The organism is Thermosipho sp. 1244 (assembly GCF_018588215.1).
Lineage (GTDB): Bacteria > Thermotogota > Thermotogae > Thermotogales > Fervidobacteriaceae > Thermosipho > Thermosipho affectus.
This window is the reverse complement of the sequence record NZ_LNGA01000034.1, coordinates 1-57,671: the sequence shown is the minus strand read 5'-3', so window position 1 is coordinate 57,671 and position 57,671 is coordinate 1. Positions and strand designations below refer to the sequence as shown.

Here is a 57,671-nt window from a genome sequence, read left to right as displayed (position 1 = left end):
TTATCTTTGGGAGATAAAAATCTTTCAATAGTTGAAATTGCAGCTAAACCTTGTAAACCATATCCTCCCACATGAATTCTCACATCAACATCTCCTTTGGAAGATCAATCTTTTTAGTATATTTATATGCTTTTTCCATTATTTCCAAACTACGTTTAAATTCAAATGTTCCAATATTATTAACAGGTGATCTAACAATAAAATCGGCTTCTTTTCTTGAAAATGAAAGAATCTTATTTCCACACATATGATTAATCACATTAAGTATATCATTTGAAGTTTTAGGTATTTTTATTTCCTTATTATTTTCAGACAAATCAACTGCAATTATATAATCAGCTCCAAGTTTTCTTGCAATATCTGTTGGTAAATTGTTAATTGTCCCGCCATCTACCAAAATTTTATCTTCAAATTCTACTGGAGGAAAAATACCTGGAATTGCCATGGAAGCTTTAAGTTGCTCAATAATCTTTCCAGAAGAATGAATAATTACTTTTCCACTTTTCAAATCATTTGATACAGCATAAAATTTTATCTTTAAATCTTCAAAAGAAAGTTTTCCAAAAGCCTTTTCAAAAATTTTAAAATATAATTTTGAAGGTAAAACAGAAACCTTATTTGCCATATAATAACAACTTATCTTTGCAAAATGGCGATTAAATTTTCTATTTGATGAAAAGATAATAGGGAAAAATTTAAATGATTTCTTGTAAATTTTTTCAGAATAATCCCAAAGTTTTTTTGAATCTCTTAAGACAGCATATCCTGCACCAACAACTGCTCCGATACTTACTCCAATTATTGCATCTGGAACAAATCCCTTTTCTTCAAGCGCACGTATAACTCCAACATGAGCAGCCCCCCTTGCAGCGCCACCACTTAATACAAGAAATTTTTTCATATTAATTTCCCCCATCTTCATCTTTTTTCAGTGTTCTTAAATTTTCCTTAAAAAATTTTTCCAACATAAATTCATTTGAGTACAATTTCTTTTAATAAGTATTTAACATACTAAAAATTCTACATCTTATTTTAGGTTATTTTAAATTTAAATCTCTTTTTCATTAAAAAGTGTGTTCTCTCCTAACGTTCTTGAATTAATCAAAAGAAATAATTCATCTTCATTAGAAAACGACAGGAATTTGCTATTTTTCAATAATTTAATGTTTCCTTTGATAACTTCCGGATTGTTTTTCTGTATAATTTTCAGTTGTTCTTGTTTGGGATTAAAGATCAATATCTTCTTCTTTAATTTCTCTCCATAGAAAATAGTTTTAATCGTTCCACCTTTTTCGGCAGTTTCAATTATTATAATGTAATCTGATAAAGCGGCTTGAATTCTATTTCTGTACAAAAGATAGTATTTATTAACTCTTTTTGATGGAGGAACTTCTGACAAAATCATTCCGGAATTTTTCAATATTTCTAATCCTAATTTTATATTTTCCTTAGGATATAAATTTTGTTCAATTTTGTTTAGACCTTGTCCCAATACGGCAACAGTTGGGATTTTTGATTTGAGTGCACCAATATGTGCAAATGTGTCTATACCAATTGCAAGTCCACTAATTATTATGAAAGTTTTATCAAGTTTTTTTGCAATATTTTTTGCCAATTTTTTTCCAATCTCTTCTGCTTTTCTAGAACCAACGATAGCCAGAGATCTTAGCTTATCAAAATCAAGAAGTGGTCCTTTAAAATACACTGTATAAACTGGTTGGGAAATGTCATCTAGAATTTTTAGTTTTTTAGGAAACAGATCATCTTCATATGTTAAAATATTAATGTTGTTTTTTTTGCAAAGAATATATTCCTCTTCAGCCTGCATCAGTAATTTTTCGTTATTTGCGAAAATATCTATGAATTCCTTTATCTTACCTACAATATTTTTTTGCCTAGAATTAAATATATTAATACTAAATTTTTCGAAAAATGATTTTATCTCTTTTTCTGATGCCTCAAATAAGTTAATATCATTTTCTTTGGAATGTAAAAATATTTTTGCTAAGTTTTTGTAATTATATTTTGGAAAATTCCCGTTTATTTTTGAATATAGAATGCTAAATGCTATATATTGAATCTTGCTATATATTTTCACAAGATCATCTCCTTTTTTTCTTTATTAAATTATACCAAATTATGTGTTATAATTTTATTCGTATTTATTTAGAAGAAGTTTTTAATAGGGGGAATATAGTTGAAAAATAGAAAAAACAAGCAAAATATACTAGATATCGAAATTGAAAATTTTTTCAAAACAGATCAGTATCATTATATATATTTTACAGATTTTAAATATAAAATTAAAATTGACGACTATTCTATTTTTTCTCTTTCAACTTATTATCCTAAAAATAGCTTTTCTGATGATATTTTAGATGACCAAGAAAGAATATATAGAAGATACATTTATGAATTCAAAGATGGTAACGAGAAAATATTGGAACTTTTCTGTGACATAATATCAAGGCTTATCATAAAAAATAATATAATTAATGATAAAAATAATACGGCAATATCTATTATTCCGGCATCAAACAAAGAAAAAACAGAAATTCGCTATAAGAATTTTGTTAAAAATCTTTCGGTAAAATTAGATGTTATTAATGGATACGATTTTATCAAGAATTTAATCGACAGACCTTCAAAACATAGAGAACATTTTAAAGGTAATATACTTGAATATTTAAAGTTTGATTCGGAAAAGATTAAAGGTAAGGAGATAATACTCTTTGACGACATAATAACCTCTGGAAATTCATTTTTAAATATAGCAAATGAACTTAAAAATTTGGGTGCAAAAAATGTAATTGGAATTTTTCTTGGAAAAACTTTTAATGAAAAATTTAGATTAGAAGATTATATTATTGAATATGAAGAAGATCTAGAAATAAACAAAAAATTTTACCATGGTGAAGCTTCATATATTTCACATGCCCTGAGAAATACTCTAAAGGAATATTATGATAAAATGAACAATTTTAATTTCAAAATTTTAAAAAACTATGAAAGAAAATTCAATGAAGATAATCCACTAATATTAACAGCAAAAATATTCAACAATATTATTTCAAGAGGAATCCCAACATTTGCTTCTATTTTTTACGATAAATCTATTATGGATTCAATGAGTGATTTGTTATCATACAGAAAATTATCTGACACTGGAACCATTGATTATATTATTGAATTAAAAGATGAAAAGTATTTTTTTAAAGTTATAAAGAAATATTTTAGTGAATTAAAAATGTATAATGTAACAAAAAATAATTTTTTTGCTAAATACATTTTATCTTCATGGTTACACAAAGTTTTGACAAATGCTATAACAGATGGCATATTAGATGATAAAGAAGTTTGGAATATAGCTATTATTGAAAGGGATGTGAAATTTTCTGAAATTTCTATTGTTGATGCATACAATTATATGAATAAAATCTCGAAGTTATTTGATTATAACTTACCAAAGATAAAACTTGATATTTATAGAAATGAAGACACAACCTCGGAAATCCTGGGAAAAAACGTTGAAGTAAATTACTATACATTTGATTTGTATAAAGATGAATATGATTTAACAATAGATATTGGATATAAGCTAAATGTTGAAGAGCTTGAAACTAATTCTCCATACGTTATTGTTAGAAGTGCCCTAAAAACTCCAGAATTATTACCAGAATCTTCAAAGACAAATTCCTTTAGTTATAAAAAATATGATGAATATTACGAAACCCAAAACGATGTAATCTCAGTTGTAAATTATAAGATTGTTGATCTTCATAATAGCACATATAATTTATTAACAGAAAATGAAAATATGCATTTCTTTGAAACTGATAATCCTCATCACTTTGTTAAAAACAAATTTTCCCATCTATTTCTTCCAAAGTTTTTCTCATTTAAACCATATAAATTTAAAATAAATAAAGCAAAAGAAGATGTTTTAAGATTTTTGTTACAAAACATATTTAGAAAAGTTGATTTTAGAGATGGACAAATCCCCATTATAAAAAGGATTCTTTCTTTAAAATCAACAATAGGTCTTTTACCAACAGGTGCAGGTAAATCCTTGTGCTACCAACTAAGTGGATTATTGCAACCTGGGCCTGTAATAGTTATTGACCCTATAAAATCTCTAATGTTTGATCAAGTGTATAACTTAAAAGCGTTGGGAATAAATTCATCTGCATATATTAATAGTGATCTTTCAATCGAAGAAAAAGATTTTGTGCTTGAAAATTTAAAAATGGGAATGTATAAATTTATTTTTATTGCCCCAGAAAGATTACAAATAAAAAGTTTTAGAAAAAACTTGAAAAAATTAACTGAATTTCTCCCTGTGTCTTTTGTTGTTATCGACGAAGCACATTGTGTTTCAGAATGGGGGCATGATTTTAGAACAGCATATTTAAATGTAGCAAGAATTATTAAAAATATTGCAAAACATGATGATTATGAACCTCCTATTGTTGCGTTAACGGGTACGGCTTCGTATGCAGTATTAAATGACGTTCAAAAAGAATTACAAATTGGAAATAATGCAAAAATTTATCCAAAAAGTTTTGAAAGAGATGAATTAACATTTTTTATTATTTCAACTCCACCTAATAATAAGAATGAAGTTCTAAAAGATATCTTGTTTAATAAGTTGCCTTCGTTATTAGAAACAAATGATGTATTCAAATTAAATGATTGTAAAACAAAATCTGGAATAATATTCACTTCAACAGTCAATGGTCTAAAAGGGGTATTTGAAATTTCAAAATTTTTGAAGAATTTGGGGATAAATTCAAAAATCTTTTCCGGTAAAAAACCAAAAGATTCAAATATGAATGATGAAGAATATGATAAATACAAAATTAATGTCCAAAAAGAATTCAAAAATAATGAATTCCCATTACTTGTTGCAACAAAAGCTTTTGGAATGGGAGTTGATAAACCTAATATTAGATATACAATCCACTATACATTACCTTCATCACTTGAATCATTTTACCAAGAAGCTGGGAGAGCTGGGAGAGATAGAAAACCAGCATATTGCTTTTTGATCTATTCTGAAGATTATAAGGAATTTACCAATGTTATCCTTGATGTATCTATTTCTAATGAACAAGCAAATGAAATTTATTCAAAGTATAAAGTATATGATGATATAAGCACACAAGCATTTTTTCATTTTAGTTCATTTGAAGGAGAAGAGATTGAAAGGAAAAATTTAATTAAACTTTTTCAAAAATTAAAACCATATATTAAAAAGCTAGATCATGGTAAAGTTGGATACTTAACTATCAAAAGCTCGGATAAAAATTTTGAAAAAGCTATTTATAGGTTAACAATATTAGGTATTGTAGAAGATTACACAATTCAATATAAATATTCATTAAGGTTATATGAATTAAAATTAAGGAAATTGGATGTCGAAGAAATAAAACAAAACCTTATTAATTATCTAAAAAGATATAAAACAAAGACATATATTGATAACTTTGTAAAAAAATATTTTAAAAATAAAATGTCATTTGACGATTTTATGATAAAAATAATCGAAGCATTGATAGAATTTGTTTATGACGAAATAGAAAAACAAAGGCGAAGAGCGCTATATACAATGGTTGAAGTTGCACGAAATGCAAAAACAAATGAGGAAATTAAAAAATATATTTTGAATTACTTTAATGAATCCGTTCATACTAAAGATTTAATACATTTTATTAAAGAACTTAATATTAAAGAACTTATTAACTTTATGGATGAGATTTATTATGAAGATATTGAAAAAATTGAAAATCTGTATGGTAATGTTCAAAGACTTTTAGAAAGTTATCCTGATAATCCTCCATTGTATATCATTTCAACTTTATCAAAAATTAAGTTAAATTATACGAACGATGAAGTAATAAGGGATTGGGAAAATTTCTTAAAGTATTTAAGTGATAATATTGAAGAAGATAAATTGGATAACTTTGTATATACAATATTTAATAAAATCGTTAACTTTGATATTAACGAGAACTTAAAAATTTGGTTTTATAAAGCCTTACTTGATAATTTCTACTTAAAAGACATTGTATTAAAATTCAATTATCTAGATCCAACACTATCTAAGAAAGTTGTTTTAAAAAGAATTTTAAGCAAGGTGAAAAAGATAAATATGTATATCAAAGGAGGAAGAAAAAATGGATGAATTAGTGGATTTAGATGAAATATTAGAAGAAATTTCAAATGAGATTGAAAATTTAAAAAATTTAAACGCTTCAATAGAGTTAATTGAAAGATCTTCAAAAAAAATTTTAGAAATGTTGAAAGAAACATTAAATGAGAATGCAAAAAAAGTTAGGGAGGCATTTAATAAACTAAACGAAAATACAGAAAAATTAAAAGATGAATATGAACGTTTCTATTCTAAAACTAAGGAGTTGATAGAGAAAATAAATAATCTTATAGATAAAAATAACGAACTGCTAGAAAGCACAAAAAAAGATATATTAAGTTATCAAGAAAAATTAGAAAATTTAATAATTTCAAATTTTTCAAAATTAGAAGGTATGATGAAGATAATTAGTGAAAATCAAAATAATAAAATAATTGATTTAAGTAAAGAGGTAGGGAAACAAGAAAAAATTATTGAAAAACTCGTTGATGAAACAAACGAACAAAAAAATAAAATAGAACAGCTTGAAAATTCGATTAATAACTTTTCAAAAATATTCTTAGGAAACAAAAAAACTTATATCTTTATTTTTGCATTAAATGTTATAATGTTTTTTTTGATACTTCTCATTAAGTAACATTATAACAACATAAGTTGTATATAGTTCTTATTGGAGGTGATATTCAATGCATTTACTTTCAGCCATAATCTCAGCATTTTCTTCTTCAATAACTTCGATTTCTGGAAAATTATCATTTGAAATTGGTGCTACACCTTTACAAATATTGTTTATTAGATTTTTGTTTTCATTTCTTTTGTCATTAATTTTATTTTCTTTATATAAAAAAAATTTTAATCTTAAATATTTCTCAGTTTTCGGAAGTTTAGGTATTCTAAATTATGGTGTAGCAGCATTGTTGTTTTTTTATGGATTAAGATTTCTAAATCCAGCTTATGCTACTGTAGTTTTTTTCACTAATCCCATATTTGTTCTAATTTTCCAAAAATTAATTTATAAACATAAAATTGATTTTATAAGTGTTATTTCAATTTTTCTATCTTTTACAGGGGTAACCCTAGCAAATCTTGGCGAAAAAGGTATTAAAAATAACAACTTATTTTTAGGTACAACTATTGTTTTAATCTCAGCATTATTAAATGCTTTATTTGTTACCGTTTCTAGTCAAAGAATTAAAAAAATCAATTCTGATATTATCGAAAATATTTTTTATACTTTTTTGGGTACAATTTTATTTTATACAATTATACTGGTATTTAGTGGGCAATATATTTCTCTAAAGGTTGAATATTTAAATTACGGATTACTACTTGCAATTTTTTCAACTTTTATACCATTAACTTTAAATTATTTTTCACTAAAAAAATTATCATCACATTCGTTAGCAATTATAATGCCACTTGAACTCGTTTTTGCAAGTTTACTATCCATATTAATATTTCATGAAAAATTTAACTATGTAAAAATTTTGGGATTTATTCTTGTTGGTCTTGCTCCAATAGTTGAAAATATTACCATTTATAAGAAGAAATACAAAAATACTTAACAACATTTTTATCATATACTTACTAAAACGTGCATTCCTTGACAATATATTTGGGAAATTATATAATATTCACGTATATGCTAAATACATATATTGATCTTAATTTCTTTAAAGGAGAGATTATTATATGTTATTCAAAGAATTTGAAGCGAAAAATAATATTTTTATGGCACCAATTAAAACTGCTTTAGCAACACCGAAAAATGGATTAATAACTGAGCAATTGATTAACTATTATGAAAGAAAAGCCTTAGGTGGAGTAGGAACTGTTATTCTTGAACCAATTTCTGTTTCTTTATCTGGAAAAGAACATCCTAAACAACTAATGTTAAATTCTGAAGAACACGAAATAAAATTAAAAGAATTGATAACAAAACTTCACAAATACGGCACAAAAATAGTTGTCCATCTAAATCATGCAGGAAGAGCTGCTAATCCGAAAATAGTAGAGGATGTAGTCGCTCCATCGCCAATTAAATGTCCAACAACAAACCAACTTCCGAGAGAATTGTCAAAATCTGAAATAAGAGATATAATCAATGATTTTAAAAATGCTGCTTTGAGAGCTCAAAGCGCTGGAGCAGACGCTATTGAAATACAATTTGGTCATGGATATCTGGTTCAACAATTTTATACCAATAGATTAAATAAAAGGACAGATGAATACGGTAAAAATAAATTTCTTTTTGCCGAACAAGTACTTTTAAATATAAGAAATTCAGTTACCATCCCAATTTTTCTGAGAATTTCTGGTAGTGAATTTATTGACGATGGAATTAGCATCGAAGATATAAATTCAATAATAAATTTGGCTGAACAATACAATGTTTCAATAATACACGTAGGTTGGGGGAATGCTTGCGATTCGGTTCCATGGTATTATAATCATATGTCATTGCCAATTGAACCTATGGATGAGATTCTTAAACTTATTAAAAACATGACAAATATACCAATAATATCTGCAGGTAGAATGCAAAAGAATGAAAGATACAAATATTTATTTGAAAAACACATAATTGATGGAGTAGTTTTTGGAAGACAGTTAATAATAGATCCTGATTTTCCAAATAAAATCTTAAACAATTCAAATGATTACATCAGATGTGGAAGTTGTCTACAAGGATGTTTGTCAAGTGTAAAAAGTGGAAAACCTATTAATTGCATAGCAAATCCTGAAGTTCATAAAACGTTTATTCCTAAAACAAATAATAAGAAGAAAATTGCAATTGTTGGTGGTGGTCCAGCAGGTATTTTTGCTGGTTTATACTTAAAGAAAAAAGGATATGATATAACATTGTTTGAAAAAAATAATTATTTAGGGGGACAATGGGTAATGGCTTATAACGCACCTGGAAAATTATCGATGAAAGATATTTTAGACGACTTGATAAGAAAAGCAGAAAAAGAATTAAAAATTATAAAAAATACGACAGTTGACGATAAATTCTTTGATGATAAAGACTTTGACGCTATTGTAATTGCCACAGGTGCAAATCCTTTTGTTCCATCAATTAAAGGACTTAAAAAATATATTACTGGTTTTGATTTCTTTTCGGGTGAAAAAGTTAATGGGAATAAAATTTTAGTTATAGGTGGAGGATTAATTGGCGTTGAAGTTACTGAAGCATTAGTTAATAATGGTAAAAATGTAACAATAGTTGAATTATTTGATGAAATTGGCAGAGGCATGGAGCTTATCTCAAAAAAACTTTTCTCTCTAAAATACTTATCAAGAATAAAAGTCTATACCAACTCATCTGTAGAAGAAATAAAAGAAAATAATGAAGTATTCATTAATCGCAATGGAAAAATTGAATCTATTGGAAATTTCGACGAAATAATTGTAACAGCAGGAACAAAAAGCGAGAATTCTTTATACTACACTCTTTCAAAAAAGATTAAAAACGTATATCTAGTAGGTGATGCTTTAAAAGTTGGACAAATTTTCGATGCAGTTAACGGTGCGTTGGAATTAGCTGAAAAAATATAGAAGTTGGATCAAAAATCAATCTCTCAAATAGCATGACTTTAGTGCTATGTTGGAGTCGTGCTATTTGGTTTTTTTGGTATTTTTATATTCTTCTTCAAAATAACTAAAGAAACTTTTTAAAAGACTATTGTTTTGAGATATTTTCTTTTTTGACATGCTTTGAATTGTTCTCGCTTCTTTAATTTGTATGCTTTTTTGTTCTATTTCTTTTTCTAATGTTTCCTTGCATTTTATTTAATATCCAAATTTTTTAAAAATTTTAAGCTAATTAATAATATAACAGATACAAATATAAACACAAAAGAAAATCCAACATACTTTATTACTACCCCAATTAACAGTGGAAGTATTGCTGTTACAATATTTAAAGCACCAGAAATACCAACATACAATGCCCTGTTTTCTTCACTACTTATTTCAATTAGAACTCCTTCAAAAGACATCTGCCTTGCACTTAAAGTAACTCCTGAAAAAACAAATACTAATGAAAACAGTAATGGAGATATCTTACTAGAAATTAATGACAGTATTGGTAAAAAACTTCCAAAAACTACACAATATTTTAAAACCCTCTTGTATCCTTCATTATGCAAAATTTTCTTCCAAAAAAAGCTCGCTAAAACTACGCCAAACATTTGCGAAAAAAGATAATTTCCAATTATTTGGTTATTCAAAGAAAACGAATGTTTTGCAAGGGACATATAAAATGGAATTATAATCAAACCAAATCCCGTAAGGTTACTAAAAATAAGATAATTTAGCAAGTTCTTGTCTCTAGTTAGTATTATAGGTATACTTTTTAACACGGATAAAAACGATGGAATTTTTTTTGCATAATTTACCTTTTTCTCATTAATTACTAAAAAACCAATTGACGCCATAAACAAAGAAAATGATGCAATGAAAAACATTACAGAATAATTAAAAGGATAATTATATTTATTTATAACCACCCTTGCAGTTAAAGCACCAAACAATGCAAAAATACTTCTAAGAATTTGTCTAGTACTCATAAAATTTTTAAGATTTTTTCTTAAAATTGATTTTCCTAATAAATCAGTATAACTAATTCCTGCAAAAACTCCACTAAATGAAAAAATAGTTAAACCAATTATTGTAAAAATTATTATCGATTTTGGAGGAAGATTTGTAAATAATATAAACGAAATCATTGCTAAAGAAAATATTCGAAGATAAATTCCCAAAAGTAAATATGGCTTTTTTCGAGGTTTTGTAACCAGAATACTCGCAAATAATAATTGAGCTAAAAGAGGAATTCCAATACTTATAGCGGTGATTAATCCAATAATCACTTCAGAACCACCTGCTTTTAAGATCAGCGAAGGAATTACTGTATTAATTTCAATAAATGAACTAGCAAAAGCCAAAAAAATAGCATGCCATATAAATGCCGTGAAATTTCTATTTTCATTGGTCATGAATATCCTCCTTTTATTTAGATTTTACTAATTTTACTTTAGCAATGATTATATCATAAAAATATAAAAATATATTTTTGATTAACTATGCAGGATACTCAAAATATATGCAATATAATAACTATTATATTGCATAATGGCAAAATACCTTAAATACATCTTACTTAAAAAATTATGATATGAAATTGTGGTAAATGTAGTGTTGTACATTATGAGCATGGCTATGGATGCATAGTAGATACTTTGGAATAAGAAAAACACAAATTTTGAAATTCTTATTTGTCAAGATGCGGGTTGGATAGACAAATTAAGTATAGGAATCTGTAGAGTTGTTTCTTATTTAACAAAAATTCAATTGTGCACTTATAAAAACTGTAAAATTGCATTTTCTTTTTCGTGCAATTGCAGATAATATCTTATTATTTTTTTTGAACTTCCAAAAATCAGGAAATATTCAAAACTCTTTAGAAATAATTTTGAAATATTGTATTTCCAGTATTGAAAAAATAATTCTAGAAGTCGGATTTATAACTATCTTAATTTTTTTTCAATTGACCTTTTAGAATTTTGGGTAGTTCTTTTTCTATATAATTTCTTAAGTTCTCTCTTGACAACTTGTCAACTAAGTTATTGAATTTATCATTAGTATGTGCTTTTACTTTTTTGAAAGATACATCTATTTGATTTTTCAATTTTATTAACTCTTTAATATAATTATTTACTATGTGATTTTTTGTTCTCCTATACGAGGAAGCAAACATTGGAATTTCGTTATAATCGTGTACAATTGTAACTTGTGAAATTCCTTTCATTTTGCAATACTTCAACGCCATTACTACACCTAATAGTTCGCTAACAACAGAATTTCCTTTTTTTATTCTCTTTGCTTTTTTTCTTACATCAATAATTTCTCCATCTTTTACTACACAAAACGCGCAACTTGCAACTTGATATGTATTTGAATATGAACCATCTACATAGATTGTCATATTTAACCTCCTTGCAATTTTAGATAAAAATGATAGAGTTCATAAAAAATTATACCACTTTTAAATAAAAAGTTAAACAAAATAACAAAGCCCAGGATATACCTAGGCTTTGTTATTTTTTTGTTTTGAATGATTTTCATATAATTTTTTCTAGTATCTGTTTTAAAGTTTCAAGGCTATAGAATTTTTTAGCTATGTTAAAATTTTCATTTACAATCTTTTCATATTTTTCCTTATTAAATATAATTTCAAATAAACTTTCTGCAGCTTTTTGAATGATGGTTTCTTTTATTTGAACAAGACCTTCTTTTTGAGTATATATATTTCCTAAACTTATGTACTTAATTCCCGAATTTTTAATATCTTTTTCAAAAACTTCATATTCAAATAGTACTATTGGTTTTTTTATGATAATTGCTTCTAAAAGTTGATTTCCCCATCCTTCTAAAATTGATGGGTAAGTTATTGCATCTGCTATGTTGTATAGTTCCCAAAATGAAAATACATTATTTTCAACATTTGGATAAAGATCAACGGTTCTAATTCCATATTTGAAGGCTTTATCTAATAATTTATATTTATAATTTTCACTTTCACACATTCCTGAAAATGCTAAAATAATATTTCCGTCAAAAGTCTTTCCATTGTATAATTTTTTTCCATAATAATTTTTTGAAATTTTTGACATATAATGTACTAAATCAATTGAAAGTTCTATTGCTTTTCTTTCGGTAATCCTTGTTGCTTGCAATAATACAATGGAATTTTGAGATATATTATATTTTTCCCTTATTAAAATATTTAATTTTTCATCTTTTGTTGGTGGTTCTTCAAAATCCATAACATTTGGGACTATTGTTGAATTAATTCCTTTCTTTAAATATAAAACTTCTTTTGCCAATGAATTAATCACGACGTGTTTAATATTAGTACCAATTGGCGGACAAAATTTTTCTAATAGATCTTTAATCTTTTTGTCTTGATAATTTAAAAAATATTCTCTTTCCCACCAAAAATCATGATGGTGACCTATAAATGTCTTTTCCTTGTGAATTTTTGAAAATTTCTGAAAAGCTATTGCTGCAGGTAAAAAAGCACCAATTGACCAAATATTATTTAGGATTATAATTTCATGCATTGAAAGTTTATTTTCGAGATCATTATATATCTTTTCGGATTCCTCGAAAATTAAATTGATTACTTTTTCTATAGAAAAATCTTCTAACTTTTCGAAGCAGTTTTTATTAATCATTTTATATGTTGGATTTTCAAAACCTATAGAGGGAATTAATATATCCACCCCACTTTTGTTATTACCGGCTACAATATCTACATCATGTCCCATTCTGAGTAAAACTTTTTTCCATTTTTCCATTTCTAAAGATACACCATCCATCAAACCGGCTCTGTAATGAACTAGTGCAATTTTCATTAAATATCCTCCAATCTTTCTTCAGTATCAATATCAAAAAGCATTAATCTTTCATGATCAAGTGAAACGTTTATAATTTCATCTGCAGAATATTTTGGAAATGCAGGAGCAACTATTTTAATGATTTGTTCGCCAAGTTCAACAGCAATTATTTGATGTGATCCTTGAGGTTCAACTACAAGAATTTTTTCTTTAAAGATAGCTTCATCATTATTATTTGTAATCAGAAGGTTTTCAGGCCTTATACCAACAATTATTTCATCTTTGTTATATTTTTCAAGAGATTTTTTGACTTTTTCGGAAATTTTTATATCAATATATTCATTTTTTAAATGAATCTCATCACTGCTTCTAATAACATTCATTTTAAAGAAGTTTGTTGGTGGAGTACCAATAAATCCTGCGACAAAAGTATTTGCACAGTTGAAATATACTTCATCAGGTGTACCTACTTGTACAATTCTTCCATCTTTCATAATTACGATTCTATCTGCCATAGACATGGCCTCAGATTGGTCATGTGTAACAAAAATTGTTGTAGCACCTGTTTTATGATGTATAGCTTTCAATTCGGTTCTCATTTTAACTCTTAATTTGGCATCAAGGTTTGACAATGGTTCATCCATCAAAAAAATTTTAGGTTTAACAGCCAAAGCTCTTGCTAATGCTACACGCTGCCTTTGTCCACCTGAAAGTTGAGAAGGATACCTTTTTAAAAGTTCTTCAATTTTAACCATTTTTGAAACTTCTTCAACTGTTTTATCGATAAATTTGGAAGGCATTTTTCTAAGTTTTAAAGGAAATGCAATATTGTCATATACTGTCATATGTGGCCATACTGCATAGCTTTGAAAAACCATGCTAACTTCTCTTTTTCTTGGTTCGAGATATGTTACATCTTTTCCATCAATTATAACTTTTCCTTCAGTAACTTCTTCAAGACCAGCAATCATCCTTAAAGTTGTTGTTTTACCACAACCGGATGGGCCAAGAAAAACTACAAATTCTCCATTATTAACTTTTAAATTTACATTTTTTGCCCCCCAGACTTTTTTTCCATATCTTTTTGATAAATTTATCAATTCTAAAGTTGCCATATTTCACCTCTCCTTTTTTATTGTGTTTAAACCTTTACTCCTCCCCACATTTGTAAGATATATTTTCTAATTATAAGTGTAAAAACAACAGCCGGAAGGGCAAGGGAAACACCACCTGCTGCTGTTAAATTAATCAGACCTTTTGCACCAACTAATGTTTGATAAACAACCACTGGAAATGTAGGATTAAACTGGGTTAATACAATGGCTTGTGCAGTTTCTGACCAGCTACCAATAAATGCATACATAGCACTTGCTGCAAGTCCTGGAAGTGCTAGAGGTAATGTTACTTTAAAGAAAGCTCCAAATCTAGTTGTACCAAAGATCATTGCTGCCTCTTCAAGTTCAGTAGAAATTCCCATAAATATACTTGCGGTAATCCATATAGTCATTCCTATTTGACCTACAGAATATACAAGAGATAGTCCTATAGGTTTATCATAAAATCCCATATTTATTAATATAATAACCATTGGCATTGCAATCGAAATACCAGGAAACATTCTTACAAATAGAACACTTAGTTTTAATAAGTTTTTTCCCTTAAAGCTATATCTTGCAAAAGCATATCCTGCCATACCACCAATAGTTAAAGAAATTAAAACTGTAAGTAATGATACTTGAATACTTCTAAATAATGCTGGGAGCGCATTGCTAGTTACTTTAAAGAAATTTATATAATTATCAAACAGATTTTTAGAAACCGTAAATTTTATAGAACCAATTTTTTCTAGTTCTGTTTTTAGTTTACTGATTTCCAACTCATATTCTCGTTTTTTTATTTCAATACTATTTATGCTTTGATTTAATTCTTCTATTAACGAAGACATATTGAACTCTTTTGCTTTCTTTAATTGAGATTTATACTTAACTAGGTTTACTGTTAATTTATTTAATTTTGTTTTTAGATCATTTATCCTGTTTCTGAGATCTTTTATTTTAATACCATTAATTTTCATTAGTTTTTTTAACGTTTCAACATTTTTCTCAAATACTTCTCTTTTTATATTTGAATTTGTCTTATTTCTTACAAATTTTTGTAATTCTTCAAAACTACTTGTTTCAATAACCGTCGAAAACTCTTTTTTAGATTTGCTAAAAACAGAAATTAAATATTTTCCATTAACAATTTCTAATTTAAATTTGTTGACAAAAGATGGAATCATCTGTGTTGGCCAATCATACGCTTCTTGATCGGACATTAGCGATATAGATACTAAAAAATATATAGGAGTTAAAATTACGAGTATAATTCCAGCGATGATTATGTAAAATAAAGTTTGTTTTGCAATTTTATTTAATTTCATGTTAGAGTTCCTCCTTTTTAAAGGCACCGGAAATTTTCAGGTATATGATTGAAACCACTGAAACGATTGCTGCTACAATTACAGAATAAGCAAGAGCTACTCTGTAAAATCCTATTAATTGTTCTTCATAAAAGACAACTTCTTCAAGTAAAACTGGTATTCTCCTATATCCATATATCATTACTATTATTAACCATACTTGAATTGCTGAGATTATTCTCAAAATTAACGCAGTTTGAATACTTGACTTCAACATTGGAAGAGTTATTTTTCTTAAAACTGTAAATTTGGTACCTCCAAAAATGTAACCAGCTTCTATTGAATCTTTGGGTAATCCCTGCAACCCTGCAAGAAGTATAACCATCATAAACGGTATAACTTGCCACGCGTCTATTAATATTATTAACATCAATGATTGAAAATCATTTCCTGCTAAGAAAGCAAATTTCCCACTTTCTGAAATGATACCTAAATGGTACAATAAGCTGTTAACCCAACCATAAGTTGCAAATCCACTTGACCACATCGCGCCAACTGCAACTGCAGGTAGGGCCATTGGAATTAAAGCAATTGATAGAAGAATTTGTGCACCTTTAAATTTTTTATTAATTATCAAAGCTAATCCCAACGAAATTAAAAATTCAATAGTTACAGAAATAAGAACAAAAATAGATGTATTAATTAATGCCTGCTTAAAGTAAGGATCTTTAAATATTGTTATGTAATTATTTAAAGTAAATATGTTACTTTCATCGAAAAAACTATAATATACAGATGAAATAACAGGCCTAAGCCAAAATACAATATAGTAAATCAAAGTAGGAGCAATTAAAATATAAGGAATCCATTTTTTTGTAATTGTTTTTTGCAAGTTAAATCACCTCACAATTAAAACCAGGGGGCAAAAGCCCCCAAAAGATTAGTTATTTCATTTTCTTTGTGCATCTATTTTTATTTGATATAATTCGAGCATGTCAATGTCTAATTTTTTCTCTTCTAATATCATTTTTTTGAATAATTCATCATAGGCCAATTTTACTTGTCCCCAATCTTTCCAAATTGGAGCAATATATGATAGTACTCCTTGGTTCATAACTTTTATAGCATTCTTTATTACTAAATCTTGATCCTCATCTCCAAGATATTTTACAGCTTCATCAACTGGTGGTATAAATCCACCTGTTCCTTTGTGAGATTTAACCATAATATCTGGTCTTGTCATATATTCAAGAAATTTTAATGCAAGATCAAAATTCTTTGTTCCTTTTACGATAGCAAGTCCACTTGTTCCAGCAACTGAACCAATGCCTGCCGGTCCTTTTGGGGCAGGAGCAATTATAAATTGAGTAGGATTATTTTTGTATACTTCTCCTACTCTTGCACAATGAGCTACTGTCATCCAAGTTTCTTCTCTTTTCATTGGTGGTCTTGTATCATCATAAGTTTTTACTGCTGGTGAAAAAGCATTTTTCATTTTGTATATTAAGTACCATGCGGCAACGGATCCAGGATTATCTAGATTGGGCCAATGTGCACCATAGGAGAGGGCGATCGCACCAATTTGATAAATAAGTGATTTCATTGGAACACCTGTAACGGCAAATTTTCCTTCTCCTTCGCCTTCTGCAACCAAATTAGCCCATTCTGCTAGTTGTTCCCAAGTAATATTTTGGAGCTCAACATAATCTGGTTTGTATTTTAATGCCTTTTTGTTAATTAATGTAAGATAAACATCCGCACCAATTGGTAGAAAATATCTTTTTCCATCGAATACTGTCATTGAATCGAAACCTTTTGAAAAATGTCTATCATTCCATTTGGAAACATATGGCGTTAAATCAACTACTAAATCATTTTTAACCCATTCAGGCATTTTTGTTGCATAAGCTATAACAACATCTGTTGTAACTTTTCCAGTTTCCTTTTGAATTTTTACTTGTTTTAACATCGTTTCATCATCCATTGTTTGGAAAATAACTTTTACTCCATACATTTGCTCGAATGGTTTGATAATTTCATTGATAATGAATTCTTTTTCTGTTGGTGGAGTCCATAATCTTGAACTAACAACAAGTGTTGTTTCAGAAAATGCAAAAATTATCAAAGTTGTTAACAACAAAACAAATATCTTTCTCATGTTTTTCACCTCCCATTTAGATTTGTAAATGATGAAAAATATTGTATAATAATTGTAAGCGCTTTCAAAGAATGACATATAGATAATAACACAAACGTATCAGAAAAATTAAATACAGTTAGCATTAAATAGATTAATCTAATGAAAATTATTAGCAATGAAATAAAATAATCTTATTGGGAGGCTTTAAAATGGATTATAATGATTATAAAAAAGAGTTAATAAATTATAGACAGATAACGAATTTTAATTTATTAAAGAGTTGGAATCCAAAAGATGAATTGTACAAAAAAGTCAATAAGAATGGAAATTATGCAGATTTTAAAGGTGATACAATAATTTTCTTTTTAAAAGAAAATGAGAAAAGGTTTATTAAAGAAATCCAAAAAAAACTTTATGAAAACTTGGGAAAAATTCTAGCAAAAGCTTTGAATAAAGAATTTTTTCATATAACTTTGCATGACTTATGCAATTTGAATATTACAAATAATGTCGAAAGGTGTATTAGAAGCAATAAATCTATGATTAAAGGAATTTTTCAGGAGATCAAAGGTTTTTCTCCAATAAAATTGGATTCAATTGGTTTATATAACGGAGGATCTGCAATAGGAGTAATGTTTGTACCAAACTCAAAAGAAGATTTTATAAAAATTTTTGAATTAAGAAGAAAATTTGATAAATTAATACCACAAAATAGTTTATATATTCCACATGTTACGTTAGGCTATTATTTACCAAAAGAATATTCAAAAAAAGATAGAAAAGAAATATTTGATTATATCCAAAATACTAAAATTAATTTCTCGATTGAATTAACTTATGAGCTTCTTAAATATACCATATTTCGTAATATGAATAGTTATATCCCGGTTTATCCTATCTGAATTAACTATGTGTTTTCTAGCTTCTCAAACAATTTACATAACAAATTACCTGTTGTATTCAAAAATAAGATGGTTATAATGTTGAAATATATAATATAGCATATAAACCAAAATATAAAACCCTTAAATTAGATAAAGTGGTTATAAAGGATTTTATTGAGGTGGCAAAGATATATTTGTGACTTTTTCTCGATTAATGCAATATAATCATTCTTATATTGTATTATAAAAAAATGGTCCTAAAAATTTCTTGAAAATATTAACCAATGTATCAAAAACCCTTTGTTCAAGCCATTTTTTGACGTTAATTTTTAAATTCGATTCTAAGGCCTTTTCAATATATCCTATATATAATTTACCATCTGTATCTTTGAAAGTGATCTTATTTTTGAAAATAAACGGTGATTCGTGAAACTAATCATTTCAAACAAAAATACTTTTAATATCAACTTACAAAAATTTAAGCTTTATTCTTTATTTGAGATACTACTAATTTTTTAATGGTATTATATCTACTTTTTAGATAGAACAATTTTTCAATCCAAAGGTTGAACTAATGAACTTGTTAAATGCTAATAAAATCCTCGAAATCGCCGTACAATTGATAGTTTCTATAGAATTTTGTTCTTTAATTACTGCAATAAAAAATGGTGTGCACGTCTACACACCATTTCTTTATAAGTTAAGGTAGATTTATAATTCCAACAATTACCTTTTTTACTCTGTTAACCATCTATACATCAATCTGGCGTATATTCTTACAAATTTTTTGAAAGAATCAAGAGACCAATTTTCATTTGATTGATGCATATTAGTATTTTCTCCAGGAAAAGTCGCGCCAAACGCTACACCATACGGTACTGATCTTGCATACGTTCCCCCTCCAATTGCTATTGGTTCGCTCTCATCTTTTGTCACATTTTTATACACATCTAATAACAATTTGACAAGCCTACTATCTTTTGGAATGTATAAAGGATTACTATGCCTTTTTCTTTCAACGATAAAGCCTTTCAATGTTTCATTTAGCTGTCTTGTGATCATATCTACATTAAAAAATATTGGATATCTAATATTTATAAATGCCTTTAATAAATTATCTTGAAATTTTAAAATTCCAAGATTGCATGTTAATTTTCCGCTTACTTTATCTTCGCCATAGATATCTAATCCATTTCCATTTACGTCTTTTCCAAGTTTTTCATATAGAGTTTCAATGATTTGATTAACAGGGCCAAAGTCAATCTTCGTAAATAACTCCAACATACATGTTGCTGCATTTATTCCAAGCTCTGGCGTAGAACCATGGGCTGATTTTCCAATAAATTTGATTTCGATTTTGTTCTCGTTTATTTTGTATTCAAATCCACATTTACTTTTATGATTTTGCAATACATATTCTATTTCCTTTACCTTTTCAGTTTCAATTACAGCTTTACAAATTTCTGGAACTACATTAACGGCGGTTCCTGCTTCAAGTTTTAATAATTTTGTATGATAATCTGTATTTAAAGAAATTGAAAGTTCATATGTTACATTTCCTTTTTCTGCAAATATAAGTGGAAAGGCACCATCTGGAGTAACTGCAGCATCTGGATATGGTTCTTTTTGAAAATAATATTTTAAACATTTTGAACCATTTTCTTCATTAGTCCCAAAAATTATCCTTATTGTATTTTTAGGTCTTTCAACAATTTCAGATACTATTTTTAATGCATATAAAGCACCTATACTTGGCCCTTTATCATCTGAAACACCTCTTCCATACATTTTTCCATCTTTTATCGTCAATTCATACGGATCAGATTCCCATTTTTTTATATCCCCTTCTGGTACAACATCCAAATGACACAATACTCCATATAATTTTCCTGTACTTCCATATGTCACATGACCAACATAATTATCTACATTCAGAGTTTCAAAACCAAGTTCTTTACAAATTTTGAGTGTTTCAGAAAGCGCTCTAGCTGGACCTTTCCCAAATGGCATGTTATCTTTTTTTGTTTCCATAACTGATTTTATTTTTATTATTTTCTTTAATGAATCAAGAATTTTATCAAAATACTTGTCAACTAATTCATCAATTTTCCTTTCAATTCCAATATTCATTTTAAACGCCTCCTTAATAAATAATAATTTAAACAGCTAAAATACTTCTTTATCCGTTTTATTTCATTAAACAATATCTTTTAAAATCTTTATGAATAACAAAAATAAAACAATAATAATAACTGGTCTGATAATACGCTCTCCCTTCTTAATTGCCAACCCTGAGCCCAACCAATTACCCAAAATTCCAAAAAACGCTGCTGGTAAACCTATGGAATAAACAACTTTGTGTTCTAAAATAAATGCAAATAATGCACTAATATTAGATGCAAGATTAACAATTTTAGAAGTTCCAGAAGCTTCAACTGGTTCAAAAAACAAAAAATTAACATATAATATGATGAGAAAAGTACCAGTACCCGGACCAAAGAATCCATCATACATACCAACCAAAAAACCTATCAAACTTGAGATTAATACTCTTTTAATTTTTGAAAGACTCACTCCTTGCCTAAGTCTTTTAGCTTTAGTTCGAAAAAGCATCAAAAAAGCAGCCATTACTATTAAAATGGAAATAACAATTTTTAATTTATTTTCAGAAACTAGCAAAGCTAAGTTGGCACCAATGAACGATCCAGCAAACGTAAAAATAACAGAAAAAAGCGCAACTTCAAAAACTATAAATTTACCCTTTGCATACCTCAATGTACTAAAAGTTGTTCCAATACTCGAAGATAATTTATTTGTTGCAAGGGCATTATGACTAGGTAATCCTAAAAACAAATAAGCAGGGAGTGATATTAGACCGCCACCTCCAGCAATTGAATCCACAAAACCTGCTAAAAAAAGCAATGAAAACAACGTTATCAACTCGTTAATCGTAAATTCCAAATAAATCATCCCCCTTTTCGAAAGTTTTTCAAAGAAAACAGAACAAAATCAATAACATACTAAAAAAGATTATACCACTAATATCAAATGTTCACATAACAACACTCCAAAATATTTGATATAATGTATGTAAGAATAAATAAAGAGGTGATTATATGCCAAAGTTTCAATCTGGAGAATGGGTTTTAATTACAGGAGGTTCTTCTGGACTAGGTGAAGAATTTGCTTATCAACTTGCAAATAAAGGAGTAAATCTAATCTTAATTGGAAGAGATTCTGAAAGATTAAAAAAAGTTTCAGAAAAAACAAGAAAAATAAACAAAAAAATTGACTCACTTACTTTTTCATTTGATCTAAGCAAGGACCTACATAAACTTATAGAAAAATTACAAAATTTCAATGTAACGCACTTGATTAATAATGCTGGATTTGGTTGGTATGGTAATTTTACAAATGCAAATCAAGAAATATACGAAAAAATGATATTAGTTAACATCTCAACACTCACTTATCTTTCCCGTTATTACGCTGAAAAATTTTCAAAAAGAAAAAATGGCGGAATAATCAATGTTGCATCCGTAGCTGCTTTCTTTCCAATACCACATTTCGCAGTATATGGGGCTACAAAAGCGTACGTATACAACTTTAGTTTATCACTTTGGGCAGAAATGAGAAAAAATAATGTGCATGTAATGTGCCTTGCTCCAGGAAAAACAAAAACAAGATTTTTTGAAAGAGCCAACATGAAAAATCAAAAAAAATTAATGAGCACTAAATTCGTTGTTAAAGGTGCAATTAATGCATATGAAAAAAATAAACCTCTTTATATACCAGGAACTTCTAATAAATTATTATATTCACTTGTAAGAGGAATAGTATCTGATAAATTTTTAGCAAAGATATTAGAAAAGCTTTTTTGATTAACTTTTTGTAAATTCTAAATATCTGTCAATGAATGATGTTATATCAGAAATACTGAAATTTCTGGCAAATCTGGTTAGCTCTTGTTCATTGTCTGTTATTAACACAGTAGGAACAGTTAGAACAAGATGTTGACCAGCAAATTCAGGATTTTTAATCACATCAATTATTTCAAAGTTAAGTTTATATTCTTTTGCAATTTTTTCTACTTTAGGCAAGATTGCACTACAAACAGAACATTTATCATTTTTAAAATAATATATTTTCATATTATACCTCCTTAGTCGGTTTTTTAACTACCGTTATTTTATCATTTCTTGTTAATTATTCAATTAACTTTCAGTAAAAATTTGTCGTGGTGGAACATAAAGTGTTGGTATACACTTTTGAAAATATTCGTAACTTTGAGTGTAATTAAAAATAGAAAAAATTGTTTTTTATTTTTTTTGGATGATATATAACAGTGTTGAACAAATAAAAAGGATAATATAGCTATTGGATTAAGATAGGAAAGGTTAGAATTTCAAAAATTAATTTCTTGTAGTAGCTGTGTACTTTCTTGATCAATTTTTATGTGTTTTTTTCAAATTTTTTAGTCACACATAACTTTTCATATGGATTGTACATTTTATATTTAAATGTGTATTTTGTTTTAATTATATTAATTTTTAGGTGTATGATATATTTATTGTTGAACAAATATAAATGAGTATTTTTTGTATTTTTTATATGCAATATAATGTACCTTATATTGCATATAAAAAATCAGTGATAAATCATAAATTTAAACAGCGGATATAAAATAAACTGGATAGGTTGGAAAGATTAGAAGGATTGTCATCTTTAAGATTTTATTTAATCTGAAAGAAATTTCAGCCTATAGTATCCTAAAAAATTTGGATTAAGTTTTATAGGTCTCCATGCTATATCTGTTAGCATGAGATTTTCATAAGATACATATCTTAGCTGACCATCAGGACCTGTATGGTATACATAACCTTTGCCTGTATATATCATTACATGAAAAGGATATTCTGGATCTTGAGGATGAAGAAAAAACACTAAATCACCAGGTTTTGCGTGGAATCTATCATATGAAATAAAATCTGTATTATATGTTATAAGATTATACGCATTAACGTATGAAACTAATTTATCACCATTTGAAAAAATATTTATACCATATGGCGTGTTGGGATAGTTATATTTTTTTACATCTTCAAATATTGGACCTCCATAACCCGTCTTACTAAACCATGACTTATCATGTTTTTTTAAGGCTTCTTTTAAACAATAAAAAATAAAGCCAGAGCAGTCTTTTGTTTTAAATGTTGGATGCTCCTTCACTATGTTATCAAGTGCAATGGCTACAAACCATGTCCTAAAATTAATTGAATCTTGTGCATTCAACATCAGATCTTTTGGATAATTAATGCCAGTGATTGAGGATAAAACTGGGTAAGTCACCATTAAAATCTGAAAGAAAATAATCAACTTCTTTTTTGTCATATTCTCCCATCCACCAGTAAATTAGTCCTTCTTGATATTTTTCATTCAAACCATATAAAATCCAGTGTAGTAATTCATGTAGTAAAACTCTATCATAAACACCTTTTTTCTTTAAAATATTTATTGGTTGTAGAATTATGATAAAATCTTTATAAACGCCTCCTACATGATAGGGTTTATTTGTTAATTGGTAAAATTCTTCCAAATTGTTTGTTTGATATACAATCACGGGGGTTGCAGGAATAGTTAGACTTGCATTGTTGAGAAATTTTAATAAATTATTCCAAACGTAATTTGAAAGTTCAAAATTTTCAATATTCACAGGTATTATTTCACTTTTCAGTGTTAAAGGAAACAACAGAACTAATAGCAAAAGTATCTTCGTAATACATGTTATACACATATGTTGGCTTCTTATAGAACTTCCCGTCAAATCTTACCCTCCAATAGTATACTAATTCACCAGGTCTTAGCCTTCTAATAAAGAAAACTATTTTATCCTTTTTAATATCTATATAGCTATACCAAATTCTTCTTTTATCTTTATACCAGTTATAAAAATATTTCGAATTATAATACGGAGTCTTTTCAACATAGTCTTTTATTACTTGTGCACAAGACGGGAGATATTCTTCAACGATCAAATATTCGCCATTTCCTTCAATATCAATTTCAGTTTTTAAAACGTCATTTTTATGTATAGAAAAGTCTTTATTTTCTTTGAATGTTATTTCATATATACCTTTTTTATAATATTCCTCATTTCCTATGAATTTGAATGGTCCTTCAATGATAAGTGTATTGTTTTCAAAATATATTGGTGTTCCATCTTTTATTATCTCTACAATTTCATCTGGGATTTTGGAATGTTGAGTAGTAGTAGCTGAGTTTTTAATACTAACGGGAACAAATTTTGTGTTTAGTGGAAGAAAAGTATCAACGTATTCGTCTTCAAATAGAGCTTCATATCTTTTAAATAAATTTGTTTTCAAGTTTATACCATTACTTATATTCTGATCCGACAATATCTTTTTTGTTTTAACTTCAATAATGCCTTTTCCACTTACAATTTTAGAATCTTCAGTTTCTTTGATCTGTAATGTGCTTTTAAAATCGCTAAGAACGTTACTTTCTAATATTGCTAATATAGAAACTGCTGTATCTTTCGTAGAATACCAAGACGGTCCTTTTTTTGAGTTTAAAAGGTAGTTAACCATCTTTTTTATCAAATCAGGATATTTATTATTTGTTACTAATGTTCTAATAGATTGAGCCGTTAGATAAATTGTAGAATAGAATTTTTCACCTTTTACGTATGCAAAATCTTTATCTTTTATAGCAATTTCTTTGATTTTTTCAGGATTTGTGAACACAAAATCTATGATACTTTCTGGTTCAAATTCTACATTTTCTCCATATAGTTTTAGAACAAACGCAGAATAACCATTTATTGGTTGACTTTTAAGATATTTGATTGCTTCATCTATAACGCTTTGTGGGATATAATATCCATTCTTTTTTGCATAATAAAATCCTTCTAATACGTAAGAGGTCATAAAAATGTCACTTTTATCCCAAGACCACCAACCCCATCCGCCATCTAAATGTTGAAATTTCAAAAGTCTATGTAAACCTTTCAAAATTATATTATCTAAATTGGAATATTCTATTAAACCCTTGGCAATTATAGCAGGATAGAATGAACTCATTGTCTGCTCCACACATCCATATGGAAAATGTATTAGTGCTTTAATAGAAGGCTCAATTAATTCCTTCAAATTTCTGATTATCTTTATATTATCTGTTTTTTTAAATGTTGTTTCTTTGTTAATAACATATATATAACTTAAGTTTTTTACAAAATCTATTGACTTTACAGGAATATCTAATTTAACGCCATCATATTCGTTGTTCATTTCAGCTTCTGCTATTAGTTCAATAAGTTCTGTTTTTGTGGCGTTTAAAGCAAATGGAATTTTCAAATCTTTTTCTATTAACAACTCTTTGTCGTTAAATATTATCTTCCCATTTGCTGTAAGGTTTATATTTACTATTCCACTTTTTCCCGTGTAATTTTTTATATACAAAATTCCATTTACCCTATCTCCAACAGTTAAAAATTCAGGCAAAAATGCTTTGACTTCAAATGGTTTATTTGTAACAATATTGGTATATCCTTGTGCTACATAACTTTTAGAAATTTCATAAACGGTTATTCTCCATTTTGTAATATTATCTGGTAACTTGAATGAAAAAGTAGTATTTAAAAGATATGGATTCCAGTACGCAGTTTCTGAAAAATAATCTCTAATGTTTCTCTCTTCGGATTCTTTAGTGGTAGTGAAAACATGACTAATTAAGTTCTTTTCTAATTTGGATATTGAATCAAAATATATGTATTTTGAAGAAAGATATGTTGTAAAAAGCGGAAAATCTAATTTTGGATACAAATAATCGGTTAATGAGAATTGTTTAGATAGAAGATATAGTCCTTCATCTGCTACAGCAACTATTTTTAAAGAATTTTCTCTTGAATCTTTAATTTCTACATTTATTAATTCACCAGGTTTGTATATGTTTTTATTTGTTTTTATGTTTAAAGTTTTTACTCTATCATATTTTATTTCTACTTTTGTATGATCTAAGTATTTTAAACCCCGAAATTCAAAAAAAAGATCATTTTCAAATAAATTTTCGGGTATTTTGAATTTGAAGTTTTTACTTTTGTCAACTAAAAATATTTTCCAAATTTTATTATCAGAACCAATAACAAGAATTCCAACGTCATCTTTTGGCTTAACCTCGATATTTACATATTCACCTAATTTAGCTATATTCTTATCTAAGCTTACTATTCCTTGTTTGCTCATGTTATATCTTCTATATATTGTTTTTACCTCTTTTCCAAATAAAACATCTAAAGACCAGACATTTTCTGGAAGCGTAATAGTGGCTTTTCCATTGTATACTTCCACGTAAAGTTTTTTATTGTTAATTATGAGAATAGCTATACCATTTAAAGGGTTTCCTTTTAAATCGGTAATGAAAAGTTTTAAAGTATTATTTTCGATAGAACTTTTAATTTCAACGTTATCTGATTTGACATTAACATAAGTAACTTTTTCTGTTTGGTAACCACTATCATCGGTAATTAATGCTTGTATTTTATATGTTCCACTATTTTTTAACAATACATTGTATATTGCTTTTCCATTTTCATTGGTAGTTAAAGACATCTTATTTATTAATCTGGAATAGTTTTCAAAGCTATAAAATATTATCTGAGCATTTTTTACAGGATCACCATTTAAATATTTGACCTTAATTTCAACCGTCAGGGTATCACCGGCAACCAATTGTGTAGCGGATGGTATTAACTCGACGGTATATGTAGGTTTCTTATAATCTTGGATTATGAAGTTATACTCTGAAATAACATCTTCAGTTTTGAGGTTAGAAATTATAAGTGTATAATTTCCAGTAATTATTTCCTCAGAGGTTCTATAATCAAAGGAGAATCCTCCCAAATCGTCTGATGTGAAATTTTCTTTATAAATGATGTTGTTAAATGGATCTTCTAAAGAAACCAATGCATCTTTTGGATATGGAATGTATTTGCTGCCTTCCTTTTTAAAAATGTTAACTCTGAAATGTATCAAATCTCCTGGTTTGTAAATAGGTTTGTCTGTTATTACCAATGCTTTATATAATGGGTAATACGTATTTTTGTTAGCATAATTACTAATAAGAACTACATTATTATCAACGAAAAAGAATTTTGATTTGTATCTTTCTATAGCATTATATTCAAAAATAGGTCCATTTAAAGTTTTCTTTTCAAAATTACTATAGTAATATACCTTGTCTAAAAACTTTTTGTTTTTCAAATCAAATATAGAAAAGTACAATGTGTCTTTATCAGAAGCGACAAAAGCTTCCAAATTTGTTAAATAAAAAAGTTTTCTGTATAATTCTTTTGAAGACAAACCATTAACTACAACATGATATACTCCGGGATCTCCAGGTAGTTCCAATGAATAAAGCTTTCGATAAGTTCCACTTTCTTCTAACCTGAGTGTGTAGTCAAGTATTGTTGAAAAGGTATTAGAAAATGCAAAATTGTTTAGAATGTTGTTATTTATTTTGCTATAAAAGACAAAGACTTCTATATTTTCCTCATTATATGTTGAAAAATATACTTTTTTGTTAGGATAAGTTGCTACATTACTTGTCAAAAAATATACTCTTGAAAATGAAAGAATACCTAACAGTAACATCAATATTAGAATCGCTCTTTTCAAAGTTTCACCCCCCGATTTGGAAACATGTTTTAATTTTACTAAATTGTTTTTGATACAAATTTGCTAATAAATTACATATATGTAAATTAAGTCGTTGAAGAATCTTATCTTCTTACCAATTTTCTAATCTTACTAACACTCTCTAACACTATCTAATCAAGATCCTTCGTTGCTTCGTTCCTCAGGATGACAATATTGGAGAGGTTAGATAGATTAGCGAGTGTTGGTGGATGATGGATTTAAAACTGTCTTATTAAAGTAATTTCTAAATTTATTCGACGTAATGTCTAAATCTTATGAATTTGAAGTTTGCTTTTCAATTCTTCTAAGGTATACTTTTGTGATTTTTCAATTTGTCCAAAAGTGTAGATAAATGGTATTATTCCTTTGTTTTCACACATTTGTCTAATTTTATCTGAAAAATCTTTGGCTATAAGCACTCCCACTACACATTCTTTCCCAACTTCTCTAATATAATTTTCTATTTGTTCAATATCTTTGGACTTTGCATTTCCGGTTTTGATTTCTAAAACAATTTTCCTGGAATAACCTACAGGTACACGATCTTTAATAAAAATATCAACATAACCTTCTGATAAAGCTTTTTCACCAAGAACTTCGAACTCTTCGGTATTAAAAGCACTTAACTTTGCAGAAGATAAGAAAGTTTGAAGGTTTTTATTTATAGATAAATATTGTTTTATCAAAGACTGAAGAATAAATTCCTGAAAATAAAAAGTCTCAGGTACTAATTGAACATTTCTGTCCCATACAATTGAAGGAGTAAATGTTTCATAATTACAAGTTATTAAATGTTCAGTTTGTTTATTATAAATTTCTCCCATTTGAGAAACAGATTGTAACATAGTCTGATCGGCTTGAAAATAGGTTTTTCTATAACCACCTCTCAAAAGGAGATTTTCTGCAACGTAAGAAAACTCTGGTTTTACCATAGATTCAACAAATTGACGTAACGGTTTTAAATAAAGCCTAAAGGGGAAATAATAGGTTTTTCCAGACATTTTAAATGTTACAGGAGGCCATGGTGGAATTTTCTCTGCATTTTTTATAGCTTATTTTTTCTCTACTTTGTAAAGATTAAACACTCGAGCACCATATAAAAATGAAACGTAATCTCCTTTTTGAATATCAATAAATGTCCACAATCCATTTATACTATTCGTAAAACCAGCTAATGCATATTTAATACACAAATTTAAATTTGTCTTATTTGAAAATGCTATTAAGAAATATGCCACAGTAAAAGCCTCTCTTTAACTTTTACTATTTTCCTAACTAATCTAATGAAATGTTCCTACTTATACCTGCACCACAATTTTATCATAATGTGCTTATGTAATAGTAATGTGCGATTAATGAAGATGCTATGAAAACCAATATAGATGTCTACCAAAAAGATGATATAAGCATGGTAATAATAAAAGGGAAAGAATAATTTGTCATTTTAATATTGCTATTCCAAACAGATAAATCTGCTCAAATCTTATACCGCTATTTTGAGCGTAAGTAAAAGAATAAGCTATCCAGATATAAATGTGCGGGCAAAAGAAATGTCATCCTGAGAAATGTAACAACGAACTGGATCCCTCCATCCCGAGCAAATCCGAGTGATCTTACTTTTTTCTTTCTGTCATTCTGAACAAAGTGAAGAATCTTATCTTTCCCAAACATAGTATCTGTTCTTTAGTTCAAAATCAAAGTTCAAACCGTGATCTTTCAGAAAATCAAACTCCTTTTGAATCACCCTCGTACTCATCAAGGTAAAATTCATCGTTTAACACACCTTCCCGTTTAGCTGTGCCTAATATAATGTCCATATTTCTTAAAGCAAGAAGCTTCTTTTCGTCCGAATTTATGCTAACGAATTTATCTACTTTATTAAACTTTCTTGGTGGTTTATCATTTCTACCACCAAATCCAACAGCCAAATCATTGGTATCTGGATTCCAAAGCAAATAAACATACGTTTCCTTATCGCGTGGTACACTCAACACAATATCTTTAGCGTCTCTAAAAAGTTTTCCTGTCCAAACTATTTTCATAACATTACCTCCTTTTTCTGTTACGTAAGTAACACTAAATAATATTTTATTATCGCATCTTTGTACTATGCCACTATCATTCATCGCTTTTCTTTAGTTTATTGGTTTAATGTTCTTGTTTCCATTCCTCATAGGTAGATTCTAAACCCAATCTTGCTAATTTTTCCAACCTATCCAACCTAAATTGTTTCTCCATTTATATAACGAAAAAGTTTTTCTATTTCTGACAACCTAATGGGATTCAAGATTCTTCGTCACTTTCATCTCAACGAGAAGCCAGTAAAACAAGGAAGTTGCGTTCGTGGGCATAAACAAAGGATCTTATGTTATAATTACTTTGAAAAATACAAAGGAAGTGTTTAATAATGAATCACACGTTATTCTCAAAGCTCAATATTGAACGCAACAATAACGTCAAGCCATTTTTAAAATGGGCCGGTGGGAAATCCCAATTAATAAGCGAACTATATAAAAGATTGCCAAAAGCAATTTTAATAGATAAAAAAATTAAAAGGTATGTTGAACCATTTGTTGGTGGTGGAGCTTTCTTTTTTTTTCTTGAAAAAAAACTTTAAAATAAAAGAAGCATTCTTAGGAGATGCCAACAAAGAACTTATAATCGCTTACAAGGTAGTTCAAAATGACGTTAATGATTTAATTTATGAATTAAAAAAATGGAGGAAGAGTATTTAAAACTGAATGAAGCTGATCGGAAAGAATATTATTATGAAATAAGAACAAAATATAACATCCAAAAAATTGATTTTGATTATTACAAATATAACCCCAATTGGATAAAAAGAGCAGCTTATATGTTATTTCTAAACAAAACTTGTTACAATGAGCTATTTAGGTTAAATAAAAAAGGGGAATTTAATGTTCCTTTTGGTAAATATAAAAACCCAAAAATTTGTGATGAAAAAACTCTTTTTGAGGCAAGTAATGCCCTTAAAAACACACAAATATACTGTGGCGATTTTGAAAAAAGTATTGATTTTGTTGAAAAAGAGACATTGGTTTACCTGGATCCACCATACAGACCTCTAAGTAAAACTTCAAGTTTTACAAGTTATAACGAAAATGGTTTTAGCGATGAAGATCAAATAAGATTAGCCAAATATTTTAAATCTATGAGCGAAAGAGAAGCTTATATTATGTTAAGTAATTCTGATCCAAAGAACTTCAATAAGGAAGATAATTTCTTTGAACAGCTTTATCATGAATTTTACATTGAAAGAGTTAAGGCAAAAAGAAGTATTAACTGTATTGGCGAAAAAAGGAAAGAAATATATGAATTAATTATTAGAAACTACAAGTAGGTGAAAAAAATGCATAAAATGATATTAGAATTTTTCAAAGCAAATGATGAAAAAGAAGTAATTGAATTATTTTATGATACTTTAATTGAAACAAACAAAACTTTTGATTTTTTTGTAAATTGGGAAAAGGTTAAGAAAAATGTCCATCAATTCTCCCTGCAATTCCTTTGTTATTAGCAATAAGAATGAAAGATAGTTTTTTAAAAGTACTTGAAAATATAGGAAATAAAAATTCAGTATTAGAATTTAATTTTAAAGAAAGAAAATTACCAAAAAATGAAATAAAGAAAATTGTTGAATTTTTTGACAAAACAGGTCTTAAAAAGTTATTTTTAGAGACAAATATGAAAAATATTCAAGATTATATGTTAGGTGTAGAAGTCGGAATGGATACCAATGCAAGAAAAAATAGAAGTGGAAAAATAATGGAGCAAGTAATAGAGTCAATTATAAGCAAAATCACTAAACAATCAAAAACTAATGAAATAAATATACTTTCTCAAATAAAATTTAAAAAGCTAGAAAAATTCAACATTCATGTGAATCAAGCAATTGCGGGAGTGTTTCAAAAAATCAAAATATAAACTTTTCTCACTTTTTTGTTATTCTAAGGAATATTTTTTTGTCATTCTGAGGAGCGAAGCGACGAAGAATCTTATTTCTTCACTAACCTTCTAACCTATCCAACCTCACCAACCTTTCTAACACTTGCTGATTAAGATCCCTCGACTACGCTCGGGATGACATTCCCTTCGACTTCGCTTACGCTCAGAATGACAGGGGAATTTTGAACAGGCTCACACCTTTTATCGTTATATTTATATACCCATTTTTAAGAAGGTAAAAATTAAGAAGAATTCTTCCAATTCTACCATTGCCATCTTCAAAAGGATGAATTGACTCAAATAATACGTGTGATCTTGCAGTTGCTTCATGAACTGGATAATGTGAATAAACATACTTTTGCACCAGTTATTTTTATTCTTCTCACACAAAACATTCCAAGTTTTTGTGATTTAATAATTCCTTCAAATAACATTTTGTGAGCTGTTTTAACTATTGCAACACATGGATAATTCTCACTCGTTTTATACAGCTCAATTGCCATATTGTAAAAAAATTTGGCTGTTCGAAAATAATTCACAACATGAGACGCTGAACGATATTTCCCTATAAGTGCATCAGAAAGCTCATCTTCATCCAAAAAGATACCTTCTATCATTATAGAGTTCCTTGTCTCCTCTCCAAGCATGTAAAGCCATTCTTTATTAGAAATGTCCACAAAGTTCAGTTGTAATATCTCACGTCGTTTTTGTAAAAGTTCATCTTTTGCTTGTAACATATTTTCCTCACCTTCATGTCCAATTTCTAAACTGACCTTACCCTAATTAAGTGGTATTTATGTATATTAAATCATAATTTCCTCATTTGTCCGGAATCATGGTAAAATGACAATATCGGACATATGTTTACATAATATCAACAAAATAGTCGTATTAATTTATAGTTTAAAATATATCAAAAAATTTGATTAAAAATCCTCTTCAAAAGTCTTTTTGAGTCTATTCAAAAAAATGAGAAGAGGTGTAAAAATCAAGAAAAAATTGTCCAATGTAAATAAGTTCCTATATTCTTCTAGTAAATTATCACATAATATTGAAATCCAACCAACCACAGCGGTATTGAATTTTTTACGGGAACTTCTATATCATCAAAATTCTCAAGTCTCGTAATTATCTTATCTAAAATCATTTTTTCACTCCTGACAGTCCTGCCAAAGGACTGTTCTGTATTAAATTGGTTCTGTTGCAGGACTAATATTCCACAAATTTTTCACATAAATGAGACGAAGTTATAAATATAACACAGAATTTTACAAATTTATTTTCTCATACTCGGAGGGTGTTTACACAAAATTTGAGACACACCCCATAATTTCTTTATTTTAAAGTTTTATGTCTTTTGTAAAACTCTCTACCTTTTTCTGTTATCTCCCATATACCCCTTGGAGAATTAGTTGATAAAAGTCCTTCTTTAACCATTATCAGTCTTGCCCACTGAGCAGTATTCCTCCATCTATATTCTTTTCCTGATGGCAATAATTCAAAATCATATTTAGTCATATCTTTTTTCATTTTTTCGTAGACCTTATTTAATATTACTTCTATTCTTGCTTTTCCGCCAAGTTCAATTAATGATTCAAGTATTGGAATTTTATATTTTTTTGCAGGAGTTCTTAACCCTTTTTCTAATCTTCCGGTAATTTTTCTTTCTTTTTCAATTAAGAGTGTATTATTCAGAACCACAGTTTTAAAACTGTCTTTATTGTAATGAGCACTGATTACGTTTTCCAAATCTTCAAACAGTGTTTGCCATTCTTCTTGAAGTGATTTAATTTTTTCACGAAACATCGCAAGTTTTTTTCCTCGTTCGACTATAAAGCTAGCCCTTTCAAAATTTTGTGAATCAAACGCTTTTTCAACTTCTTTACTTAACAATTGGAAAAACTTTTCAATTTCTTCAAGTAAAATTTCGAATGCAATGTTTATATCATCTTTATTCATAGGAGTCCTCCTTAATTAATTTAATTTCTCCTTCCACGTAAACTCTTTAATAAGTTGCAATAATCTTCATTTAAAGTCCATTCTGAAAGTCTTCAACTTTTGTTTGTATATATACAAAATTCAGTCCTCTAAAACAGTCTGGAAAATTTTTCTAAAGTTAAAAAAAATAAAAATATTTTCTAAATTTCTAATCTTACAATTTAAAAATCATGTTTACTCGAATAAACTAGCTCTCCTGAATAAAATTCATCCTCTAACTTTGAAATAGCTGGCATCTACAAAAAAATGCGGTATCTCTTCTTCTATTTTCTCATTCCCTCTTCATTTTCTGTAAGAAATTGTAGTATAATATCTTTGATTTCCATGCCCCTGTATCTTTCCTTTGTAACAAGTTTTCTCACTTATCTATTTTAGGATACAGGTTTTTTTATTTTTACAGCATTTATTTTACACTGCTTATCGATCAATAAACATTAAACCCTTCTCTGTATATTCACCCAATGCTTACCTTGTGGTAAATATTCTATCTAATCTCAATATGAAGATCTTCTTCCTTGTATCCAAAAAGCAGTATAATGCTTTTAGAAAGCTTAACAATACTGTTAGCACTAAGATTCGTTTCCACATAAATCTGTGTGTTATTTATCCTTTCCGGAATTCTTAATTCATTAGGATTTTTTGTAAAATAAGGTCTTTTGCGTCCTCTTAAATTAAGAACTTTATCAAATTGTGTTCTATGAGCAGAAAGCATAAGATTAGTTATTTTTATCAACATCTCCTTCCATGAACGCACGGAATATCTAGTTTTCTTAAAAGTAAATGCTACAATTGATTTTCCTGTATAATCTGAAGATAAAGGAGAAATTTGAGTTGATAATGATTGCACCAGACTTAACATTTCTTTCTTAGGGCGAACCATTATCACTTCTTGTCCAACTTTTTTCAAAAACTCCTTTACTATTTCATTATCCGGCTTGTATCCACATAACTTTTCAGTCATCTCTGCCAGAAGTTCGATTAAAAGTTCATCGGGCTCTGTTATTATTTTTTCCCATGCTTTTAGAAGTGTTTCTTTTATCAAATATTGTTTTTGTTTATTTTTATACAGATTTTCTGCACTTTCTAATGCTTTACCAGAAATCACATTTTCTTTCGATAAAAACTCCTCAAATTTATTTATAATGTCTTCGCTATTCTGGTCATATATTTCAATTGTACAAAATTTTCTCTGTTCTCCACTCCCAACATGTGAGGGCAAATAAAACCACCAGCTAATTCCATTAGTTAGTATTGCAAGTTCTACGCCTTCTTGAAAAGAACAACTTAAAAGTTGTTCTTGAAAATTCTCTAAATCTTCATTAACTTTTCTAACCTCAATAAACACCTTGTTTTTGCCATTATGTCTAAGAGTGTAATCCACTCTTTTATTACCAACAGAATATTCTGGATAAACTTCATCTATGTTAAAAGGATCCCAATCTAAAGCTTTCAATAGCCTTAAAATCACAGCTTGCTTAGTAGCAGCTTTATCAAAAGAAAGAAGACGTCTATCTTTCTTGAACTCATTTATCAATTTAGCTAATTCATCACTCATTTTTATCAACTCCTTTGTACCCTATTGCAAATTCCTTCCTAAAAATACGTAAAGTTTGCAATAGCATATTTTTAATAAATCCCTTCATTCCTTTCCTCCTATAATCTATTATACTTTAAACAAAGATTTTAGTTAGTACAAACTATTTTCTGTTCTCATTTAAATTAATTGAAATTGATTATACTTTTGTCAGAATAGACAAACCACCTGTCAATACTGTCAAGTTTGTTTACAATAAACTTCCTATCTCCATTTTTAGTTTGTAGAAAAAACAAAGTTGTTGTTTTTAAAAAGAATACATCCGACAGTAATAGCTATAATAATAGCTATAATAATTTCTAACAAACATCGGGAGTTAATTAAGTTGGAATTCATATTACTCACTCAGAATCATTAAAGTTACCTGTGTTTCTATTATTTTTCTGGAATTTTGGCCAAGACGAATTTGCAAGACCAAGACTGTCGCTTTCTATTGCATACAAATAACCATCCCAATCAGTTATGTATATAGTTCCATCAGAACCAATTGCTGGGGTTGAGTAAGAAGCTACTGAAGAAAGTGTGTATTTCCATTTAAGAGTACCATCAGAATTTATCGCATATAAATAATAAGATGACACTACATATATTATTCCATTCGATCCCATTATAGGACTTGTTGTTATCCAATTACCTGCTTTAAATTTCCATTTAAGAGTACCATCAGAATTTATCGCATATAAATAACCGTCTTTAGAACCTATGTATATAGTTTCATCAGATCCTATTATTGGACTTTTATCTATATCGTCACCTGTTTCAAACTTCCATTTAAGTGTGCCATCCGGGTTTATCGCATATAGATTATCATCGTTTGAACCCACATAAATTATACCGTTTGAATCAATCGCAGGACTTGAATGTACAAAGTAATTAGTCTCAAACTTCCATTTAAGAGTACCATCAGGATTTATTGCATACAAATAATTTGTATCATATGAACCTATATAAATTGTTCCATCGGGACCAATAGCGGGATTTGACATTTCAAATCTCCCATCTGAAAACACCCATTTAGTAGAACCATCTGGATTAATTGCAAAAAAGCCATATGCTCCTCCTATATAAATTGTTCCATCATCTCCTATAACAGGACTAGGAGTATAATCTCCAAGAAACTGATCGCGATACCATTTTAAGGTCCCGTTCGGATTTATTGCATAAAGTCCATATGGAGTTGTCAAATAAATAGTACCACTAGAATCAACAGTTGGTAATGATCTTACATATATTCCCACATTATATTTCCATTTAAGAGTACTGTCTGGATTAACAGCGTATAGATTAAAATCTTCTGAACCAACATAAATTGTATTATCAAATCCAATAGCAGGGCCGGAAGAACTTATACTATCATAGGTTTTAAATTTCCATTTCAATCTGGCAGGTTTACTTGTTGTAAATTTCCAAATAGGACTTTGTGCTACTCCACATTTACTGTCTTTGGCAACTATTTTCCAATAATATGTTGTTTCATTCTGTAATGTGTCAAGCATAAAATTTGTTATTGGATGATCTTTTTTAACTAGAGGAGGATTAGGATCTGTACCAAAATATATATCATAAGATATGGAATCACCATCAGGATCATTACAGCTCCAACTTAGTGTTGGTGTAATACTTACATTTGTTGCGTTATCTTCAGGAAAAGGATTGCTTGGTTCTGCTGGAGGATTATTGCTGTTAGAAATGTCATTCATACAGCCAACAAGAAGACTCAAAGATATTACCATAATTATAAACATTAATCTTCCACTATGTTTCACATAAATCCCCCCTTTGAATTTTATAATTTACTTATTTAAAATAGTCTTGGCCTTCTAAAATGCTGCTTTTTGGTTTCATTTTCCTTTCAAGAAAAAATTAGTTAAGCTGTATAGTAAATATCCAAAATTTTGTTTTACAAAAATATACTATAAAATTCGATATTTTTCATAGATATCTTTAAGAAAATAATAACCATATTTTGCATATGTATTACAAATTTTATCGGCGTTATCCTTTTCTTTCATGGTATACAAATACTCCACTGTTGATTTGATTTTTTCTTCTGGAAAAATTGGGATAAAGTTTTCTAATATTGCTAAAAAAATTTCACCTATTGCTTTGGCAGTTTCAGTTTTGTTATTAGTATTCTTAAATTTTTCAAGATGTTCAAGAAAAATAGAAAACGTTGTTTCATCTTTTAAATATCTGGCAAAAGTTTTAACCCAATCTATATAAGGGTTGCCTAAAGATGGTAAAAATACAGTAAGCAACACCATGTTCGATAGTACTTCCTGCATATTATTAGATAATACTTTCTCTTTAATATCCTTGCATTTATTATATAGATACTCCCAAAAATCCATAATTCTAAGTTGTTTTTCTTTATTTATTTCTCCGTTGTTCTTTAAGGATTTGTTTTGTGAGCAAAAGTATTGAATAATTATTTTGATATCTTTTGAATCAAATTTTTCTACAAGTTTGTGAAACAACCCTGATGGTTTAATAGAATCTATACCATTTAAATACAAAAAGGAAATATGTCTAATCAAATTTTCTCTGGCAATTTGGATATTAAAATTATAATTAATACTAAATTCGTAATGGCTTTTCATTAAACCATATAGCTCATTACTAAGAAGAGTAGAAAAAAAGAGGTAATTTTGCATGAATGCTTCCCAAATTGACTTACCTTTTTCATTTTCAAGAAGTTTTATAACTTTTCCTGTAAAAGACTTATCTAAATAATAATGAAGTCTAAAAAGATATTTCCCAAATAATGAGTATGCTTCAATTATGTTTTCTTTTAAAAACTTGTTAAATTCACTAATAAAATTGTTTTTAAACAAATTATAAGTATTTTGCTTTATTATATTGCTTTTTAACAATTCAGACATTTTTAAAATAAAATTTATATACGCATTAGTAATATAACCATATGCAGTATTCAAAGAATAAAAAACATAGTCAGATACTTCCAAATTATCTACTTTATATTCCATCTTATTCATCATTTTTCGAAGTATTAACTCTATTTTTTTAGATATTTTTTCTGAAATATTACTAGAATAATTATTTAAAAATTCAACTATAATTGTGGAAATAGTGCTAAAATTCCAATTATAATCTATTTTTATTATAAATTTTTCTTCACTTTTCTTTGATAGAACTGGAAAATTTTTTTGGTTGATATAACTTTCAATAAAATCAAAGATTTTAATATAGTCTACGTTTTTCTTTACCTTCATAGTCTCTTTAAGACCTTCCAAAACATAATTTATATAAAAGTTATTTACTTTGACAAACGGAATTAAATCATTTAAAAATTTTTCTGGTGCTTCTTTTATAGCCGTTTTTAATGTTTCTGAAAGAGCTTCCATTGTGTATTCTCCAGAAATTTTATTTCTTTCAAACTCAGAAAGAAATCTTACAAGCCTCTCATTATCCATTCTTATAATTTCTTCCACACTTAATGGTGATTTCCCCCAGCCCCACATAAATTTGATTTTTCCTATAGCGGGAGTAAGTTCTACATCTTGTTGTGTTATTTGTCTCATCTTTTCATAAAGTTCCTCAAAATATTTATCATACGATAACGCTCTATAAATCCTTTGCTTACATGTAGTTTCTAAATTCTCTCTTTCTATTTTATCTTTATTCTTAAACTTACTTATTTTCTCTCCACATGCTTTTTTAATTTTTTTATCTAAAATAGTTCTTTCATAATCACTAAGCTTGCCAAGCTTTTCCAAAACATTTCTTAGCTCATCACCCCAATAAGGAATTTCTGAAAAAATTCTTATCCCATTATCACTTTTAACACTTTTAAAAAAGATATCTCTAAATCTACCAACATTGTGCTCAATAATGAATAACGCTATTTTTGGAAAAATATAATGAGATTCATTTAAAAAACTTTCCAAATATTTTTTCAATTTTTCGGGCTCAGTTTCAGCTTTAACAAGCATTATTTTTATTAAGAAATTGGATAATAACTCAATTACATTCGAAGTTGAAGGTTTATTTGTTTCATAAAATGAATAAAAGGTTCCATCAGCTTTATCTGAAATAACTTTTTTAATTGTGCAAGATAAAATATTAATAATATTAATCGTACATTTTTTGCTAATGTCTTCTGCGTATTTTTCAATTAACTCTTTAATATAATAAAAATTACCTAATAACACTTTTTTATTATTTTCAAAGCTTTTAACTTTAAAAAGAAATTCTATTATTTTTTCGGCTTTTACAATATCCTCGCTTTTATCCGTTAAGAATTTAGGTAAAAGTTTCTCAACAATTTCCTTTGTTTGAAGTCTATTATTGATTTTTGAATCAAGCCATATTTCAGTCAATTCAATAACATCAAGGGGAATTTTGTCATTTGGGAAATTTGATAAAATTCTTATAAATGAGCTCCAGATATGGAAATTATCTAATTTTTTGTAATTATCTAAATGATATTCAGAAATATTTCTTATTATTTCTAGCAAACCGTCTATGTACTTTTCATCATTCGGATTATTAACTTGCTGAGAAATTTTCTCTAAATAGGTTAAAACATTCCAATAAGGAATTCTGTAATAACCCTCTTCATCTGTGGGTTCAGGACCGGGAGCTTTTTCAGGCAGGAAAAAACCTGAATTTTTCAATAAAACAAACCATTTCTTATATCTTAAATGCTCAAAAAAATATTTTTCTCTTGCCTTGTTTTTTAACAAATTCTTCAATGTATTTAAAATCTCATTAGTAGGCTTTTCTACTTTTAATATCTTATCTATAAGCCTATTCAAATTAAGATATTCACCAACTAATTTAAATAAAATAATTTCAAACTTTTCCCATAAATTTTCAAAATTTTCATTAGTTCTGGGCTTTTTCCATGCTCCATGTCTATGGGCAAACTTATGAAATTCTTTAGCTATTCCGTGCCAATCTTTTACAAATTTACTATCTTTTGATAAATCTAAAACTGCACAAATTTCATCAATATGACTAGCCTTTTTTATTGTTTTACCACACTTAGAACACTTATCCTCTTCTTTTTTGACATCAGAAGCAAAAACATCCCTTATACCACCTTCTATTTCTCTTGCAATGTGCGCTAACAAATAAGACTTAGTAGATAGGTTACTTTTGTAAATTTTTACTCCATCTAAATAAAAAGCCGAAATTTCGTCACCAATTTGCTTTAATCCTTCATATATCTTTTGTTGTTTCGCATCTAATATAACATTTTGTTGGTTGAAACTGAAGGAATATTCTTCCATTTTTACACCTTCCCAACAATTGAATATAGCCTATCGTAATCATTCTTTTTTCTTTTTATTTTTTCCAAACATTATACCTTCAACACTTAAACTAACAAATTTAATTATCTTTCTGCTTTTCCACCTAAACCATTTTTAAATTTAGCCTTTTTTATTTATCAAAACCTCTGTCTCTTTTTTGTTTAATTCCGTAGAGAAACAGTACTTGTGCTTAAGTGATATTTGAATCAATAAAGTATTAGATTTTGTATTCACAAAACATCTTTAAAATTAAATAAAAAATAAAACAACTAATCCATGGAAAATTGCTCAATTATTATAATTTCTCTATTGAATATCTTATTTCTTTCGTTTAAATAAAATCTATTTAAATAATCAATAGGTATTAATGCCTTTAATTTTTTTATTTTTTCCTCAAACTCTTCATCACTTTGTGGATTCAAAATTTCAATTGCTCTATTTATAAAAAAGCGTGGAAGTGCTCTTGTTTTAAGCAAATCTGAGAACAAACTCAAATATTCTCTTTCATCTGGAATAACAACTTTTTTTATAACTTCTTTTAGTATTGTAAGCAATTTATATTCTTTTGTCCTAGGCGCTATACTATCCCCTACATAAACTTTCTTCTCACTAAATTTTTCGAGATATTTATCTAATTCTTCATCGACTTTTTCAAAATTATTATTTTTAACCAATTTCAAAATCCTAAAACCTTTATCTGGCGGGACAATGCTGCTGGTTTCTGAATCTATCCATAAAAATGAAAGAACAGTTTTTTCCCTTGAAAAAATTAATGCACCATTTTTATTTGTATGAAGTACTTTCGTCCTTATTCTTTTTGGAAGATTTATTGCTTTTTTATACAATTCTTTCTCATAATTTTGATAATAATGTAAGTCATTTAAATATTCTACATCCCAAGAAATTTCTTCATTTTCTTTCATTTTTTGGGTAAAATATGAGTTCAATTCTTCATCACTTGTAAGAGTTTTCATATCCGTTCCGAGAATAAAGTTAAACATATGAATTTTAGCCGTTGAAATCTTTCTAACAGCAGTCTCATCTTCACCAACATCAGAGGGGAAATAATTATAAATGAAAATTTCATTTTGAACTTCTCTACCAATTCTATTTATTCTTCCAACTCTTTGAATCACTCTCGTTGGATTATAAGGTATATCATAATTAATTAAAACATCAGCTCTGTTAAGGTTAAAACCTTCTGACAAAGCATCAGTCGCAACTAATAATTGTACTTCATTTGTTTTGACTTGAGAATTTGCATCAAATTCGCTTATTATTCTTTTTCTCGATGACTCATTTGCCTCCTTACTTGTGTACTTCATAACCTTAAATTCATCTTTTAAATTTTCATATAAATATTCAACCGTATCAATAAATTCTGAAAAAACAACTATCTTTCGATTTGGTTTTTTATTATATAAGTTTTTCAAATGTTCTTTAAATGAAATCAACTTTTTATCTTCAATCTCAAAAATCATATTCCTATCAAACCACATTTTATAAATTTTTCTTAATACTTTCAAATCTGATTCCATGTCTTCTAAAAACGCTTTCTTAATCTCTAGCGAATCTATAAAATAATACCCTCTATTTTTTAATTCTTCTATTTTTCCCACATCTAAGATTTCCTCTTCAAATTCATTTCCTTCGCTTAAAATCAAATCTGGGTCAATAACATTCCCTTTTTTATAAAGTGGCACTTTCCCATATTTATACCACTTTATCATTATTTCGGTATAATTTATCATATTCTTAAGTGATTTTTTAAATGCAGCAAGTGAGCTTTCAAATCTTCTAACTAAAAGTTTTCTCATAAATTGTGACAGATTTTCATGTAATATCTCAAAATTTTCTGTGCCGAAATATTCTTCTAATTCCTTTCTATACTTATTGAAATTTTTTATATAATGAGTTGCTCTATACCGAGCAGCTTTAAAATATTCCTTTTTATCAACTTCCTCTAGAGGGCATATCATTTCAAGCGTATCAAGGTAAATACTCTTTAGCTCACCAAGATCATATTCCAAAGATACTGGATCATTAATCTTTGGGAAAACTATCCCCTGAGCTTTAATGTCTTCACTATATATTTTTATTCTTTCCAAATCAAGTCTTGTTCTTCTAATAATTAAAGGATTTATTATATTCCTTATATCTTCTGAAATTTCTTTTATTTTTTCAACATCTTCTTTTTTCCTTGCATCTTTAAATTTATCATCAAACTTTTTGAATATATCATAAAGATTAATTCCTTTACTATCAATAAAAGTAGGTCGTGCAGGATTTTGAAATAAAGTAATTAAATTATATATTTCAAGTGGCCTATTATTAAAAGGTGTTGCAGTTAATAACATTACCTTATTTCCAGAACAAATTCTATGAAGCATAGCATATTGTTGGGTTTCTCTATTCCTAAACCTATGAGCTTCATCAATAATAATTAAAAATTCTTTTGAGCTTGAATTCTCAATGTAATCTATTACCTCTTTCAATTTTCCACTACTAAATATCTCTCCTTGAAAATCAAAATCACTTTTGTAAATTTTCCAGGAACTAACAAGGTGTGGCGGTGCAATAATTATTGTTTTTTGTCTCAAAACGTGAGCGACAGCGGAAGCTATAACAGTTTTTCCAAGTCCTACAACATCTGCTATTATAACTCCATTATGTTGCTTTAAAATAGAAATTGCTCTTTCTATTGCATCTATTTGATACTTTAAATCATAAAATTTGTTATTTGTAATTATAGATGGTAAATACTCTTTCTCTAAATTCTTAACATTAAAATATTCATAAAGTGCTTTTATATAAATCAATTCAGGAGATGGTACAATTCCTAAAAATGTTTTTTTAATAACTTTTTCTTCAAATTCGTTAAAAGTATTTTTACCTACAATTTCAATCGAGTCATTCCACAATTGTTCAAAAATTTCTTTTGCTTCGTAATAGTGATGCGGTTCTCTTAAAATAACATTTATTTCGTTCTGCGAAGATAATCCTTTAAATGAAAGATTGCTTGAACCTACAATAACGTACCCAGGATTTAAGCCACCTTCATCATCCTTTTTTTCAAAAATATAAACTTTTGAATGTGTTGGTTTTCTAGTTTTTCTAATTTCAAGTGTGCCATTTTTTATCTTATCTACAAACACATTGAATGCTTCCTGCTCCTTAAAAAAATCATAGAAGTTTGTATTACTTATAAAATTTCGAAGATCATCAAAAAATTTTTCTCTAATTGCATATTTTGATTTCTCCTCTTGTTGGAATATATTATAGACTTCTTTGTATAAATCATCTAATCCTTTTTCAATATCAAGCCCTACAAGGATCTTTATATTCTTGTCTTTATACTCTTCGTATATTTCTGAAAAACCTGAAAAATAAAAATATCCTACTAAAAAATAACATTTTGATATCGAAGTACTTATCTTTTTCAATGTTTCAGCTAATGTTTCATGATTGTTCGTTATAAAAGATTTTATCATCGTCTTCGCACCTCTTTTTCAATATATTCAATTTCTTTAGGAGTCAACTCGTAGAGTTGATAAACTAATAGATCAATTTCTTTTTCTAATTTATTAACTTTTTCTTTTTTAAATACATTTTCAAGATAATCTTCAGTTTTAAGGATTAAACTGATTTGGTTTACGAGAGTTTCCATTTGTTTTATAATGTATTGTTTCTTTTGAGGAATAGGTGTCTTTTCTATATAAATCTTTGCTCCATAATTTCCTTTTCCCAAATTTGCAGTAGATTTTTTTATCCACCATCCAATAATTTCGGAATTTAAAATAGAAATTAAATACTTCAAATTATTCCCTGTAATAAAAAAAGTACTATCCAATGTAAAATACTTCGAATCCACAAGAGAAAAAATGATTTTATTTGTAATTCTATTCCACACCACTTTTTCTTTTTCGAATTCGTTCGAATAAGCGCACTCTCTTAATTCCCACCAATAATCACCTTTATCATACCTTTTTTTAGCCTTATCTTCAAAACGTTTTAAATATTCAAACAAACTTTTATAATTTTTATTCATAAATTCTTCTGGAAATAAATCCTTTCTAGCACTATTTGTAAAACCAGCTGGAATATTTATAAGCCACAAATCCCTCCACTCATAATAATATCTGTGAATATCTCTTCCTCTAAGAACAGGTTTTATTAACTTTTCTGTTCTTTTTCTCTCATCATCTGAATTACAGTTATCCAATATCATATTTCTTGTTTTAGTGTCTATGATAAATGCTTTATTCAAACCTGTTAAAACTCCTCTATATATTTTCACATCCCATTCTTTTAGAGGTTTTCCTATTTTTTCGATCTTTTCTTTTATCTTAAAATCTATATTATCTCCTATAAACCATACATTTTTGGATATATAAACTTCTTTAGAATTTTCTCTTAAATACTTTGCAAGATTTTTTGTTGTCTTTTCCATTAACTCAAATCCTATTGTTTTATTTGTTCTTTCCTTATTTTGTAGTAATATAATACTCGTATCAACCGTTGCCGCTTTAAACACACCCGGTCCAAGATCAACAAGTAAAATAGGATTCAATTCTTCAAAAAACTGTCTTAATTTTCCCCCATATCTTGCCCTCATCCATTTATTACTTGTTATATAACAAAGGAAGCCTCCTGGCTTTAATAATTGCATCCCCCTTTCATAAAACAAACAGTAAATGTCGCCTGTTTTATCAAAAACTTCATATCCTTCATTCCTATATTTTTTCGCAAGTGCTCCTTTATTGTTTTGTAATTGTATGTAGGGAGGATTACCTATAACTATATCAAATCCATCTTCAATACCAAACATCCAGAAAGGATCAAAAAACTCTGCTGGCTCATCACTAAACGGATCCCACTTTGAAATGTAATAATCAAAGTCTTCTTTTGATGCACCATACCATTGCTCATAAAGATTTTTTGCCTCTTCTTTTATCGTTCTGTACTCTTCTTTTAATTTCTGTTTTTCTTTCAAAGACCATGCACTAAAATATTGCTTTATAATATTTCTAAGCTTTGAAATAGGTACAGCTGAAAACAACACTTTTTCTTCAGGAAGCTTTATCAAAGTATCAGCAGCTATAAACTTAAATTCAAGATTTGGAAGAGGTCTTACACCTCTATTCTCTTTTTTGTCATCCACACTTGATTCAATTATAAGTGAAAGAAAAATTCTAAGCCTCGATAACTCTACAGCAACTTCTTGGATATCAACACCAAAGATTGCATTTTCTATCAAATACAATTTTCTTAGATACTGAAATGATTCTTCCTTGAGAAGTCTTTTTACCTCTCTTTGAAAAGAAGAAGGAAGTTTCGAAAGCACAAATTCTTCATACATTCTTGCATCTGGATCAATATATGAAAGAATATGCGACATTTTTAAAAGCATTCCAACTGGAAAAGCTCCACTCCCACATGCCGGATCAAGTATTCTAACATTGTAAAGTATTTCAGATATTTTTCTTTTATCTTCTTCAGTCAAATTTTTAGCAATTTCATCATCTATGTGTTCGGATAATATATAGTCTATTTTATCTTCGGAAAGATTTGTATTTTCAAGCAAGTAGTATTTTAAAGATTGAGTAACCATAAAATCTACTATCTCTTTTGGAGTGTAAAAACTTCCCAACTCATGACGAGCTGTTTTCCCTGTTTCTGGGTTTAATTCTGCAAGCAAGTTTTCAAGAATCAAACCAAGCATTTCTGGATCAATAGAAAGTTCAATATCAACTGGTGTGTTTTCATCCACTGTAAAGTTATATATTTCAAGATGTTCAAAAAATTCTTTTATAAGTGTATCAGGAATAATCAAGCTATCCTTATATTTTGAACAGCCATTTTCATCAAGTTCATAATAATCATGACATTTTGGAGTAAATAGTCCTCCATTCAAGAAAGGAATTTTATCAAAATATCTAATAAATTCATATAAATGTGGTTTAGAATGTATGCTCCTCTTATTTACTGGGGTATTTAAAACCTCATAAAATAATGGTTCCAATATATTATGATAATAATCATCCTTTACAACCTTTGATGACAAAATTTCCTCAGGAATTAAAGGTACACCATTTTTTGATTTTTTCTTTTTCAAAAACCAAAGAAAAATAATTCTACTAAAAAATCTAATAACGAAATTTTTCTTTATTTCCTCATTTTCTTCAGGAAGCTTAATCTCTTCAACAAATTTGTAAAACAAATCGCGTATTCCTCTATAAAACTCTTTATTAACAACTTCTATTGAAAATCTTCCTTCTAAATCTTCCAATGAAATTATTTTTCTATTTAACTGACTTTCAGCAGTATGCAATTTTGCATTTGGACCTAGTAAAAAGGAATAACGTTTGGGATTTGATACCTTTGTTATAACTTTACCATCTTCACTTAATGTATACTCTACTGAAAGATATGAAAATCTATAATCATCAGTATTTTTAGATACAAAAACAGCTAGTGCTTTTTCAACAAACTGTTTTTTCATTATCTTAAATGCTTCTTTAGTAAGTGATACTCTTGGATCATTTTCAGAATCATGAAAGAACTCATATACAGGTAAATTCAACTCTTTGTCTTTTCCAATTATAAATGCCTCTTTGATATATCTATTATTAGTCTCAAAATAGCTACTTAAAGGTATTTCTAATATTTCTTTTTCAAACTTATCTGTTAGAAAATTTTCTAAAAATTTTTGGAAATCTTCTCTTGTGTACTTTTGGGTAAAATCCATACATCCACCTCCTGGGGAGTCAAACAATAACTTTTTGCAATACTTAAGAAAGAATATTATTACTTTTATTTTTATCTCTTCACAACAAACCATCTACCAACTTTTAATAACTTTTTTTAATCCTTTCTAATTCAGGAATATAATTACTAATGATCTTGTAAAATTTGATCATAAAATCTACCATATTTTCTTGCAAACTATCCCAACTCTTTACATCTTCCAAACCACCTTCATAAAAATTTTTCACAATTCGTGATGCCTGTTTATCATCCATTCTTTTCCATTCAAGTTTAGTATTTAGCTCTTTTTCAATCTGCTCTTTATTTTCATACAAAAAATCAAATAACTGTTTATTAACTATTTTTAAACCTTTCCCACAATCAATATATAATTCTACTGTTCCACCTCTATCTAAAATCTTATACCCAATAAAAACACCTGTAATTAATGTTTTTGATAGCCAACTATCTATTATAGGGCTTTTTGTGGAAAACAAATCAAACTTTTTATTACTTTTTTCAAGTAAAGATTCCCAAAATTTCAGTCTTAGTTCAGTCTTTCCAGTTTTTTCTGATTTATAATTAACATAAGAAATATATTTATCGTATTGGAGAAGCCTTTTTATTTCATCTTTTATTAACTTTTCTCTTTTTTGAATAAATTTTTCAAAATTTTTTCTTATTTTTTCTGAAGGCAATTCTTCGCTAGTATTTTTTAAAATTTCATACATCTCATCGTCAATAAAATGAGCTTTAAGAATCTTCTCTACCTTTTGTTCTGCTTCATCTTTATTTAATCCCTTAGATATTTGCAAGTTAATCTTTTAAATATTCTGCAGGGCTTTTATTTGATATTTTTTTATTGGTTTCATCAAATATCAAAGTCCTATTTAAAACGACGTCATAGTCAACCTCTACATTTTTCTTTTTTAAAAAATTTTTAGGAAATATATGATGATCTTCAAGGTCATTAAAAGCAAGACTCTCAGGTTTATAAAAATCAACTGCTCCGTTCTTAAAAATTAAATTAAAAACTCCTTTATATTTCGAGCTTCCCCTTCTTTTTACGTTACGCAAATTGAAGGTTTCCTTTGATAATTGCATGAAAAACTGTTCAACAACTTCTGGAATTTTACTATTATCCTCAAACCATTCAGAAACTTCCCTAAAATCTTTCATCATCATACTCTCAGTTGCTCCAGAATATCTTTCAGTAAACACTGCACTCCAATACCACAGACTTATTTTTTCTATGTCAATGTAATTATATTTCAAATAAAAAGCAGTAAGAAGAGTAATTAAAGGATTATAAGGTAACCACTTTCGTACATCCGCCACTCCAAAATTACTTATCTGATACAAGTTTGATAAAACTTTATTTTCAACTATATCAACCACTTTTTCCCAATTTTCTTTATTTAGTAAATCTTTATCAACTTTTACAAGATCTCTAGATTTTATACTTTTACCTTTCGATAATACAAGTGCCTGTATAAATGAAAATGGAACATTAGTATTATCAACCCTTAAAGCATATCTTCTTATATTTGGTTTCTTCTCAAATACCATCTCCCATTCTTCTCTCAATTTTATGAATTTGTAAAAACGGGCTGTAAGAAGATCATAAGTAGACAGTTTAATACCCGTTTTATTTATTCTTTCAAATAAGGTAGCTATTTCTTCTGGTTTTTCATTATACAAAAGGTTCAAAGAAAGCGTCATAACATCGTAATCAAGTAAATTGTTAATGTAACTGTCTATTTTCTTTAATTGTTTGTCATCAAGTACATTTTTTATTATCGAATATTTCAAATCAAGATATTTATCCTTATTTTTAAATATAGACATTGGAAGTATTTTATCATTCAACAACTTTTGGTAATCTAAAACTCCTTCATCATTAATGTAGGAAACATACTCTCTCCATTTTACAGACCAACTAAATACCGAGTTTTCTACATCATCATTTGCTAATTTATCTAAATCTATAAAAAACTCGTACGGTGTTTCTGTATATCGCAACGGAATTTTAGGAGAATAAACTGCATAAAACATTGCTGTAATTCTTTGTTGGCCATCTAAAACCAACATTGTTGGATTAACTTCAATATCTGGGTTAACTTCTTTTGCACCTTGAATGAAAATTGGCTTAAAAGGAACACTGCTTGGATTAGTATATAAGATCAAAAAAGTTCCAATAAACATATCTTCTAGTAATGACTTTATTAATTCTTCTATATCATTTCTTGCCCAAACAAAATTTCTTTGAAAATCTGGCAACATAAGCTGACCATTATAAGCCCATTTTAATAAATCAAGCAGTTTATTATGCCCCTGTTGAATTTTCATATAACTCCCCCTTCTTAATCTATTTCATCTTTTCAACAAAATTTAAAATATCATTTAAATATTCCTTTAAATATGGTAACTGTTCATATTCATTAACTACTATTTCCGTAGGAAGGTGATTAGTATAATGCCCAATATTACTCACATCTCTCACATTTAAGTTACTCGGCTTCATTTCTTTGATTTTTACTTTTGAATAAAAAACAACACTATTTTTTCGAGGAACTATTGAAAAGACCATCCTTTTTCCTTTAAAAATCCCAATATAAAGTTTCATAGGAGATATCTTTAGTTTCCTTTCTTTTGCAAAATTTAATATATCTTCTACAATATCAACAATTTTTTCAGGCTTATTGTCCAGATGGTATTCTATTGAATACATATTAAACTCTTTATCCAAACTTTCTTTTTCTTCAAATTCTATATACTCACTATCAGTAAATAATACTATTTCTTCACCTCTATCACTAACAAACCTTGATATCTCAACTTTTCTAATCTTTATATTAATAGCTTTTTCTATTTGAGATAAACCTATACTTAATTCTGGGCTTACTCTATCAATAACTAACAATATTTGCAAATCATCTATAGCATTATCTAAAATCTCATAAACTTCTTTCTCAGAATCTTTCCTAATTTTATTAAAAACAGCTTTGTTCTGTTTTATCTCCATATACAAAAAATTCCTTACCCCATTTAACTCTTCTAAAGTAGAACTTTGAATAAAAGAAATAAAATTACCTAATTGAGGCAAGATATGCTTGTTTATATTATGCCTTTCTAATTCTATTTCTGTAATATATAAAGTTGGAGTTGTTGAATTTTCCCAAACAAGTAGAAATCCATCTCCTATAGAATGTTTAAAATTTAGAAAACGTTTTGATTTTAATTGTTCTTTAAAGGAATCCAATACGATTTTTCTGCAATAATTTTTTGATAATATTTAGCGAATAGTTTTTCTAATTCTACTTCCTTTGTGTATTTATTTTTAAAATACTTTTCTTCATTTTTCAAAATCACTTGTCTCATTTTTTCACTCCTTTGACTCAAAACAATAAACTAAAAAACTTTACAGGGCTTTTTATAGATTACTTTTTATGTCTGATAACTTTTTTACTACATCCAAATGATTGCCTGATAAACAAAATATCTTTAATTTTCTACACTTTTCTTGTTCATCATTTTAAGTTTTTAAAACAAAGTTAGCATTTTAATTTTTTGACTCCAATCTTAATAAAAAATTATTAATTTTCTTAAACAGTCCTACAATAGGACTCTTTTGTACTAACTTGGTCCTGTCTTAGAACTGGTATACTACAAATTTCCTTAATCTTTTCTTATTCTATTTCTTTGTCAATGAATCAAATAAAATCAAAAACAATTAAATCAAGTTTCTATTAGTTGGTATTTTTAAAGAATTCTTTCTTGAACCATTCAATATTAACCTAAAAGCACGTTCATTTTTTCGCCTTGTAATTGTAAAACTTTCTTTTTCTGAAATAATAATTAATTTGATATCCTCAGGTTCAAGAATTGCAAGTTCACTTTTATTTAATTTTTCCATTCCAAGCACAAGTACTAATCTTAAGAGTTTATCATTTAAAAATTGTTTAATTTTTACTCTATCTTCTTTTGTTAGACTAAATGACCAACTTTTATAATCGGGATCTTTCGTTTTATTAGGTTTAGTTCTATATTTTATGAACAACAAAATATCCCCGCTATCCACCGAAAATTTATAAATTCTTCGTTCTTCACTACTTTCAATCAAAGTTGGAGTCAGCCCAGCATTAAAAAGCATTGAAAGTACACTTCCATAGTAAAAATCCGCAACCTTCAAATTTGCCATTTTACCCCCCTCAAAAGAATTTATTATGAACAAAGATCTTTTTCAATTTCTTTCATATACTCTCGTATCAAAACATTTTCTAACAATGTACTTCTTATTCCTTTCTTTTTTTCTAATAACCTCATAAAATACTCTTCTATAGTACCTTTATGTTTCATATTTGATTCTCTAAATACTGAATAAAAATGATAGACAAAAACTTCTTTTTCCTGGCCTATTCTATAAACCCTATCTGTTGCTTGTGATGTAATAGCAGGATTCCATTCTGGTGTATAATGAATCACATGATTTGCTTCTATTAAATTCAATCCCACACCACCAACTCTTGGATTAATAATTAATATTTGGGTGTTATTATTTTTAAAGTTTTTGATTATTTGTTCTCTTTTTTCAATTGAAACCTCCCCATTCAAAATTTCACATTTTACTTTAAGAAATTTTTCTAAAAAATCTTTAATTATTTGCTGTGTAATTATAAACTTTGTAAATATTAAAGCTTTTTCATTTTTGTTTATTATTTTTGAAATTAATTCGCCCAAATTTAAAAGTTTTCCGGAATATCTATAATAATCAGAATCACCAAACTTTTCATACGGAAAATCACACACTTGAAGTAGTTTTATTGCAAGCGCCAAAAATTTCCTACCGCTTCTGGATTTAAATTTCATATAAGTGTCAAAGTAAATATCTTGTTGTAAGTCTGTCAAGTACACTTTCACATAATCTTCTTTTTTAGGTGGGAAAGCAATTTCTACTTCGCTGTCTGATTTATTACGCCTTAAAAATACCGGATCAATAATTTGCATGATTTTTGCAGATTTCTTTTCTGCTTCAAAAGAAGAAGGAGCCTCGTTAATTACTCCATACTCTTTCCTAAAATCCTTCAATTTCCCTAAAAGACCTGGGACAGCAAAATCATATATATTCCAAAGTTCTTCTATCCGATTTTCTACAGGTGTTCCTGTTAAGGCTAAATTAAATTCTGATTTTAATGATTTTATGAATCTTGAAGTTTTTGAGTTTACATTTTTATATCTTTGAGCTTCATCGGTAATCACTAATTTCCAATCTTTTTCAAGTATTAATGGATTATTTAAAATGACCTCATAATTTGTAATTATAATATCTTTATCGATATATCTATAAAGCTCTGGCGAAAACCTTTTTATTTCGTTTCGCCAATTTTCCTTTAATGTTACTGGTGAAACAATTAAAACAGGAAAAAGATTTTTATTCTCATATAGCCAGGTCATAAAAGCAATTGACTGTGCAGTTTTCCCCAAACCCATATCATCTGCAAGCAAAAAGCCTTTAAAACCTTCTAAATATGCATTGATAATTTTTTTTACACCAGTTTCTTGGAAAGCTTTTAGTTTTCCAACAAAGTATTTTAAATTTAATTTTCTATCAAGTTTTTCACGAGTTTCTGAATATACCTTGCTATACTCTAATTCATCAATATTTTCTTTTATGACTATGTCCAGCTTTACTTTTGTTCCCACGTCTTGTTCTTTTTCTGATTCTAGTTTTTCTACATCTTCCAAATAGGCTCTCAGATGATCAATATTTTCTACCATTATCCAAGAGTCTTTATAAAAAACAAACTTTCTACCTTCACGTTTTGCCTTATCAATTAAGTCTCTAAGTTCTTCAGTTATTTCCAAATCATGAGTTCCTCCAGAAACCAAATCATGAAAATTTATTATTTTATAATCTATAATTCCGGATAAATCTCCCTTTCTGGAAACCAAAGGTATTTTTCTTTTTTCAAAAGTAAGAAATTTTACCCTATCGGAAAGTTTTTCTACGATATCTTCTGAAAAATTTTCAAGATAATCTTTATAAAACTCCTCTATGTTTGACTGATCTATTTTTATCTGCCTTGTAGTTTTATCTCTATACTTTTCTAATGTTAATAAATCATTCCTTATGTCTTCTTTTAAAAAGTAGGTCTTCCTTTTTCCAGAATAACTCCCCGACTTTACTAATACTCTTTTGTTTGGAATACCGTAAAAAATATAATCAATATATATCGACCCATCTTTTGGCATTACTTTTAATTGATAATCCTTAATAAACTCTACTTCCTTATTAAGAAAAATTTTAAAATCATATTTGTCTTTTAAAAGAAAAACTTGAGATAATTTTTGAGAAGGTTTTAAATGTGGACGACTAATAGTCTTAATTAATTGGTAAAATTCTTTGTTTAGAAAAAGTAAAAGCTTTTTATCTTTTGATACTAAAAACCTTCCCAAGAGCTTTAATTCCTTTTCGCCATAGTAAAATTTTAAGTTTTTCAAATTTATCTCAACAATGGAAAAAAAATCAAGTTTTAAATTTTCGTAATCAAGCATGATGCCTATCTTTTCTAAAACAGAAGAATCTTCTTCATAAAGCAAGTCTAATAACTCGTAAGAAATGACATATTCTTTCTGTTTTTCTTTGAATACAAGTTCTAAAATCTTTTTAATTCCCCTATCAATCCACCCTAATCTAATTTCAAGTCCATTTTCTGTAATCTTGTATTTCATAAGCCCAACCTCTCTAATTGCTTCTCAAATGTTTCCTGCCAAAAACCTTGATGTAATAATCTTCCAATACATTTATACTTGTTCTTCAAATCAAACAACGTATCAACAACCCCTTTTGGGTATACATATGCCGCATTACCGACATCTTTAAACTCAACTATGTCATACTTATCAAAATACATTATAATCGCTTCAGTATTGTAGTACTTTTCTATTTTTATATCCCTTATTTTCTTAATATACTGCTTCCAAAATACTATTCTTTCATTATCTGAAACAAAAAATTGCTCAATATGTTCTTTGAGAAAATAGACCCGGATAATTTCTATTACCTCTTTTGAAAATCCAAGACTCAATAAAATTTTTTCTAACTCAGAAATTGTATTAAACTTTAAAAAATTCAGCTCAAGTAATTTATTCAAAAATCTATGATCAAAATTATCTTTAAAAAACATCACATGTCTTTCAAATATTTCGTAGATTAAATCTTTATAGTAAGGAAAGTAAAATCTTATCTCATCCAGTAATTTTAAAAGATTTTCTATTGTTCCTTCTTCACTAAAGTTAATATATGCACTATTAGTAATAGAAACAAAGTTTATAAAGACTCTACTTTCCACTTTTTTATAGTATTCGAAAATTCCTTTTGGTGATTTAGAGCTTTTTATTAAATGCATTAATCTTTTTTCAGGTTCTTTAGTATAGATTTTTGATAAGTCTTTATAGAAAAGTTTTATTAATTGAAATAATTCTCTATCAACTAGCAAGCTGTTTTGAAATTCTTTGTTTAAAATATCATGAAAAAACTCCTTTTTCTCCTTTATAAAATCCAAAATCTTTTCGTACAGCTCCTTCTCATTTTTTAGGATTTTTAAAATAATACTATATTGAGATTTAGGTATATTTTTAACCAAATATTTCAAACCAAAATTTCTAAAAATATACAATAGTTTCTCATACCTTGTCATATTATTTCTATTTTTCAATTTCTCAACATAATCACTCAATTTCTTTGAAATGGCTCTAAGTTTTAAAGGTTTAAAATCAAATTCATAATGAACCACTCTGTAAAACCTCCAGAATTTTATTTATCATGTCTTGATCTTTTAATGTAAATTTAATTTCTACTCTCCTGCTTCTTTTATAATCAATTTTTCCGTTTTCTATAATCGGTTCATTATAGCCTCGTCCAGATATTTCCAATTTTTTAAAAAAATTTTTATTATATGGTATCTCACTCGAAATACTCTTCAAAAATTCAAAAACCGCAAAAGCCCTTTTTAAAGATAAATCCATGTTGTATTCATACCCGCCCGTTGGGTCAGTATGACCTTCAATAATAATCGAGCCTATATAATCTTCATATTCGGGCTTTAAAATTACCCCGAGATAAGTTTTAACAACTTCTCGCAATAAATTTTTTCCAGAGTTTGAAAGAATATAATCGTTATAATCAAATAATATATCATTATTCATTATTATTGCACCACTTGTTGGATCAACCTGAATTTCAAGATTAGATTTTTTGAAAGCCAAAACTAAATCCTCAACTATTTTTGCCTTAATTCCAATTATTTCTTTTAATCTATCTTCTTTCTGTTGAAAAGCGTAAATATATTGAAGCAAAACAAGCGATAAAAGTAATACAAATATTAATAACAATATCGAAAAAAGATCTGAATAGGAAATCCACGGATTAAATTTTCTTTTCAAAGTATCACCCAGCTTCTTCATCAAAATTCATAATTCTTAAATGTTTTCTCTATAAAATTCTTATATTCATCAAGTGAGTCTTGGAAGCTTTCTTTGATGTTTTCTATTTTGTCTGTATAAGAACTTAAAGAATCTTCAAAAATTTGTATTGCATCCTCCAGGTGTATAGAAATTTCTCTGAACTTTTCAACAAAATTTGCAATCAAAGAGTCGATTTCTTTGAATGCTTCTTCATATCTCAATTTTAAATCATTTGGGATTGTTTCAGAAACAGTTAGAAGATGTTCAATTAAAGAATTAAAATTACTCGAAATTTCATCTAATCTTTCAGTGATATTATTCATAATTTCTTGGTTTGAGGATATATCTTCCAATTTTTTGGAAGTAATTTCCAAACTCCTCACCAATGTTTCTATTATACCTTTGTTACTCTTTAAGAATTCTACTGTCTGATCAAATAGTTCTTCCGATTGCTTTAAAATATTTTCTCTTCTCAAGAGTACTTCATTAAACTGTTTAAATGATTCTAATTGTTTTTCAGTTTCATCTGAAACTTGCGAAATAATAAAATTTAATCGTGCTAACTCTTCTGAAATATTTTTTACAACTTTTTCAGATACTTCACTTATTGTATTTGAATATTCAACAATTTCTTGTGAGGCTGTTTTTGACACTTCCTCAAATGGTTGCGAAAGAATTTCTCTTAATTCATTACTTATTGTACGTATTTCATCCAAAAATCTATTCTTCTTTTTTTCTTCTAATTTTGCTAGTTCGATAAATAATTTTTTATTCATAAAATGAGAAGTTATCGAAAAAATAATTCCCGCAATTGATGAAATAAAAGCAGTTCTCATAGAAGACAGTAATCCATTTATTCCTAATTTCAATGTTTCTTCATTTTCAAATCTTAAATTAGTTATCCCAACAACTATCCCCAAAAATGTCCCCAAAAT

General features: G+C 27.8%; 42 protein-coding genes and 2 pseudogenes (1 of these 44 running past the window's edge). 8 read left to right on the top strand and 36 right to left on the bottom strand.

The genetic code is table 11. The features are described 5' to 3' along the window. From AS157_RS09120 to AS157_RS09110, 3 genes are all read right to left on the bottom strand, one after another. A protein-coding gene (locus AS157_RS09120; protein WP_077288489.1) for a hypothetical protein crosses the window boundary here: on the bottom strand, positions 1-83 show its start. Its footprint begins 619 nt before the window's first position; 83 of the gene's 702 nt are visible here — the first part of the coding sequence; it begins with the start codon at positions 81-83; the stop codon falls past the left edge of the window. Beyond that, positions 80-901 carry a patatin-like phospholipase family protein gene (locus tag AS157_RS09115; RefSeq protein WP_197023119.1) on the bottom strand — a complete coding sequence of 274 codons (822 nt, stop codon included), beginning with the start codon at positions 899-901 and terminating at the stop codon, positions 80-82. Before AS157_RS09115 ends, AS157_RS09120 begins: the two co-directional genes overlap by 4 nt. A 147-nt stretch (positions 902-1,048) precedes the next feature. After that, a complete protein-coding gene (locus AS157_RS09110) occupies positions 1,049-2,098 on the bottom strand; it encodes a DNA-processing protein DprA (protein WP_077288487.1) in 1,050 nt (349 codons plus the stop codon). 99 nt (positions 2,099-2,197) lie between these two features. On the opposite strand from AS157_RS09110, the gene AS157_RS09105 reads away from it, so the two are divergent. The 4 genes from AS157_RS09105 to AS157_RS09090 all read left to right on the top strand — a co-directional run bounded on the left by AS157_RS09105 (position 2,198) and on the right by AS157_RS09090 (position 9,709). Next, positions 2,198-6,184: a RecQ family ATP-dependent DNA helicase gene (locus tag AS157_RS09105; protein ID WP_077288486.1), complete on the top strand. Its 3,987-nt coding sequence runs from the start codon at positions 2,198-2,200 to the stop codon at positions 6,182-6,184. Then, positions 6,177-6,788 carry a coiled-coil domain-containing protein gene (locus tag AS157_RS09100; protein WP_077288485.1) on the top strand — a complete coding sequence of 204 codons (612 nt, stop codon included), beginning with the start codon at positions 6,177-6,179 and terminating at the stop codon, positions 6,786-6,788. The genes AS157_RS09105 and AS157_RS09100 overlap by 8 nt, the downstream gene beginning before the upstream one ends. A gap of 49 nt (positions 6,789-6,837) precedes the next feature. Next, positions 6,838-7,716, top strand: coding sequence for a DMT family transporter (locus AS157_RS09095; RefSeq protein WP_077288484.1), 879 nt, complete (start codon positions 6,838-6,840; stop codon positions 7,714-7,716). 127 nt (positions 7,717-7,843) lie between these two features. Then, the gene (locus AS157_RS09090) at positions 7,844-9,709 is read left to right on the top strand and encodes an NAD(P)/FAD-dependent oxidoreductase (protein WP_077288483.1); all 1,866 of its coding nucleotides are present in this window, start codon (positions 7,844-7,846) and stop codon (positions 9,707-9,709) included. A 230-nt stretch (positions 9,710-9,939) separates the two neighbouring features. On the opposite strand, the gene AS157_RS09085 is transcribed toward AS157_RS09090, so the two are convergent. The 7 genes from AS157_RS09085 to AS157_RS09055 form a co-directional block, all read right to left on the bottom strand. Further along, positions 9,940-11,148: an MFS transporter gene (locus AS157_RS09085; RefSeq protein ID WP_077290036.1), complete on the bottom strand. Its 1,209-nt coding sequence runs from the start codon at positions 11,146-11,148 to the stop codon at positions 9,940-9,942. Positions 11,149-11,684: 536 nt separating this feature from the next. Next, positions 11,685-12,137, bottom strand: coding sequence for an RNase H family protein (locus AS157_RS09080; RefSeq protein WP_077290035.1), 453 nt, complete (start codon positions 12,135-12,137; stop codon positions 11,685-11,687). A gap of 136 nt (positions 12,138-12,273) precedes the next feature. Then, positions 12,274-13,569, bottom strand: a complete 1,296-nt coding sequence (gene mggS / locus AS157_RS09075) for a mannosylglucosylglycerate synthase (RefSeq protein ID WP_077290034.1) — start codon at positions 13,567-13,569, stop codon at positions 12,274-12,276. Then, positions 13,569-14,666, bottom strand: a complete 1,098-nt coding sequence (locus tag AS157_RS09070; RefSeq protein WP_077290033.1) for an ABC transporter ATP-binding protein — start codon at positions 14,664-14,666, stop codon at positions 13,569-13,571. Before AS157_RS09070 ends, mggS begins: the two co-directional genes overlap by 1 nt. Positions 14,667-14,692: 26 nt before the next feature. Beyond that, positions 14,693-15,973, bottom strand: a complete 1,281-nt coding sequence (locus AS157_RS09065) for a carbohydrate ABC transporter permease (protein ID WP_077290032.1) — start codon at positions 15,971-15,973, stop codon at positions 14,693-14,695. A gap of 1 nt (position 15,974) precedes the next feature. Next, positions 15,975-16,844, bottom strand: coding sequence for a carbohydrate ABC transporter permease (locus AS157_RS09060; RefSeq protein ID WP_075666647.1), 870 nt, complete (start codon positions 16,842-16,844; stop codon positions 15,975-15,977). A gap of 57 nt (positions 16,845-16,901) precedes the next feature. Then, positions 16,902-18,110 carry an ABC transporter substrate-binding protein gene (locus AS157_RS09055; protein ID WP_077290031.1) on the bottom strand — a complete coding sequence of 403 codons (1,209 nt, stop codon included), beginning with the start codon at positions 18,108-18,110 and terminating at the stop codon, positions 16,902-16,904. A gap of 191 nt (positions 18,111-18,301) precedes the next feature. Here AS157_RS09055 and AS157_RS09050 point away from each other — a divergent pair, with 191 nt between their 5' ends. After that, positions 18,302-18,994 carry a hypothetical protein gene (locus tag AS157_RS09050; RefSeq protein WP_077290030.1) on the top strand — a complete coding sequence of 231 codons (693 nt, stop codon included), beginning with the start codon at positions 18,302-18,304 and terminating at the stop codon, positions 18,992-18,994. A gap of 717 nt (positions 18,995-19,711) precedes the next feature. On the opposite strand, the gene pepV is transcribed toward AS157_RS09050, so the two are convergent. Both pepV and AS157_RS09040 read right to left on the bottom strand, forming a co-directional pair. Further along, positions 19,712-21,106, bottom strand: a complete 1,395-nt coding sequence (pepV, locus tag AS157_RS09045) for a dipeptidase PepV (protein ID WP_077290029.1) — start codon at positions 21,104-21,106, stop codon at positions 19,712-19,714. A gap of 66 nt (positions 21,107-21,172) precedes the next feature. After that, on the bottom strand, positions 21,173-21,946 hold the full coding sequence (locus tag AS157_RS09040; RefSeq protein ID WP_077198811.1) for a sulfite exporter TauE/SafE family protein: 774 nt from the start codon (positions 21,944-21,946) through the stop codon (positions 21,173-21,175). A 146-nt stretch (positions 21,947-22,092) separates the two neighbouring features. Here AS157_RS09040 and AS157_RS09035 point away from each other — a divergent pair, with 146 nt between their 5' ends. After that, positions 22,093-22,857, top strand: coding sequence for an SDR family NAD(P)-dependent oxidoreductase (locus AS157_RS09035; protein ID WP_077198810.1), 765 nt, complete (start codon positions 22,093-22,095; stop codon positions 22,855-22,857). Here AS157_RS09035 and AS157_RS09030 read toward each other — a convergent pair whose 3' ends face one another. The 7 genes from AS157_RS09030 to AS157_RS09000 all read right to left on the bottom strand — a co-directional run bounded on the left by AS157_RS09030 (position 22,858) and on the right by AS157_RS09000 (position 30,731). After that, on the bottom strand, positions 22,858-23,127 hold the full coding sequence (locus AS157_RS09030; protein WP_077198809.1) for a thioredoxin family protein: 270 nt from the start codon (positions 23,125-23,127) through the stop codon (positions 22,858-22,860). A gap of 586 nt (positions 23,128-23,713) precedes the next feature. After that, the gene (locus tag AS157_RS09025; protein ID WP_077290028.1) at positions 23,714-24,367 is read right to left on the bottom strand and encodes a DUF1175 domain-containing protein; all 654 of its coding nucleotides are present in this window, start codon (positions 24,365-24,367) and stop codon (positions 23,714-23,716) included. Further along, positions 24,288-24,740, bottom strand: coding sequence for a hypothetical protein (locus AS157_RS09020; RefSeq protein WP_231450410.1), 453 nt, complete (start codon positions 24,738-24,740; stop codon positions 24,288-24,290). Before AS157_RS09020 ends, AS157_RS09025 begins: the two co-directional genes overlap by 80 nt. After that, positions 24,700-28,668 (bottom strand): MG2 domain-containing protein, encoded by a 3,969-nt coding sequence (locus tag AS157_RS09015; protein WP_077290027.1) that lies wholly within the window; start codon positions 28,666-28,668, stop codon positions 24,700-24,702. Before AS157_RS09015 ends, AS157_RS09020 begins: the two co-directional genes overlap by 41 nt. A 287-nt stretch (positions 28,669-28,955) precedes the next feature. Continuing rightward, positions 28,956-29,621 (bottom strand): PDDEXK family nuclease, encoded by a 666-nt coding sequence (locus tag AS157_RS09010; protein ID WP_077290041.1) that lies wholly within the window; start codon positions 29,619-29,621, stop codon positions 28,956-28,958. Positions 29,622-29,741: 120 nt separating this feature from the next. Further along, a complete protein-coding gene (locus AS157_RS09005; protein ID WP_077290026.1) occupies positions 29,742-29,927 on the bottom strand; it encodes a hypothetical protein in 186 nt (61 codons plus the stop codon). Positions 29,928-30,413: 486 nt separating this feature from the next. Beyond that, the gene (locus AS157_RS09000; protein ID WP_214495054.1) at positions 30,414-30,731 is read right to left on the bottom strand and encodes a hypothetical protein; all 318 of its coding nucleotides are present in this window, start codon (positions 30,729-30,731) and stop codon (positions 30,414-30,416) included. A gap of 365 nt (positions 30,732-31,096) precedes the next feature. Here AS157_RS09000 and AS157_RS08995 point away from each other — a divergent pair. Continuing rightward, a pseudogene (locus AS157_RS08995) lies at positions 31,097-32,050 on the top strand (DNA adenine methylase). Between the two features lie 9 nt (positions 32,051-32,059). Beyond that, a pseudogene (locus AS157_RS08985) lies at positions 32,060-32,634 on the top strand (DpnII family type II restriction endonuclease). A gap of 184 nt (positions 32,635-32,818) precedes the next feature. On the opposite strand, the gene AS157_RS09755 reads toward AS157_RS08985, so the two are convergent. From AS157_RS09755 to AS157_RS08900, 17 genes are all read right to left on the bottom strand, one after another. After that, complete coding sequence (locus AS157_RS09755) at positions 32,819-33,019, bottom strand: Fic family protein (RefSeq protein ID WP_214495051.1); 201 nt, start codon at positions 33,017-33,019, stop codon at positions 32,819-32,821. Then, a complete protein-coding gene (locus tag AS157_RS08975) occupies positions 32,982-33,392 on the bottom strand; it encodes a hypothetical protein (protein ID WP_214495050.1) in 411 nt (136 codons plus the stop codon). Before AS157_RS08975 ends, AS157_RS09755 begins: the two co-directional genes overlap by 38 nt. A 598-nt stretch (positions 33,393-33,990) precedes the next feature. Next, complete coding sequence (locus AS157_RS08970; RefSeq protein ID WP_214495049.1) at positions 33,991-34,614, bottom strand: winged helix-turn-helix domain-containing protein; 624 nt, start codon at positions 34,612-34,614, stop codon at positions 33,991-33,993. A 523-nt stretch (positions 34,615-35,137) separates the two neighbouring features. Continuing rightward, positions 35,138-36,208 (bottom strand): restriction endonuclease subunit R, encoded by a 1,071-nt coding sequence (locus AS157_RS08965; RefSeq protein WP_214495048.1) that lies wholly within the window; start codon positions 36,206-36,208, stop codon positions 35,138-35,140. 380 nt (positions 36,209-36,588) lie between these two features. Then, on the bottom strand, positions 36,589-38,013 hold the full coding sequence (locus tag AS157_RS08960) for an outer membrane protein assembly factor BamB family protein (protein WP_214495047.1): 1,425 nt from the start codon (positions 38,011-38,013) through the stop codon (positions 36,589-36,591). A gap of 147 nt (positions 38,014-38,160) precedes the next feature. Beyond that, positions 38,161-41,502, bottom strand: a complete 3,342-nt coding sequence (locus tag AS157_RS08955; RefSeq protein WP_214495046.1) for a hypothetical protein — start codon at positions 41,500-41,502, stop codon at positions 38,161-38,163. A 290-nt stretch (positions 41,503-41,792) separates the two neighbouring features. Beyond that, a complete protein-coding gene (locus tag AS157_RS08950) occupies positions 41,793-45,014 on the bottom strand; it encodes a helicase-related protein (RefSeq protein ID WP_214495045.1) in 3,222 nt (1,073 codons plus the stop codon). Then, complete coding sequence (locus AS157_RS08945) at positions 45,011-48,271, bottom strand: Eco57I restriction-modification methylase domain-containing protein (protein ID WP_214495044.1); 3,261 nt, start codon at positions 48,269-48,271, stop codon at positions 45,011-45,013. The genes AS157_RS08950 and AS157_RS08945 overlap by 4 nt, the downstream gene beginning before the upstream one ends. Positions 48,272-48,374: 103 nt before the next feature. Continuing rightward, complete coding sequence (locus AS157_RS08940; RefSeq protein ID WP_214495043.1) at positions 48,375-49,085, bottom strand: DUF4268 domain-containing protein; 711 nt, start codon at positions 49,083-49,085, stop codon at positions 48,375-48,377. 1 nt (position 49,086) lies between these two features. Continuing rightward, positions 49,087-50,619, bottom strand: coding sequence for a GmrSD restriction endonuclease domain-containing protein (locus AS157_RS08935; protein ID WP_214495042.1), 1,533 nt, complete (start codon positions 50,617-50,619; stop codon positions 49,087-49,089). Positions 50,620-50,638: 19 nt separating this feature from the next. Continuing rightward, positions 50,639-51,532 (bottom strand): hypothetical protein, encoded by an 894-nt coding sequence (locus AS157_RS08930; RefSeq protein ID WP_214495041.1) that lies wholly within the window; start codon positions 51,530-51,532, stop codon positions 50,639-50,641. Beyond that, positions 51,508-51,651, bottom strand: coding sequence for a hypothetical protein (locus AS157_RS08925; RefSeq protein WP_214495040.1), 144 nt, complete (start codon positions 51,649-51,651; stop codon positions 51,508-51,510). Before AS157_RS08925 ends, AS157_RS08930 begins: the two co-directional genes overlap by 25 nt. Positions 51,652-52,003: 352 nt before the next feature. Beyond that, on the bottom strand, positions 52,004-52,471 hold the full coding sequence (locus AS157_RS08920) for a hypothetical protein (RefSeq protein ID WP_214495039.1): 468 nt from the start codon (positions 52,469-52,471) through the stop codon (positions 52,004-52,006). 23 nt (positions 52,472-52,494) lie between these two features. After that, positions 52,495-55,002: a DEAD/DEAH box helicase gene (locus tag AS157_RS08915; RefSeq protein WP_214495038.1), complete on the bottom strand. Its 2,508-nt coding sequence runs from the start codon at positions 55,000-55,002 to the stop codon at positions 52,495-52,497. Further along, positions 54,999-56,066 carry a hypothetical protein gene (locus tag AS157_RS08910; RefSeq protein ID WP_214495037.1) on the bottom strand — a complete coding sequence of 356 codons (1,068 nt, stop codon included), beginning with the start codon at positions 56,064-56,066 and terminating at the stop codon, positions 54,999-55,001. Before AS157_RS08910 ends, AS157_RS08915 begins: the two co-directional genes overlap by 4 nt. Further along, the gene (locus tag AS157_RS08905; RefSeq protein WP_214495036.1) at positions 56,053-56,715 is read right to left on the bottom strand and encodes an OmpA family protein; all 663 of its coding nucleotides are present in this window, start codon (positions 56,713-56,715) and stop codon (positions 56,053-56,055) included. Before AS157_RS08905 ends, AS157_RS08910 begins: the two co-directional genes overlap by 14 nt. A 20-nt stretch (positions 56,716-56,735) precedes the next feature. Continuing rightward, positions 56,736-57,671: hypothetical protein (locus AS157_RS08900; protein ID WP_214495035.1), on the bottom strand; the 936-nt coding region annotated here is incomplete at its 5' end.

What these genes read in the sequence shown, in the direction of transcription:
- AS157_RS09070 (WP_077290033.1), bottom strand. Translation starts at nt 14,666, where the DNA reads ATGGCAACTTTAGAATTGATAAATTTATCAAAAAGATATGGAAAAAAA.
- AS157_RS08915 (WP_214495038.1), bottom strand. Translation starts at nt 55,002, where the DNA reads ATGAAATACAAGATTACAGAAAATGGACTTGAAATTAGATTAGGGTGG.
- mggS (WP_077290034.1), bottom strand. Translation starts at nt 13,569, where the DNA reads ATGAAAATTGCACTAGTTCATTACAGAGCCGGTTTGATGGATGGTGTA.
- AS157_RS08955 (WP_214495046.1), bottom strand. Translation starts at nt 41,502, where the DNA reads ATGGAAGAATATTCCTTCAGTTTCAACCAACAAAATGTTATATTAGAT.
- AS157_RS09035 (WP_077198810.1), top strand. Translation starts at nt 22,093, where the DNA reads ATGCCAAAGTTTCAATCTGGAGAATGGGTTTTAATTACAGGAGGTTCT.
- AS157_RS09000 (WP_214495054.1), bottom strand. Translation starts at nt 30,731, where the DNA reads ATGAAAATAGTTTGGACAGGAAAACTTTTTAGAGACGCTAAAGATATT.
- AS157_RS08920 (WP_214495039.1), bottom strand. Translation starts at nt 52,471, where the DNA reads ATGGCAAATTTGAAGGTTGCGGATTTTTACTATGGAAGTGTACTTTCA.
- pepV (WP_077290029.1), bottom strand. Translation starts at nt 21,106, where the DNA reads ATGAATATTGGAATTGAAAGGAAAATTGATGAATTAGTTGACAAGTAT.
- AS157_RS09050 (WP_077290030.1), top strand. Translation starts at nt 18,302, where the DNA reads ATGGATTATAATGATTATAAAAAAGAGTTAATAAATTATAGACAGATA.
- AS157_RS08975 (WP_214495050.1), bottom strand. Translation starts at nt 33,392, where the DNA reads ATGTTACAAGCAAAAGATGAACTTTTACAAAAACGACGTGAGATATTA.
- AS157_RS09065 (WP_077290032.1), bottom strand. Translation starts at nt 15,973, where the DNA reads ATGAAATTAAATAAAATTGCAAAACAAACTTTATTTTACATAATCATC.
- AS157_RS09010 (WP_077290041.1), bottom strand. Translation starts at nt 29,621, where the DNA reads ATGGTAAAACCAGAGTTTTCTTACGTTGCAGAAAATCTCCTTTTGAGA.
- AS157_RS09100 (WP_077288485.1), top strand. Translation starts at nt 6,177, where the DNA reads ATGGATGAATTAGTGGATTTAGATGAAATATTAGAAGAAATTTCAAAT.
- AS157_RS08965 (WP_214495048.1), bottom strand. Translation starts at nt 36,208, where the DNA reads ATGAGTGATGAATTAGCTAAATTGATAAATGAGTTCAAGAAAGATAGA.
- AS157_RS08935 (WP_214495042.1), bottom strand. Translation starts at nt 50,619, where the DNA reads ATGAAAATTCAACAGGGGCATAATAAACTGCTTGATTTATTAAAATGG.
- AS157_RS09115 (WP_197023119.1), bottom strand. Translation starts at nt 901, where the DNA reads ATGAAAAAATTTCTTGTATTAAGTGGTGGCGCTGCAAGGGGGGCTGCT.
- AS157_RS09090 (WP_077288483.1), top strand. Translation starts at nt 7,844, where the DNA reads ATGTTATTCAAAGAATTTGAAGCGAAAAATAATATTTTTATGGCACCA.
- AS157_RS09095 (WP_077288484.1), top strand. Translation starts at nt 6,838, where the DNA reads ATGCATTTACTTTCAGCCATAATCTCAGCATTTTCTTCTTCAATAACT.
- AS157_RS08950 (WP_214495045.1), bottom strand. Translation starts at nt 45,014, where the DNA reads ATGATAAAATCTTTTATAACGAACAATCATGAAACATTAGCTGAAACA.
- AS157_RS09055 (WP_077290031.1), bottom strand. Translation starts at nt 18,110, where the DNA reads ATGAGAAAGATATTTGTTTTGTTGTTAACAACTTTGATAATTTTTGCA.
- AS157_RS09025 (WP_077290028.1), bottom strand. Translation starts at nt 24,367, where the DNA reads ATGACAAAAAAGAAGTTGATTATTTTCTTTCAGATTTTAATGGTGACT.
- AS157_RS09030 (WP_077198809.1), bottom strand. Translation starts at nt 23,127, where the DNA reads ATGAAAATATATTATTTTAAAAATGATAAATGTTCTGTTTGTAGTGCA.
- AS157_RS08945 (WP_214495044.1), bottom strand. Translation starts at nt 48,271, where the DNA reads ATGGATTTTACCCAAAAGTACACAAGAGAAGATTTCCAAAAATTTTTA.
- AS157_RS09085 (WP_077290036.1), bottom strand. Translation starts at nt 11,148, where the DNA reads ATGACCAATGAAAATAGAAATTTCACGGCATTTATATGGCATGCTATT.
- AS157_RS09080 (WP_077290035.1), bottom strand. Translation starts at nt 12,137, where the DNA reads ATGACAATCTATGTAGATGGTTCATATTCAAATACATATCAAGTTGCA.
- AS157_RS09040 (WP_077198811.1), bottom strand. Translation starts at nt 21,946, where the DNA reads ATGATTTATTTGGAATTTACGATTAACGAGTTGATAACGTTGTTTTCA.
- AS157_RS08925 (WP_214495040.1), bottom strand. Translation starts at nt 51,651, where the DNA reads ATGAGACAAGTGATTTTGAAAAATGAAGAAAAGTATTTTAAAAATAAA.
- AS157_RS08970 (WP_214495049.1), bottom strand. Translation starts at nt 34,614, where the DNA reads ATGAATAAAGATGATATAAACATTGCATTCGAAATTTTACTTGAAGAA.